This window comes from uncultured Maribacter sp., from assembly GCF_947495965.1.
Classification (GTDB): domain Bacteria; phylum Bacteroidota; class Bacteroidia; order Flavobacteriales; family Flavobacteriaceae; genus Maribacter_B.
Genome location: NZ_CANMBB010000002.1, coordinates 115343 through 173013 on the forward strand (window position 1 = coordinate 115343; position 57671 = coordinate 173013).

The 57671-nt window shown below is 30.1% G+C and carries 60 protein-coding genes (2 of these 60 running past the window's edge); 43 read left to right on the top strand and 17 right to left on the bottom strand.

Going from position 1 to position 57671, the window contains the following annotated elements:
• On the top strand, positions 1 to 998 hold the 3' portion of the coding sequence (locus tag Q0820_RS04875) for a proline dehydrogenase family protein (RefSeq protein WP_298485651.1). 169 nt of this gene lie to the left of the window's left edge; only the last 998 of its 1167 coding nucleotides appear in the window; the start codon falls outside the window, past its left edge; it ends in the stop codon at positions 996 to 998.
• On the opposite strand, the gene Q0820_RS04880 is transcribed toward Q0820_RS04875, so the two are convergent.
• Both Q0820_RS04880 and Q0820_RS04885 read right to left on the bottom strand, forming a co-directional pair.
• A complete protein-coding gene (locus tag Q0820_RS04880; RefSeq protein WP_298485653.1) occupies positions 995 to 1381 on the bottom strand; it encodes a DUF4258 domain-containing protein in 387 nt (128 codons plus the stop codon). The two genes, Q0820_RS04875 and Q0820_RS04880, sit on opposite strands and share 4 nt — an antisense overlap.
• 1 nt (position 1382) lies before the next feature.
• Positions 1383 to 2582 carry an alanine dehydrogenase gene (locus tag Q0820_RS04885; protein WP_298486696.1) on the bottom strand — a complete coding sequence of 400 codons (1200 nt, stop codon included), beginning with the start codon at positions 2580 to 2582 and terminating at the stop codon, positions 1383 to 1385.
• A 210-nt stretch (positions 2583 to 2792) separates the two neighbouring features.
• Here Q0820_RS04885 and Q0820_RS04890 point away from each other — a divergent pair, with 210 nt between their 5' ends.
• Positions 2793 to 3656, top strand: coding sequence for a hypothetical protein (locus tag Q0820_RS04890; protein ID WP_298485655.1), 864 nt, complete (start codon positions 2793 to 2795; stop codon positions 3654 to 3656).
• Between the two features lie 5 nt (positions 3657 to 3661).
• Here the strand turns inward: Q0820_RS04890 and Q0820_RS04895 are convergent, their stop codons facing one another.
• Positions 3662 to 4306 carry an esterase gene (locus Q0820_RS04895; RefSeq protein WP_298485657.1) on the bottom strand — a complete coding sequence of 215 codons (645 nt, stop codon included), beginning with the start codon at positions 4304 to 4306 and terminating at the stop codon, positions 3662 to 3664.
• A gap of 121 nt (positions 4307 to 4427) precedes the next feature.
• Between Q0820_RS04895 and Q0820_RS04900 the strand changes: the two genes are divergently transcribed.
• The 9 genes from Q0820_RS04900 (at position 4428) to Q0820_RS04940 (ending at position 13830) form a co-directional block, all read left to right on the top strand.
• Complete coding sequence (locus tag Q0820_RS04900) at positions 4428 to 4850, top strand: hotdog fold thioesterase (protein ID WP_298485659.1); 423 nt, start codon at positions 4428 to 4430, stop codon at positions 4848 to 4850.
• Position 4851: 1 nt separating this feature from the next.
• On the top strand, positions 4852 to 5961 hold the full coding sequence (locus Q0820_RS04905; RefSeq protein ID WP_298485661.1) for a chorismate-binding protein: 1110 nt from the start codon (positions 4852 to 4854) through the stop codon (positions 5959 to 5961).
• Positions 5962 to 6012: 51 nt separating this feature from the next.
• Positions 6013 to 7755: a 2-succinyl-5-enolpyruvyl-6-hydroxy-3-cyclohexene-1-carboxylate synthase gene (locus Q0820_RS04910; protein ID WP_298485663.1), complete on the top strand. Its 1743-nt coding sequence runs from the start codon at positions 6013 to 6015 to the stop codon at positions 7753 to 7755.
• A 39-nt stretch (positions 7756 to 7794) separates the two neighbouring features.
• Entirely contained in the window at positions 7795 to 8133 is a 339-nt protein-coding gene (locus Q0820_RS04915) for a DUF2853 family protein (protein WP_298485667.1), read from the top strand.
• Between the two features lie 137 nt (positions 8134 to 8270).
• Positions 8271 to 9110 (top strand): S1-like domain-containing RNA-binding protein, encoded by an 840-nt coding sequence (locus Q0820_RS04920; protein WP_298485669.1) that lies wholly within the window; start codon positions 8271 to 8273, stop codon positions 9108 to 9110.
• A gap of 161 nt (positions 9111 to 9271) precedes the next feature.
• A complete protein-coding gene (locus Q0820_RS04925; RefSeq protein ID WP_298485670.1) occupies positions 9272 to 9880 on the top strand; it encodes an SPOR domain-containing protein in 609 nt (202 codons plus the stop codon).
• 2 nt (positions 9881 to 9882) lie between these two features.
• A complete protein-coding gene (menA, locus tag Q0820_RS04930) occupies positions 9883 to 10791 on the top strand; it encodes a 1,4-dihydroxy-2-naphthoate octaprenyltransferase (protein WP_298485673.1) in 909 nt (302 codons plus the stop codon).
• 32 nt (positions 10792 to 10823) lie between these two features.
• On the top strand, positions 10824 to 11576 hold the full coding sequence (locus Q0820_RS04935) for a response regulator (protein ID WP_121066151.1): 753 nt from the start codon (positions 10824 to 10826) through the stop codon (positions 11574 to 11576).
• A 286-nt stretch (positions 11577 to 11862) separates the two neighbouring features.
• The gene (locus Q0820_RS04940) at positions 11863 to 13830 is read left to right on the top strand and encodes a sensor histidine kinase (RefSeq protein WP_298485676.1); all 1968 of its coding nucleotides are present in this window, start codon (positions 11863 to 11865) and stop codon (positions 13828 to 13830) included.
• 159 nt (positions 13831 to 13989) lie between these two features.
• On the opposite strand, the gene Q0820_RS04945 is transcribed toward Q0820_RS04940, so the two are convergent.
• A complete protein-coding gene (locus tag Q0820_RS04945; RefSeq protein ID WP_298485678.1) occupies positions 13990 to 14136 on the bottom strand; it encodes a hypothetical protein in 147 nt (48 codons plus the stop codon).
• 48 nt (positions 14137 to 14184) lie between these two features.
• On the opposite strand from Q0820_RS04945, the gene Q0820_RS04950 reads away from it, so the two are divergent.
• From Q0820_RS04950 to Q0820_RS04965, 4 genes are all read left to right on the top strand, one after another.
• On the top strand, positions 14185 to 15237 hold the full coding sequence (locus Q0820_RS04950) for an o-succinylbenzoate synthase (protein WP_298485680.1): 1053 nt from the start codon (positions 14185 to 14187) through the stop codon (positions 15235 to 15237).
• A complete protein-coding gene (locus Q0820_RS04955; RefSeq protein ID WP_298485682.1) occupies positions 15228 to 16190 on the top strand; it encodes a CPBP family intramembrane glutamic endopeptidase in 963 nt (320 codons plus the stop codon). The genes Q0820_RS04950 and Q0820_RS04955 overlap by 10 nt, the downstream gene beginning before the upstream one ends.
• Positions 16168 to 17241: an AMP-binding protein gene (locus tag Q0820_RS04960; protein WP_298485684.1), complete on the top strand. Its 1074-nt coding sequence runs from the start codon at positions 16168 to 16170 to the stop codon at positions 17239 to 17241. The genes Q0820_RS04955 and Q0820_RS04960 overlap by 23 nt, the downstream gene beginning before the upstream one ends.
• A 93-nt stretch (positions 17242 to 17334) precedes the next feature.
• Entirely contained in the window at positions 17335 to 19452 is a 2118-nt protein-coding gene (locus Q0820_RS04965; protein WP_298485686.1) for a von Willebrand factor type A domain-containing protein, read from the top strand.
• 65 nt (positions 19453 to 19517) lie between these two features.
• Here Q0820_RS04965 and Q0820_RS04970 read toward each other — a convergent pair whose 3' ends face one another.
• A complete protein-coding gene (locus Q0820_RS04970) occupies positions 19518 to 21146 on the bottom strand; it encodes a carboxyl transferase domain-containing protein (protein WP_298485688.1) in 1629 nt (542 codons plus the stop codon).
• Positions 21147 to 21233: 87 nt separating this feature from the next.
• Between Q0820_RS04970 and Q0820_RS04975 the strand changes: the two genes are divergently transcribed.
• The 3 genes from Q0820_RS04975 (at position 21234) to ettA (ending at position 24196) form a co-directional block, all read left to right on the top strand.
• Positions 21234 to 22208, top strand: coding sequence for a Gfo/Idh/MocA family oxidoreductase (locus tag Q0820_RS04975; protein WP_298485691.1), 975 nt, complete (start codon positions 21234 to 21236; stop codon positions 22206 to 22208).
• A gap of 81 nt (positions 22209 to 22289) precedes the next feature.
• Positions 22290 to 22466, top strand: coding sequence for a CAL67264 family membrane protein (locus Q0820_RS04980; RefSeq protein ID WP_298485693.1), 177 nt, complete (start codon positions 22290 to 22292; stop codon positions 22464 to 22466).
• A 38-nt stretch (positions 22467 to 22504) separates the two neighbouring features.
• Positions 22505 to 24196, top strand: coding sequence for an energy-dependent translational throttle protein EttA (gene ettA, locus Q0820_RS04985; RefSeq protein ID WP_298485695.1), 1692 nt, complete (start codon positions 22505 to 22507; stop codon positions 24194 to 24196).
• 56 nt (positions 24197 to 24252) lie between these two features.
• Here ettA and Q0820_RS04990 read toward each other — a convergent pair whose 3' ends face one another.
• On the bottom strand, positions 24253 to 24717 hold the full coding sequence (locus Q0820_RS04990) for a GNAT family N-acetyltransferase (protein ID WP_298485697.1): 465 nt from the start codon (positions 24715 to 24717) through the stop codon (positions 24253 to 24255).
• Between the two features lie 162 nt (positions 24718 to 24879).
• Between Q0820_RS04990 and Q0820_RS04995 the strand changes: the two genes are divergently transcribed.
• Positions 24880 to 25767, top strand: coding sequence for a hypothetical protein (locus Q0820_RS04995; RefSeq protein ID WP_298485700.1), 888 nt, complete (start codon positions 24880 to 24882; stop codon positions 25765 to 25767).
• Positions 25768 to 25852: 85 nt separating this feature from the next.
• Here the strand turns inward: Q0820_RS04995 and fumC are convergent, their stop codons facing one another.
• Positions 25853 to 27250, bottom strand: a complete 1398-nt coding sequence (gene fumC / locus Q0820_RS05000; RefSeq protein WP_298485701.1) for a class II fumarate hydratase — start codon at positions 27248 to 27250, stop codon at positions 25853 to 25855.
• Positions 27251 to 27372: 122 nt separating this feature from the next.
• Between fumC and Q0820_RS05005 the strand changes: the two genes are divergently transcribed.
• Complete coding sequence (locus tag Q0820_RS05005) at positions 27373 to 27549, top strand: hypothetical protein (protein ID WP_298485703.1); 177 nt, start codon at positions 27373 to 27375, stop codon at positions 27547 to 27549.
• 62 nt (positions 27550 to 27611) lie between these two features.
• Here Q0820_RS05005 and Q0820_RS05010 read toward each other — a convergent pair whose 3' ends face one another.
• The 4 genes from Q0820_RS05010 to Q0820_RS05025 all read right to left on the bottom strand — a co-directional run bounded on the left by Q0820_RS05010 (position 27612) and on the right by Q0820_RS05025 (position 30609).
• Positions 27612 to 28262: a hypothetical protein gene (locus Q0820_RS05010; RefSeq protein ID WP_298485705.1), complete on the bottom strand. Its 651-nt coding sequence runs from the start codon at positions 28260 to 28262 to the stop codon at positions 27612 to 27614.
• 87 nt (positions 28263 to 28349) lie between these two features.
• Positions 28350 to 28481 carry a hypothetical protein gene (locus Q0820_RS05015; protein ID WP_298485707.1) on the bottom strand — a complete coding sequence of 44 codons (132 nt, stop codon included), beginning with the start codon at positions 28479 to 28481 and terminating at the stop codon, positions 28350 to 28352.
• A gap of 169 nt (positions 28482 to 28650) precedes the next feature.
• Positions 28651 to 29058, bottom strand: a complete 408-nt coding sequence (gene tsaE / locus Q0820_RS05020; protein ID WP_298485709.1) for a tRNA (adenosine(37)-N6)-threonylcarbamoyltransferase complex ATPase subunit type 1 TsaE — start codon at positions 29056 to 29058, stop codon at positions 28651 to 28653.
• 6 nt (positions 29059 to 29064) lie between these two features.
• A complete protein-coding gene (locus Q0820_RS05025) occupies positions 29065 to 30609 on the bottom strand; it encodes a bifunctional response regulator/alkaline phosphatase family protein (protein WP_298485710.1) in 1545 nt (514 codons plus the stop codon).
• Between the two features lie 35 nt (positions 30610 to 30644).
• Between Q0820_RS05025 and Q0820_RS05030 the strand changes: the two genes are divergently transcribed.
• From Q0820_RS05030 to hisIE, 23 genes are all read left to right on the top strand, one after another.
• Positions 30645 to 31874 carry an HD domain-containing protein gene (locus Q0820_RS05030; protein WP_298485711.1) on the top strand — a complete coding sequence of 410 codons (1230 nt, stop codon included), beginning with the start codon at positions 30645 to 30647 and terminating at the stop codon, positions 31872 to 31874.
• 23 nt (positions 31875 to 31897) lie between these two features.
• Positions 31898 to 32914: a UDP-3-O-(3-hydroxymyristoyl)glucosamine N-acyltransferase gene (gene lpxD / locus Q0820_RS05035; RefSeq protein WP_298485713.1), complete on the top strand. Its 1017-nt coding sequence runs from the start codon at positions 31898 to 31900 to the stop codon at positions 32912 to 32914.
• Positions 32915 to 32922: 8 nt separating this feature from the next.
• A complete protein-coding gene (locus Q0820_RS05040) occupies positions 32923 to 34317 on the top strand; it encodes a bifunctional UDP-3-O-[3-hydroxymyristoyl] N-acetylglucosamine deacetylase/3-hydroxyacyl-ACP dehydratase (protein ID WP_298485714.1) in 1395 nt (464 codons plus the stop codon).
• 2 nt (positions 34318 to 34319) lie between these two features.
• The gene (lpxA, locus tag Q0820_RS05045; RefSeq protein ID WP_121066210.1) at positions 34320 to 35105 is read left to right on the top strand and encodes an acyl-ACP--UDP-N-acetylglucosamine O-acyltransferase; all 786 of its coding nucleotides are present in this window, start codon (positions 34320 to 34322) and stop codon (positions 35103 to 35105) included.
• Positions 35106 to 35186: 81 nt separating this feature from the next.
• On the top strand, positions 35187 to 35753 hold the full coding sequence (efp, locus tag Q0820_RS05050) for an elongation factor P (RefSeq protein WP_298485716.1): 567 nt from the start codon (positions 35187 to 35189) through the stop codon (positions 35751 to 35753).
• 10 nt (positions 35754 to 35763) lie between these two features.
• Positions 35764 to 36696, top strand: coding sequence for a UDP-3-O-(3-hydroxymyristoyl)glucosamine N-acyltransferase (locus Q0820_RS05055; RefSeq protein ID WP_298485718.1), 933 nt, complete (start codon positions 35764 to 35766; stop codon positions 36694 to 36696).
• A gap of 71 nt (positions 36697 to 36767) precedes the next feature.
• The gene (sucD, locus tag Q0820_RS05060) at positions 36768 to 37640 is read left to right on the top strand and encodes a succinate--CoA ligase subunit alpha (protein WP_298485720.1); all 873 of its coding nucleotides are present in this window, start codon (positions 36768 to 36770) and stop codon (positions 37638 to 37640) included.
• Between the two features lie 156 nt (positions 37641 to 37796).
• Positions 37797 to 40760 carry a pitrilysin family protein gene (locus Q0820_RS05065; RefSeq protein ID WP_298485721.1) on the top strand — a complete coding sequence of 988 codons (2964 nt, stop codon included), beginning with the start codon at positions 37797 to 37799 and terminating at the stop codon, positions 40758 to 40760.
• 95 nt (positions 40761 to 40855) lie between these two features.
• Positions 40856 to 41602, top strand: a complete 747-nt coding sequence (fabG, locus tag Q0820_RS05070; RefSeq protein ID WP_298485722.1) for a 3-oxoacyl-[acyl-carrier-protein] reductase — start codon at positions 40856 to 40858, stop codon at positions 41600 to 41602.
• Positions 41603 to 41617: 15 nt separating this feature from the next.
• Positions 41618 to 41932: a YbjQ family protein gene (locus Q0820_RS05075; RefSeq protein WP_298485724.1), complete on the top strand. Its 315-nt coding sequence runs from the start codon at positions 41618 to 41620 to the stop codon at positions 41930 to 41932.
• A 138-nt stretch (positions 41933 to 42070) separates the two neighbouring features.
• Complete coding sequence (locus tag Q0820_RS05080; RefSeq protein WP_298485725.1) at positions 42071 to 44098, top strand: vWA domain-containing protein; 2028 nt, start codon at positions 42071 to 42073, stop codon at positions 44096 to 44098.
• A gap of 10 nt (positions 44099 to 44108) precedes the next feature.
• On the top strand, positions 44109 to 44924 hold the full coding sequence (locus tag Q0820_RS05085; protein WP_298485727.1) for a prohibitin family protein: 816 nt from the start codon (positions 44109 to 44111) through the stop codon (positions 44922 to 44924).
• Between the two features lie 246 nt (positions 44925 to 45170).
• The gene (gene hisG / locus Q0820_RS05090) at positions 45171 to 46028 is read left to right on the top strand and encodes an ATP phosphoribosyltransferase (RefSeq protein ID WP_298485730.1); all 858 of its coding nucleotides are present in this window, start codon (positions 45171 to 45173) and stop codon (positions 46026 to 46028) included.
• 10 nt (positions 46029 to 46038) lie between these two features.
• The gene (locus Q0820_RS05095) at positions 46039 to 46485 is read left to right on the top strand and encodes a GNAT family N-acetyltransferase (protein ID WP_298485731.1); all 447 of its coding nucleotides are present in this window, start codon (positions 46039 to 46041) and stop codon (positions 46483 to 46485) included.
• A complete protein-coding gene (gene hisD, locus Q0820_RS05100; protein WP_298485733.1) occupies positions 46478 to 47761 on the top strand; it encodes a histidinol dehydrogenase in 1284 nt (427 codons plus the stop codon). The genes Q0820_RS05095 and hisD overlap by 8 nt, the downstream gene beginning before the upstream one ends.
• Positions 47761 to 48801: a histidinol-phosphate transaminase gene (gene hisC, locus Q0820_RS05105; RefSeq protein ID WP_298485735.1), complete on the top strand. Its 1041-nt coding sequence runs from the start codon at positions 47761 to 47763 to the stop codon at positions 48799 to 48801. Before hisD ends, hisC begins: the two co-directional genes overlap by 1 nt.
• Before the next feature lies 1 nt (position 48802).
• Positions 48803 to 49942, top strand: a complete 1140-nt coding sequence (hisB, locus tag Q0820_RS05110) for a bifunctional histidinol-phosphatase/imidazoleglycerol-phosphate dehydratase HisB (RefSeq protein ID WP_298485738.1) — start codon at positions 48803 to 48805, stop codon at positions 49940 to 49942.
• An 82-nt stretch (positions 49943 to 50024) separates the two neighbouring features.
• Positions 50025 to 50606, top strand: coding sequence for an imidazole glycerol phosphate synthase subunit HisH (gene hisH, locus Q0820_RS05115; RefSeq protein ID WP_298485739.1), 582 nt, complete (start codon positions 50025 to 50027; stop codon positions 50604 to 50606).
• A gap of 54 nt (positions 50607 to 50660) precedes the next feature.
• Positions 50661 to 51005, top strand: a complete 345-nt coding sequence (locus Q0820_RS05120) for a four helix bundle protein (RefSeq protein ID WP_298485741.1) — start codon at positions 50661 to 50663, stop codon at positions 51003 to 51005.
• Between the two features lie 54 nt (positions 51006 to 51059).
• Positions 51060 to 51797, top strand: coding sequence for a 1-(5-phosphoribosyl)-5-[(5-phosphoribosylamino)methylideneamino]imidazole-4-carboxamide isomerase (hisA, locus tag Q0820_RS05125; protein ID WP_298485743.1), 738 nt, complete (start codon positions 51060 to 51062; stop codon positions 51795 to 51797).
• Positions 51798 to 51908: 111 nt separating this feature from the next.
• A complete protein-coding gene (hisF, locus tag Q0820_RS05130) occupies positions 51909 to 52664 on the top strand; it encodes an imidazole glycerol phosphate synthase subunit HisF (RefSeq protein ID WP_298485744.1) in 756 nt (251 codons plus the stop codon).
• A 3-nt stretch (positions 52665 to 52667) separates the two neighbouring features.
• Positions 52668 to 53249, top strand: coding sequence for a GNAT family N-acetyltransferase (locus Q0820_RS05135; RefSeq protein WP_298485746.1), 582 nt, complete (start codon positions 52668 to 52670; stop codon positions 53247 to 53249).
• Positions 53250 to 53257: 8 nt separating this feature from the next.
• Positions 53258 to 53857 (top strand): bifunctional phosphoribosyl-AMP cyclohydrolase/phosphoribosyl-ATP diphosphatase HisIE, encoded by a 600-nt coding sequence (gene hisIE, locus Q0820_RS05140; RefSeq protein WP_298485748.1) that lies wholly within the window; start codon positions 53258 to 53260, stop codon positions 53855 to 53857.
• A 74-nt stretch (positions 53858 to 53931) separates the two neighbouring features.
• Here hisIE and Q0820_RS05145 read toward each other — a convergent pair whose 3' ends face one another.
• From Q0820_RS05145 to Q0820_RS05170, 6 genes are all read right to left on the bottom strand, one after another.
• Positions 53932 to 54684 carry a head GIN domain-containing protein gene (locus Q0820_RS05145; protein ID WP_298485749.1) on the bottom strand — a complete coding sequence of 251 codons (753 nt, stop codon included), beginning with the start codon at positions 54682 to 54684 and terminating at the stop codon, positions 53932 to 53934.
• A 40-nt stretch (positions 54685 to 54724) separates the two neighbouring features.
• On the bottom strand, positions 54725 to 54868 hold the full coding sequence (locus Q0820_RS05150) for a hypothetical protein (RefSeq protein WP_298485751.1): 144 nt from the start codon (positions 54866 to 54868) through the stop codon (positions 54725 to 54727).
• Complete coding sequence (locus Q0820_RS05155) at positions 54868 to 55530, bottom strand: hypothetical protein (RefSeq protein ID WP_298485753.1); 663 nt, start codon at positions 55528 to 55530, stop codon at positions 54868 to 54870. Before Q0820_RS05155 ends, Q0820_RS05150 begins: the two co-directional genes overlap by 1 nt.
• A 75-nt stretch (positions 55531 to 55605) precedes the next feature.
• Entirely contained in the window at positions 55606 to 56586 is a 981-nt protein-coding gene (locus Q0820_RS05160; RefSeq protein WP_298485755.1) for a hypothetical protein, read from the bottom strand.
• Positions 56587 to 56677: 91 nt separating this feature from the next.
• Complete coding sequence (locus Q0820_RS05165; RefSeq protein WP_298485757.1) at positions 56678 to 57226, bottom strand: hypothetical protein; 549 nt, start codon at positions 57224 to 57226, stop codon at positions 56678 to 56680.
• Positions 57226 to 57671 carry the 3' portion of an RNA polymerase sigma factor gene (locus Q0820_RS05170; protein ID WP_298485759.1) on the bottom strand. The gene runs 94 nt beyond the window's last position, so 446 of the gene's 540 nt are visible here — the last part of the coding sequence; its start codon lies beyond the right edge, outside the window; its stop codon occupies positions 57226 to 57228. Before Q0820_RS05170 ends, Q0820_RS05165 begins: the two co-directional genes overlap by 1 nt.

The window sequence follows — 57671 nt, forward strand, 5'->3', positions numbered from 1 at the left end:
TAAGAGCTACAGTTTTTGACCACTTTTGTGGTGGTGTAAATGAGGAAGATTGTTTACCTGTGGTAGATAAAATGTGGGGAAAAGGAGTTTGTTCTGTTTTGGATTACTCAGTAGAAGGAAAAGAGGAAGAAGCTACATTTGACGAAGCTTTACATAAAATTTTAAAGATTTTAAATTTTGTAAAAGAATTAGATTCTATTCCCTTTGCAGTATTTAAACCTACTGGTTTTGGAAGATTTGCATTGTTCCAAAAAGTGTCTAGTAACACAGTACTAACTGCAGAAGAAAAAGTAGAGTGGGAGCGTGTTGTTAAAAGGTTTGACACGGTTTGCAAAAAAGCTTATGATATGGAAGTAGCTTTGTTAATAGATGGTGAGGAAAGTTGGATGCAAAATGCAGCAGACCAATTGGTAGAAGATATGATGGCAAAATATAATACTGAAAAAGCGGTAGTGTTTAATACGCTGCAAATGTATAGATGGGACCGTTTGGAGTATTTAGAAGGGTTATATAAAAGAGCTAAAGAGAAAGGTTTTTTGGTGGGTTTAAAAGTAGTACGTGGTGCTTATTTAGAGAAAGAAAATACTAGAGCAAAAGAAAAAGGGTACCCAACACCAATTTGTGCTAGTAAAAAAGATACCGATATTAATTTTGATGCTGCAGTTAGCTATATATTAGATAATTTAGATGTTATTTCTCTTTTCTGCGGCACACATAATGAAGCTAGTAGTTATGCTTTAATAGAACTTTTAAAGGAAAAAAATATAGAAAAATCAGACACTAGAGTTTGGTTTGGGCAACTCTATGGTATGAGCGACCATATATCTTTTAATTTGGCTGCTGAAGGTTATAATGTTGCTAAATATTTACCTTTTGGTCCAGTAAGAGATGTTATGCCGTATTTAATACGTAGGGCAGAGGAAAACACATCTGTAGCGGGGCAAACTACAAGAGAATTAACCTTGTTAAAAGAAGAACGAAAGAGAAGGAAAATTTAGTAAACAAGTTTACTTATTTGTGCTTTGTCTTTACAATTTTTTACGGTTAAAATAGCTTCTTTTCCATGTAATTCACCTTCTATAAGATAAGTTTTACATGGATTAGATTTAGTATCACTATTTCCAAAGTCTACATCTCCGTTGATTAAGAAAAAAGCAATATCTGTAGAGTCTAATTCTTTATTTAAAAGCAAGGTGCTTATTTCTTCGGAGTAGTGTAACGGTTTAGAACGTATGTCTTTTAGTGTTCTACAATTTGGTAAATAACAAAAAGATAAACTGGTACCTGTTTCATCCGATTTTTTTTTGAAGAAAAAAGTTAAACAAACAATACCTAATGATAGGCCAAAAACAAAGTAACCTAAACGCTTTAAAAATGCCATATTAAAAAATCAGAAAATTGATGTCGCTATACTGTAAGTCAAACCATTCGCCTACAGATTTATTGGTTAAAATTCCGTGGTAAAGATACAGACCATTTCTAAGACCTTTGTCAAAACGCAAAGAATTTTCTATTCCCCCATCTTCTCCAATTTTTAGTAGATAAGGCGTAAAAATATTACTAATAGATACCGATGCAGTTTTTGGGTATCTAGAAGGTATATTTGGAACACAGTAATGCACCACACCAAATTTTTCTACAGTAGGTTTGTTATGGCAAGTAACCTCACTAGTTTCAAAGCAACCACCCATGTCTATACTAACATCTATAATTACAGCACCTTTTTTCATGTGTTCTACCATAGTACTAGAAACTACCACCGGTGAGCGGTCTTTACCTCTTGTTGCACCAATTGCAACATCACATCTTTTTAGGGCTTTTAATAAATTTTTTGGTTGTATCGTTGAAGTATATATAGTCTGGTTTAGATTTGTTTGTATATTTCTAAGCTTGGTAATAGAGTTGTCAAAAACTTTAATATTAGCACCCAAGCCAATAGCAGACCTTGCAGCAAATTCACCAACCGTACCAGCACCAATAATTACAACTTCTACAGGAGGTACACCACTAATATTTCCAAACATTAAACCTTTACCTTCATTGGTAACCGCCATTAACTCAGAAGCTATTAATACTGATGATATTCCTGCAATTTCACTTAAAGAACGTACAGCAGGGTATTTACCATCTTCATCACGTATATATTCAAAAGCAATGGCAGTAATTCTCTTTTTTGCCAATGCTTCAAAATATCGTTTTTCTTGTATTTTTATTTGTAATGCAGATATAATAGTTGCTTGCGGATTTAACATTTCTATTTCTGCTAAAGTTGGTGGCTCTACTTTTAATAGCAGTGGACAAGAAAATACTTTTTTAGTGTCTTTAGTAATTTCCGCACCAGCATTAGTGTATTCTATATCTGTAAAATTTGCACCTTCGCCAGCGCCAGCTTCTATTAATATTCTATGGCCGTTGGCAGTTATTGCATTTACAGCATCTGGGGTTAAACAAATTCTTTTTTCTTGATTTTGATTTTCTTTTGGTATACCAATAAAAAGTTCTCCTTTTTGTTTTAAAACTTCTAATGTTTCTTCTTGTGGTAAGAGTTGTTGTTTACTAAAAGGAGATGTTGGTAAATCCATATAAATAAGCAATAAAATTAATGGTGTTAATATCAAATTTACAACTTTTAATGAAATAATTAAGTACTATAAAAATCATAAAATCATTGTAGTGCTATACTATTTTTATTAATGCTCTTTTATTCTATAATTATTTTATGTGATTAAGATTATAACTAATTTTGTTTCATGAATAATTATGCGCTTTATTTTTTTACGTTTTTGTTTTTAATGACTTCTTTTACAATTGAAGCTCAAGAAATTAGAATTTTTACAGTGAAGGATTTTGATTTAAAAGATAGTGTGCAAACGTGTTTGGTAAATACTAAATATGGTAAGGAAGAGTATGAGTTTTTAAAAGACGGACGTTTGTCTAAGTCTGTTACAAGGCATAGTGATGCGGATTATAATATTACATACTATAAATACGATGGAAAATTTTTAAAAGAAAAAAGATTTGAAAACTACAGAGAAAATAATTTTGACCCTAGTACCTCCATTGCTAATATTTATACTATAGATAGTACAGCAACTTTAAAAATTACAGAAAAAATACTTACGTATTCTAAAGAGTTTTTAGAACAATACGAGTATATGTATTCTAAAGAAAATGTTTTAGAGAAAATTACAAGAACCAATGACACAGGTATAGATATTACAACTATTTCTAATACAAGTTTTAAAGGTGAAAATACAAAAACATATAACTTAAACGGTGAGATTATTAAATCTATTAGGACCTCAAAAATAAAAAATAAAAATACTCCAGAACAAAAATTAGTGCTTACCAAGACTTTTTTAAATGGCGAAGCAATATCTGCAGAGGAGGATAAAATAAACCAAAAAGATAAAATAGTTTCTAAGACTAAGTTTTTGTTTAATACAGACAAAAAAGAGTTTGAGCCACAGGAAGTTATATTATATGACTATAATGAAAATGACATGCTGATTAAAACGGAAGAGAAATTAGAAGATAGTGTCACGATAAAAGAATACCTGTATCAATATGATGATGGCAATTCTGGCAATTGGATTAAACAAATTATTACGCCAGATAATAGTTATAAAACTAGGGCCATAACTTATTTTGAATAAGTAGTTTATACTAAAGATTCTATTATTTCTTTTTTAATGGCATGTTCGCCATCATATACTATTACGTTTACTTTACCATCAAATAAAAGTTGTATTCTTTTTTCTTCTAAAATTCTTTTGGCCTCAGTAATATATTCGTCTTTATCACCAATAAAGAAGGTTATTTTTGTTTTGTTATCTATTAGATTAGAAAAATTCTCTTTAGTTAATTCTTTGGGTATAATTCCACCGTATAATACTAAATGATTACACGGAATTTTAGAATAGCAAATCCACCTGCTAGCAATAGAAACACCTTGTGAATATCCTAAAATTATTACATTATGTTGGTCTGTAATGCCTTCTTGTTGGTAGACTTTGTTTAAATAATTTAATACGTTTTTTGTTTCTAAAGAGGTATTTTCTTTAGTAAGCCAACTAGAGCCAACTCTACGATATTTATTATTTAAGTAATATTTAGAAGGGGCTTGTGGTGCTATTATATAATTTTCTTCAGCAGGTAAGGAATCAAAATGTTTTATAAAATACCTACTTAAATATCCTATGCCATGTAAAACAATCCATATGTTTTTGGTTTTATTAGTTAAGGAGTTAAGAGTTTCGTAGGTGTTTGTTGTAGTGTAACTTACTGTTTTTTCTTGATTACTCATTTTATTATAAAAACTAAAATTACAGTAAAGGTAAAAAACCAAACTTTACTTTAAGAAACCATTCCCTTTTTAAACACTTCTTTTATTCTTAGCTAATGCTTAATTTTACAAAAAAAAAGGCATGAACGATTATAAAGAAAAGATTCTATCTATTTGTAATGAAAGCTCCAAAAACACACTTATGGAGACTTTAGAAATTGAATATACAGATGTTGGAGAAGACTTTTTAATTGCAAAAATGCCAGTAAATTCTAGAGTCCATCAACCAGATGGTGTTTTGCATGGTGGTGCTACTGCTGCTTTAGCGGAAAGCGTAGGAAGTACAGCTTCTTATATATTCTTAGACGGACAAAACTTTTTTGTGCGTGGTATAGAAATTTCTGCAAACCATGTAAAGAGTGTAAAAGAAGGCTTTGTATATGCTAAAGCACTTTTAGTGCATAAAGGGCGTACAACGCAGTTATGGGAAATTAAGGTTACAGATGATGAAAATAATTTAATATCCGTTTGTAAATTAAGTACCATTGCCTTACCTAAAAAATAATATGCTTACCCAAATCATAAATAAAGCAAGTAAACAATTAGATGCCAAATTACCTTTTGTTTTATATAGGAAACCTAATAGTACTGTAGTTAAGGCAGGTTTTCAATCTACTACAGTTATTTATAATGTAAATTCTTTTGAAGAAAAAGGATTTGTTTTTGCTCCTTTTAATAGTGAGTCTCCTATAGTGTTATTAAAATTTGATGATTTTTTAGAAGAGACTTATGCATTTAATAGTATTGCTTCTAAACAGGATATAAATTATCCAAGTGCTACAGAAGGTAAGGAAAAGCATATAGAATTAGTTAAAAAGGCTATTTCTAAAATTAAGGACACCAATTTTAAAAAAGTTGTTGTTTCTAGAAAAATAGAAATAAACTGTACCAAAGACCCTTTTTTACTTTTTAGTTCATTATTACAAAAATATGCATCAGCTTTTTGTTATTTATGGTACCATCCTAAAATTGGAATGTGGTTAGGAGCTACCCCTGAAATTCTTTTAAAATTAGAGAATAAAAGGCTAACTACAATGTCTTTAGCAGGAACAAAGCCTTATGAACAAGATAAAAAAGTTACTTGGGGAATAAAGGAATTAGAAGAGCAAAATTTAGTTACAGAGTATATAACAAATGCATTAGAGAATAAAGTAGATAAGCTATTATATTCTAAGGTAGAATCTATACGTGCTGGAAATTTGTGGCATTTAAGGACTAAGTTAACGGCAGATATTATAAATGAATCTTTAAAAAGTATTATACAAGTACTGCATCCTACGCCTGCAGTATGTGGTATGCCTAAAGAAGAAACCAAATCTTTTATTTTGGAAGAAGAAAATTATGATAGGGAATATTACACGGGGTATTTAGGAGAATTAAATTTTAAACAGGAAAATTTAAGAACTACAAGGCGTAAAAACACAGAAAATAATGCCTATAAATCTATAAAAAAAGTATCTGATTTGTATGTTAATTTACGATGCATGCAACTAAAAGATGCAAAAGCAATAGTATATGTTGGCGGTGGTATTACAAAAGATTCTGACCCAGAAAAAGAATGGAAAGAAACTGTAAATAAAAGTAAGACTATGTTGTTTATACTTAATACAACATAATCTTATTGTAGAATTGGGTTTAGTTAGTACATCGTTGTATTTTTGTTTTACATGAAACACTCTACAATTGCATCTGCACAAACTATAATTTTACATTGTAAAGCAAAGGGAATAAAAAATATTGTTATATCTCCTGGTTCTAGAAATGCTCCTTTAACAATTTCATTTACAGAAAACCCTTTTTTTAACTGCTATAGTATTGTAGATGAACGCTCTGCTGCTTTCTTTGCGCTTGGTATGGCTCAGCAATTAAAAGAACCTGTTGTTGTTGTTTGTACTTCAGGAAGTGCATTATTAAACTACTATCCTGCAATTGCAGAGGCATATTATAGTGGCATTCCTTTGGTTGTAATTTCTGCGGATAGACCTTCTTATAAAATAGATATTGGAGATGGGCAAACCATAAGACAAAAAAATGTTTTTAGTAACCATATTGGCTATTCTGCAAATTTAAAACAAGATGCAAGCCATGCGAGTGAAATTTATAATTCGCATATAGTACCTAAAGTAGATTCTAAAAAACCTCAAGATACTATACAGGCCTATAATGATTCTGAATTAAATACCGCTTTGAATACAACAATAAATTTAAAGCTACCAGTACATATTAATGTGCCTTTTGAAGAGCCTTTATATGATAAGGTTAGTACTGTATCTGTTATTCCAAATATTCTTTTTGAAGAAGATTCTAATTCAAATCTTAATGATAAAATTGAAGATTTTAAAGAAAAATGGAGTAGTGCAGAACGTATAATGGTACTTGTAGGAGTTAATGAACCTAATGCCATAGACCAAGAGTTGTTAGATGTGCTTGGGAGAGATTCACGAATTATAGTTTTTACAGAAACTACTTCTAATTTACACCATCCTAATTTTTTTCCAAGTATAGATAGTATTCTTGCACCCATAGAAAAAGCAAACAATAAAGAAGAATTATTCAAGAATTTAAAGCCAGAAATTTTAATCACATTTGGAGGATTAGTAGTTTCAAAAAAAATAAAAGCCTTTTTAAGAAGCTATAAACCAACAGAACATTGGCATATAGATAAACTAAAAGCGTTAAATACTTACTTTAGTTTAAGTCATCATGTAAAGGAAAACCCCTCTATTTTCTTAAAATCTATAGTAACATCAAAAAAAGATGAAAGTAATTATTTTAATTTTTGGAATAAAAAAAGGAATCAATATCAACTCAAAAGAGAAGAATATTTACAAAAAATTCCGTTCTCAGATTTTAAAGTTTTTGATAGTATTTTAAAAAGCATACCTAATAAATATCAATTACAACTAGCAAATAGTTCTACGGTTCGCTACACGCAACTCTTTGATAATAATAAGACTGTTCCTGTTTTTTGTAACAGAGGAACCAGTGGAATAGATGGTAGCGTATCTACGGCTGTTGGTGCATCTATCTATAATATAACACCTACTTTATTGATTACAGGGGACTTAAGTTTTTTTTACGATAGTAATGGTTTATGGAATAATTATTTAAAAAAAGATTTTAAAATTATTGTTGTAAATAATGAAGGCGGAGGAATTTTTAGAATTTTACCGGGAAAAGAAGAATCTAAAACGTTTAACACTTTTTTTGAAACTAGAAATAATTTATCAGCAAAAGAAATATGTAAGCTTTATAATTTAGAATACCTACATGCAGAAGATGAATATTCTTTAGAAGAACAATTAAGAAAAATGTATAAAACAACAGAGAAACCTGCAGTTTTAGAAATAAAAACCCCTAGATTAATAAATGATAAAATTTTGATTGATTATTTTGATTTCATATCTTAGACTTTTATTAACCATTAATTAATAACAATTCTAAACATTATGAGTAAAAGAGACGATCTAATTGCTAAGTACGCTGCAGACATTAAAGACAAGTTTGGAGAAAGTGCTGATATGGATTTATTAACAAAAGTTACTATTGGATTAGGACCTTCTATCTACAACATTGATGCTTCTAAAGTATCTGGTGGAGATGAGAAAGAATTAGCAACTGTTAAAAACAACTACTTAATCAAAAAATTGGGTATGGCAGATTCTGCTAAATTAGATGAAGGTATTAAAACAGTAATGGATAAATATGGTTCTTCTAATAGAAATAAGCATAGAGCTGTTGTTTATTACATGCTTTGTAAGCATTTTGGAAAGCAGTCTGTTTACTAGATAGAATTTCCTTAAAAAATATGAAACCGCTCTTTAAGAGCGGTTTTTTTGTTTTACTAATTTTAATATCGTATTTGCTGTTTTATATATTTTAAGAACAAGACTTATAATTCTTTTTTAAAATGTAATTTTGCAGCATGATAGAATTAGGGAAGTTAAATAGTTTAGAAATATTACGAACAACAAGTGTAGGATTGTTTTTAGGAGATAATGAAGGTAATGATATTCTTTTACCAAATAAGTATGTGCCAGAATCTTATGAAATTGGGAGTAAAATATCTGTTTTTTGCTATTTAGATTATGAAGAAAGACCAATTGCGACTACTTTAGAACCTTACATAATGGCAAACGAATTCCAGCTATTAGAAGTAGTAGAAGTGAATGAATTTGGTGCATTTATGCAATGGGGTTTAGAAAAACATTTGTTAGTTCCTTTTAGAGAGCAAAGAGTAAAAATGCAAGAAGGACAATGGTATGTAGTTTATTGCTATTTAGATGAACGCTCTAACCGTTTAGTTGCTTCTAATAAATTAGATCGCTTTTTAAGTAACGATACTATAGAATTAAAGGTTTGGGATCAAATAGAGATTATTGTTACAAGACAAACCAACTTAGGATGGGAAGTCATTGTAAATAACAAACACAAAGGATTAGTATATTCTAATGAAGTGTTTAAAAAAATTGCAATAGGAGATACAATGCCTGCTTGCGTAAAAACAATTAGAAAAGATAATAAGTTAGATATTTCTTTACAACCATTAGGAACTAGAGTTTTAGAACCTGCTGCGAATAAGATTTTTGAAATGCTAACTAAAGAAAACGGATTTTTACCTTTTAATGATAAGTCGTCTCCGGAAGAAATTACAACCACTTTTCAAATGAGTAAAAAGACTTTTAAGAAAGGAATAGGTAGTTTGTATAAAGAAAGAAAAATAGAGATCAAAAAAGATGGTATTTATAGTATAAAATCAAATTAAGACTCCTTGTATAATTATTTGGTTTTTAGTTGTTTATAAAATTTACTATATTTATTTATAATAAGAAAATAAAATTTAATTTTTCTTTTTAAAAAAAGAGTAGACATTCGGCTATTTTAATTAACTTTAGCCTGTTAAATTAGCCCCAAAACTAATACTGCATGCCATTTATAGAAGAAAGCGATTTATTAGAATTGCATAAAGATATTGATAAAGCTCAGATAATTAATGAGCGTTTACTGGATCAAATAAAAATTAAAAACAAAGAATTAAAAAAAAGTAATATTCAGCGTAATGTGCTTGCTGGTGTAACTGCTTTATTTTTAATAGGAACATTAGCTATAACCTCATTTACAGCAGGTCTTAGTAGTTCTAATACTTTTAAAAAACAAAATAATACTAGTAACTTATTGGTTTCTATAGATAGTTTAGATGCTATTAAAAGCAGAATAGACAATCTTAAAATTCAGAATGAAGAGTTAAGTTTGGTTAAAGAATTTTACTTAGCTAAAGAGTTTATAGAGAAAGAAAAAATTTATTCTGTGCAGGTTAAATCTTTTGTTGATAATAATGTTACTCTAGCTTCAGAAGCTTTAACAAATACACTTTTTGTAAAAACAAATCCTTTTTATTCCTATTCTTTAGGAAATTTCCAAACTCTTAATGAAGCTCAAAAATTTAGAAAACAGTTGGTAGACCTAGGTTTTCAAGATGCTTTTGTTGCTTCTTATAAAGATGGAAAACGTATTCAAATAGAAGATCCTTTTTAATTTTGAATAAAGTAAACATCTGGTTAAATGCAGCTAGATTAAGAACGTTACCATTATCTATTTCAGGTATTTTAGTGGGTACTGCAATTGCTAATATGTATGGTTTTACAGACAATATTATTTTAGTTTTAGCTTTATGTACTACCATAGGTTTTCAAATAACTTCTAATTTTGCTAATGATTATGGAGACGGAGTTAAAGGAACAGACAATGAAGACCGTATAGGCCCCAAAAGAGTACTGCAAAGTGGATTATTATCTAGAGCTCAATTAAAAAAAGGAATACTACTTTCTATTGGTATTAATATACTACTAGTTCTTGTATTGGTTTTCTATAGTTTTGGAATAGAAAATTGGAAATATATAATACTTTTTTTAATTCTAGGTTCTTTTAGTATTTGGGCAGCTATAAAATATACCGTTGGTAAATCTGCTTACGGTTATAGAGGTTTAGGAGATGTTTTTGTCTTTCTTTTTTTTGGACTTCTAAGTGTTTTAGGAACACTTTTTTTATATGCTAAGTACATCACTTTTTTATCTGTATTGCCTGCTATTACAGTTGGAGCTCTAAGCACAGGAGTTCTAAACTTAAATAATTTAAGAGATTATAATTCTGATAAAAAAGCTTTAAAAAATACTGTAGTAGTAAAAATGGGATATGAGAATGGGAAAATTTACCATTATATTTTATTAACAGTTGCAGTTTTATCTTTACTAGTATTTACTATTAAAATATATCAAAACTGGTTTGTTTTACTACCATTACTAGTTGTATTTCCTTTATTATTACATGCCAAAAGAGTTGTTACTACTTTGGAACCCATTAAATTAGATCCAGAACTTAAAAAATTAGCATTGACAACTTTTTTTATGTCAATACTCATATATTTTTGTTACAATTATTTTTTGTAATTTTGAGTTTAAACCAATTAAACTAAATAACCTTGGAACAACCAATTAAAATACTTATCGTAGAGGACAATGTCATAATTGCGGATGATATGCAATCTATGTTAGAAGAAATTGGTTACGAGATTGTAGACAATGTTATAGTATATGAACAGGCTGTTGAAGTTCTAAAAACTCAGCAGGTAGACCTAGTTTTAATTGATATTATATTAGCATCTGATAAAACTGGAATTGATTTAGGTAAGCATATTCGCGATAATTATGATATTCCTTTTATTTTCGTAACATCTAACTCTGATAGAGCAACTGTTGAAAATGCAAAAACAGTAAAACCTAATGGGTATTTGGTAAAACCGTTTGAGCAGCAAGACCTTTATACTTCTATAGAAATAGCACTTTCTAATTTTACTTATGGTGCTGCAGAAAAAAATGGTAATGTAGCTTCTTCAGAAGATGCTCCAATGTCTAACTCTATTCTAAAAGATTCAATTTTTGTTAAAAAACAACATCTTTATTACAGAATTCAGTTTGGAGATATTCAATTTATAAAAGCAGACAATGTTTACTTAGAGGTAAATACTGTAGATAAAAAGTTTTTGGTTAGATCTCCTTTAAAAGACTATTTAGAGAAATTACCTAAAAACAAATTCTATAGAGCTCATAAATCATACATAGTTAATGTGGATCATATAGATGCTATTAATTCTAAAGATATTATGATTAACAATAATTTAATTCCAATATCAAAAGATTTTAAAGAGTTTATTATTTCAGCAATGAACTCTTAAAAACAATATTTCAGTTTAAAAAGACGCCATAAATGGCGTTTTTTTATTTTTTATGACCATCTAAAACATCCATGAAATACGTATTTTATCGATGAAAAACACTTGTTTTTAATTATAGTCAATTACACAACAATATTTAAGGGTTACACAACAATATTTCTATAGTTTTCTACGGATAGAATATTTTTGAATGATATTAACGCGTGATAATTTTTTAATACTAATTGCGTTAAAACTAATACAAAAAGAAGAGTAATTATGTTTGAATTTGTTGCATTGTAATACTATGAGAAAACTGCTGAAAAAATTCTTACACGCCACTTTATTATGCTTCTTTATTGTTTCTGGGATTAATGCTCAGGATTCTCTAGACGTTAAACCTACAGTTTTTAAAGAGTTTAAATTGCTAGAAAATGTAAATACTAGATTTAACTTCTTTTTTAATACTCCAAATAGATATACAGAGAATTCTGCATATGATTGGTTAGATTCGGTAAATTTATATTTAAATGAATCAGAACATAAGAACGATTCTACAGCTGTACAAAAGTATTCTGTTGTACAGTCTCAAATTCATTATGATTTAGGGGATTATGATAAAAGTTTAGCTATTGCTAAAGAATTATATGAGAAAAAAGAAAGTTTAGGTGCAGACACTAAGCTTATAGTCTTAAACCTTTTAGATACAAACTATTCTAAGCTAGAACTTTATGCAAAGCAAATAGAAATTAGAAAGGAAAAGAAAGATTTAGGTATTACAGAAAACATTGCTTTCTACGATATATATTCCAATTTAGGCCTCCATAGAAAAGCAATGGATGATTATTTTAAAGAGGAGAAAAAGTTTATTGCAGAGGATGATTTTTATGGACAAGCTGTTTTTTATAATAATGTTGGAAATTATTTACGTTTAGATAAATCTACCCCAACTGCATTAAGTACGTATAAGAAAGCGAAAGGTTTTGTTGATATTTATCTAAACGATGTAACTAAAATAAAAACAGAAAAGCAATTATCTGAAGCCAACCACCTTAAAGGAATTATAGAAGGGAATATTGGAAAATGTCATGTTTTATTAAAACAATATAGTGACGCTTTACCATATTTAGAAAGAAGTGTTGCTACTATAAAAGAATTTAATGCAGGTAAATTTTCTTCAGATGCGGTAGAAAATACTTTAGAAATAGCTGAGTGTTATTTGCAATTGGATGATTTAGAAAAAACTACCGATATTTTAAGTAGTTCCATTGCTCCAATTAAAACCGACAATATTCTAAAAAAATATAAGCTATATGCTTCTTACTATAATAGAACGGGAGATTATAAAAATGCAACCGAATATTTAAATAAAGTTATTCGTTTAAAAGACTCCGTGAGCTTAAATCAATCTTCATTAAAAAAGCAACAATTAGCAGCAGTTGTGGGACAAGATTTGGAGTATTCCAAAAAAATGATGGAGCAACAAAAGCAAGATTTAGAAGATTCTAGAAATAAAATGATAGAGAAAGATGAGCGAATTAACATGGTTTTTATAACACTTGTATTTCTATTATTAGGTTTTGCAGGTTTAATTTATGCTTATTTAAGAATTATAAAAAGTCAAAGACTAATTGTAGAACAAAAACATATTATTGAAAAGGCATTAGTAGAAAAAGATTCCCATTTAAAAGAAATACACCATAGGGTAAAAAATAATTTGCAAATGGTTTCTAGCTTATTAAGTCTTCAAACAAAGAATACAAGAAGTAAGTCTGCAATTGCTGCCTTAGAAGAAGGTAAAAGTAGGGTAAAGGCCATGGCTTTAATTCATCAAAAATTGTATCAAAATGAAGACCTTTCTGTTATTGAAATGCAAGGGTATATAGAGAGTTTAATAAATAGTGTACAGTCTGTTTATAAAAAAGGAGGTCATAATATTAATATAACTATTGATGCGGAAGGCGTAGAGCTAGATATTGATAGAGCAATCCCTTTTGGATTAATGTTAAATGAGTTAGTTTCTAATTCTTTTAAATATGCTTTTCCAGATGATAATGCAGATGGTAAAATTTATATTCATCTAAGAAAAATGATAGGCAAAGAAGGCTTTTTTGAATACACTGATAATGGTGTAGGGTTACCAGAAGATACCGAAGTTAGAGCCGAAGCTTCTATGGGTATTCGCTTAATGAACCGTTTAGCAAACCAGCTTCAAACCAGCTTAAATACTGACAGAACAACGGAAGGAGTACGTTTTTGGTTTAATTTTAAATAATGACACTCTTCAAAGCTACAATCTATGGTTAAAGTTTAAGAATTCATAAATTGTAAAATTTTTTATTTCTATTTTTAGAAAAAATATAACTAATCTACTTTTGTTATCTTACGGTACTTTTGAGTACAATTTTATGAAGCAATTTTGGAAAAAATCGTTTTATATAAACGACAATGATTTCTTTTCTTCTCTACGAGCAGAAATAATTAATTTACAATCTTTTGTGTTTGACAAATAAGTTAAAGCTTCTCCAATACCAGAAGAAGCGCCAGTAATCCAAACAATTTTATTATTTATCCTTTTCATTAAAATGTTTTTACTGCTTAAAAATATAGTTAAATTTGATAGGTATATATGAAAGCTACCTATAAAAAATATAATTTAATATTTAAACAAGCGAGTGGTACCTCTAGAGGGGTGTTAACTAATAAAGAAACTTGGTTTATTATTCTAGAAGAAAACGGAAAAAAGGGAATTGGTGAATGTGGTCTTTTTAGAGGGTTAAGTATAGATGATGTTCCTGAATATGAAAAAAAACTTAAATGGGTAGTAGCTAATATTCATTTAAGATTAGAAATTTTATTAGAAGAATTAATTCATTTCCCAAGTATTCAATTTGGTTTAGAGCAAGCTTTTTTATCTTTAAATTCAGAGGACTCTTTTTCTCTTTTTCCATCTAACTTTATAAATAATAATGCTTCAATACCCATAAACGGTTTAATTTGGATGGGAGATGAGGATTTTATGTTAAAACAAATTGAAGAAAAATTACAGGAAGGCTTTAATTGTATAAAGTTAAAGATTGGAGCAATAGATTTTTCTAAAGAATTAGCACTAATAGAATCTATTAGAAAAAAGTTTACGCCTAAGGAAATAGAATTAAGAGTAGATGCTAATGGTGCATTTACTGTAGAAGAAGCATTAACTAAATTAAAACAATTAGCACAATTTAAAATTCATTCTATAGAACAACCTATTAAACAAGGTAATATTTTAGATATGAAAGTTTTGTGTAATTCAACCCCTTTACCTATTGCATTAGATGAGGAGTTAATTGGAGTTTTTACAATTGCCGAGAAAGAAAAATTATTACAAACAATAAAGCCGCAATATATAATCCTTAAACCAAGTTTGGTTGGTGGTTTTAAGGGGAGTTTAGAATGGATTACTTTAGCAGAAAAATATAATGTTGGTTGGTGGGTAACCAGCGCTTTAGAAAGTAATATTGGTTTAAATGCAATTGCGCAATGGACGTATACACTTTCTAATAAAATGCCGCAAGGACTTGGAACAGGGGCCTTATTTACAAATAATTTTACTAGTCCGTTATATGTAGAAAACGGAAAGTTATTCCATAGTAAATTTGTAGGTTGGCAAAATAATTTAATAGAAGATTTATGTATATAGAACAAGGGTTTAAAGGAAGAGAAGATTTTTGGAGATATATTATTGGTGTATTAATTATTTTTGTGGGTTGGCAAATTTTAGGAATGATTCCTTTAATGATTGGTCTTGCGTCTAAAGTAGATGGTTTAGGAAATTTACCAACAGATGTAGCGGGAATGAGCTCTTTATTGGGGTCTAATATGTTTCTTTTTTTAATGTTAGTATCTTTTGCTTTTGGTCTTGTAGCTACATTTTTTACCACTTCTGTATTACACCAGCAAAAAATAGTTGCGCTAACTACTTCCAGAAAAAAAATAGATTGGAGAAGAGTGTTTTTCTCTTTTGGTTTATGGGGAATAGTATCCGTTGTATTAATTTTGTTAGATATTTACCTATCTCCAGATGATTATGTCTTAAACTTTAAGTTAAGACCATTTCTTATTCTTGCCGTAATAAGTATTATTCTTATTCCAATACAAACAAGTTTTGAAGAATATTTTTTAAGAGGATATTTAATGCAAGGAATAGGAATTGTAGCTAAAAATAAATGGCTTCCTTTGGTTATTACCTCTGTAATTTTTGGGCTATTACATTTAGCCAATCCTGAAGTGGATAAATTAGGGTACGGCATTATGGTATTCTATATAGGAACTGGTTTTTTTCTAGGCATTTTAACTTTAATGGATGAAGGTCTAGAGTTGGCGTTAGGTTTTCATGCTGCAAACAATTTAATTACAGCATTGCTTGTAACGGCAGATTGGACAGCTTTTCAGACCGATTCTATTTACAGAGATATCTCTAACCCAGAATTAGGTTTAGATGTTTTTGTTCCAATTTTTGTGATTTTTCCTATTCTACTCTATATTTTTTCTAAAAAGTATAATTGGACCAATTGGAAAGAACGTCTTACAGGAGAAATTGTATCTAAAGAAGAATTTTTAGAAGAGAAAATTGAAGAAATTGGATTGGAATAAAATACATGTAGACTTTAAATTAAATGGTGTTTCTATTGGGGAAGATACAATCTCTGAAGTTGCTTATTCTTTTATTAAAGAAGGGGAAAATTTTGAAAAGGAAATAGGTGATTTTTTGCAATGTTGGATAGATAATAATGAAACTATTGAAGTTAAAACTTCTGGTTCTACAGGAATACCAAAAACTATTGTTCTTAAAAAAGAACATATGGTGAACTCTGCTTTAGCAACAGGAGATTATTTTAATTTAAAACCAAAGGATACAGCATTCATGTGTATGTCTGCAAGTTATATTGCTGGTAAAATGATGCTGGTAAGGGCAATGGTATTAGGGTTAGCAATAACAATTGTTGCCCCTAGTTCTAATCCTTTAGAGAATGTAACAAAACAGTTTGATTTTTGTGCAATGGTGCCCTTACAATTGCAAAACTCTATAAACAAATTACATACTTTAAAAAAAGTTATTATTGGTGGTGCTCCAATGTCTGCTTCTTTAAAAGAAAAAGTACAAGGAATAAAAACAGAAGTTTTTGAAACCTATGGAATGACAGAAACAATTACCCATATTGCTTTAAAGAAAATAAATAATAACTCGAAAAAAACTTTTTCTATTCTTCCAGGTATTAAAATAACAAAAGATAATAGAGATTGTTTGGTAATTGACGCTCCCAAAATCACAAATACTACCATTTTTACAAATGATATAGTAGAGATAATTTCTGAAACTGAATTTAATTGGTTGGGCAGAATAGATAATGTTATTAATTCTGGAGGAGTAAAATTACATCCAGAACAAATTGAAACCAAACTTTCTACTATTGTTAAAAGCAGATTTTTTGTTGCAGGAGTACCAGATGAAACCTTAGGGCAGAAACTAATTTTGATAGTTGAAACTAGTGATAATGTATCTAATTTATTATCTAAAATTAAAAATTCAGGACTTTTTGGTGTTTATGAAATCCCTAAAGAAATACATGCAATTTCAAAATTTGAATATACAAAAAGTGATAAAGTGCAACGTTCTAAGACATTAGAAATGTTGAAAAAATAGTGTTCCCTCATTCAAAAGCATACTTCACTCGTTCTTCATTTTTTTACTTCTATCTTAAGTATAGGTTTGTTTTAAACAATTAAAACCAGCCTTATGAAAAAAATGAATCTATTTAAAGTATTATTCCTTTTTGCATTATTTGTAAATGCACAAGAAATAACAATTTCAGGAAATGTAACAGACCATGAAAAATTACCCTTACCAGGAGTAAATGTAATTGTAAATGGAAAAGCAGAAGGAACCCAAACAGATTTTGATGGTAACTATACTTTAAAAACAGAAGTTGGTGATTCCTTAGTTTTTAGTTACATAGGTTATATAACCAAAACAATTGTTATCGCTAATTCTAAAATGATTAATGTTCAGTTGGAAGAAGATGAGCAAGTTTTAGAGGAAGTTATAGTAATTGGTTATGGAACACAAAGGAAGAGCAGTATAACAGGTTCTGTTGTAAGAATTAGAGGGAACTCTTCTATTGCTTACAGAAAACCTACAAAGCGAGAAAAATTAAAAAATAATATAGCCCAACAACTACAAGGAAAAATTTCTGGAGTACAAATTGTAAATAGCGCAGCTAGCCCATCAGTCACAAAAGAGATTAATACTAAACCTAGTAACAACTCTTATGAACCAATGTATATTATAGATGGTGTAGTACAAACCGGAGGCGAAAAAAGTTTAAATAAAATAAAAGCATCAAAAATAAATACCACAGAGGTTTTTAAAGGAGTAAAGGCAAGAGCTCTTTTTGGAGAATCTGCAAAAAATGGATGTGTAGTTATTACCACTAAAAATTATAAAAACTCTATAAATTATGATGAGGAATATGCTAGATTATCAGAAAACAAATTTAAAAAAACACAACTAAACCCATTATCTACTTTTTCTATAGATGTTGATAAGGCAGGCTATAGTAATATTAGAAGAATGATAAATAATGGAGAGACAATACCAGTAGAAGCAGTAAGAGTAGAAGAAATGGTAAATTATTTTAATTATAAGTATCCACAACCAAAAGGGGAACATCCATTTTCTATAAATACTGAAGTTGGAAAAACTCCTTGGAACTTAGATACCAAAATAGTCCGTATTGGCCTTCAGGGAAAACAATATATAAATGAAGAGTTACCAGCATCTAACCTAACTTTTTTAATAGATGTTTCTGGTTCTATGGATGCTTCAAATAAATTACCACTATTAAAATCGGCCTTTAAACTATTTACAAATCAACTAAGAGAAAAAGATAAAGTTTCTATTATAGTGTATGCAGGAGCAACTGGTATGGTTTTGCCACCAACAAATGGAGACAAGAAAGAAAAAATACTTGCCGCTTTAAATAATTTAAGTGCGGGTGGTTCTACAGCAGGCGGAAAAGGGATAAAACTAGCATATAAGTTGGCTTTAAAGAATTTTAAGAAAAACGGGAACAACCGTGTTATACTTGCTACCGATGGTGATTTTAATGTTGGGGCTTCTAATAACAAGGCAATGGAAAATTTAATTGAAGAAAAAAGGAAATCTGGTATTTTCTTATCTGTACTTGGTTTTGGAATGGGAAACTATAAAGATTCTAAATTAGAACTATTAGCGAATAAAGGAAATGGTAATTATGCATATATAGATAACATGCAAGAGGCTCAAAAAGTTTTTGGGGATGAATTTGGAGGTACCTTACATACTATTGCTAAAGATGTAAAAATCCAGGTAGAATTTAATCCTACTAAAGTACAAGCATATAGATTAATAGGATATGAAAACCGTTTATTAGCGGATGAGGATTTTGTTGATGATACTATTGATGCTGGAGAGTTGGGAAGCGGTCATAAGGTTACAGCACTTTATGAGATTGTGCCTGTTGGTGTACAGACAGAATATATAAAAGAAGTTCCTTCTTTAAAATATGTAGATACTGCAAATACTACTAATTTTTCGGAAGAGTTATTTACCGTAAAATTTAGATATAAGAAACCAAATGAAAATACTAGTATAGAAATGATTCATACACAGTTAGATGTGCTAGATGATTTGTCTACCGATTTTAATTTTGCTTCTGCAGTAGCTTTATTTGGACTGCAACTTAGAAAATCTCAATTTACCAATGGAGCCAAAACTAAACAAATACTAGAATTGGCAGAAAAGGGTAGAGGTGCGGATAAAATGGGATATAGAGCAGAGTTTATACGCATGGTTAAATCACATCAAAATATGTAGAAATTACATGAAACAAAAAGAGCGACACTATTGTCGCTCTTTAATTTTTTATTAGTATAATAATATTACACCTGTAAAACCCCCATATTAAATGGTTTTTCAATAGGAGCATGGTTTGCTGCTTCAATACCCATAGATATCCATTTCCTAGTGTCTAATGGGTCTATTATAGCATCGGTCCAAAGACGAGAGGCTGCATAGTAAGGAGAAACTTGATTGTCATATCTTTCTTTAATTTTAGAGAACAACTCAGCTTCTTTCTCTGGAGTTATTTCTTCTCCTTTTTTCTTTAAAGAAGATTTTTCTATTTGTAGAAGAACTTTTGCTGCAGAGTTACCACTCATTACAGCTAATTCTGCACTTGGCCAAGCAGCAATAAGTCTTGGGTCATATGCTTTGCCACACATAGCATAGTTACCTGCACCATAGCTATTACCAATTACTATAGTGAACTTAGGAACAACAGAGTTACTAACAGCGTTAACCATTTTAGCACCATCTTTAATTATACCACCATGCTCACTTTTACTTCCTACCATAAAGCCGGTGACGTCTTGCAAAAACACTAACGGAATTTTCTTTTGGTTACAATTAGCAATAAATCTAGTAGCTTTATCTGCAGAATCGGAATAAATAACCCCGCCAAATTGCATTTCTCCTTTGGTGGTCTTTACAACTTTACGTTGGTTAGCAACAATACCTACAGCCCAACCGTCTATTCTAGCATAACCGGTTAATATGGTTTGTCCATACCCTTCTTTGTATTGTTCAAAGTCCGAGTTGTCTACAAGTCTTTTTATTATTTCTACCATATCATATTGCTCATGGCGAGCAGCTGGTAGTAAACCATATATATCTTCAGGTTTTTCTTTTGGTTTAATAGCTTTTGTTCGGTTATAACCAGCTTTATCAAAATTACCAATTTTATCCATAATACCTTTTATGGTATCTAGAGCAGAGGCATCATCTTTTTCTTTATAATCGGTTACACCACTAATTTCACAATGTGTGGAGGCTCCTCCTAAAGTTTCATTATCAATTTGTTCTCCAATAGCAGCCTTAACAAGATAACTCCCCGCAAGAAATATGCTTCCTGTTTTATCAACTATTAAAGCTTCATCACTCATAATAGGCAAATAGGCTCCCCCAGCAACACAACTACCCATAACGGCAGATATTTGTGTAATACCCATACTACTCATTTTGGCATTATTTCTAAAAATACGTCCAAAGTGTTCTTTGTCTGGAAAAATTTCATCTTGCAATGGAAGGTATACCCCAGCACTATCTACTAAGTAAATAATTGGTAATCTATTTTCAATTGCAATTTCTTGGGCTCTTAAATTCTTTTTTGCAGTAATAGGAAACCAAGCTCCAGCTTTTACAGTAGCATCATTTGCAACAACAAGACATTGTTTTCCAGAAACATACCCCATTTTAATTACAACACCACCTGAAGGACAGCCTCCGTGTTCTTTATACATTCCTTCGCCTACAACAGCTCCAATTTCAATACTATCTTTTTTGTTGTCTAATAAATAGTCTATGCGTTCTCTAGCAGTCATTTTACCTAGAGAATGTTGTTTTTCTATTCTTTTTTTTCCTCCTCCTAATTTAATTAGAGCAAGTCTTTTTCTTAATTCTGATAAAAGTAATTTATTGTGGTCTTCGTTTTTATTGAAGGCTAAATCCATTCCTTATTTTTTTGTTTATTAGTCCGTATAAAGATAAGAAGTTAAATTGATTACATTTGATAAAAATCAATAATCAAAAAGATAACAATGATAAAATGGGGTATTTTAGGTTTAGGAAATATAGCTAAAAAATTTGCTTCAGATTTAAAGTTAGTTCCTACAGCTACACTTCATGCAGTAGCTTCTAGAGATTTAACTAAAGCTAATGTATTTGCGAATGAAAATAATGCATCTAAAGCTTTTGGGACATACCAGCAGCTTTTTGAGGATAAGGAAGTTACGGTTATTTATATAGCTACACCACATAATAATCATGCCGAATTGAGTATACAGGCAATGACGCATGGTAAACATGTTTTGTGTGAAAAACCTTTAGGAGTAAATGAAAAAGAAGTTAGAGCAATGGTAGCTGCTTCTAAAAATAATAAGGTTTTTTTAATGGAAGGTTTGTGGTCTAGATTTAACCCAACAATAAAAAAAGTAAAAAATCTAATAGATAAAAAAGAGATAGGTAGTTTAAATCATATGTATGCAGATTTTGCTTTTTATGGATTAAATAGAGAGGAGAATAGTAGATTGCTAAACCCTAGCATGGCAGGTGGTTCATTATTAGATATTGGAATTTACCCTGTCTTTTTAGCTTATTTATTTTTAGGCAAACCAGAGACTATCCTTGCTACATCTAATTTTCATAGTACAGGTGTAGAAATTCAAACCTCTATAATTTTTAATTATAAAAATGCACAAGCAATACTCTATTCTGGATTAAATTCTACTACGCAAACAATAGCTGAGTTTTCAGGTAGTGAAGGTTCCATACTAATTCCTTCTAGATGGCATGAAGCACAAGGGTATCAATTAAAAAAAGAAAATGAGTCTTCTTTCTTTTCTATGCCAAGAAATGGCCTTGGGTTTACTTATGAGATAGAAGAAGTACACCAATGTATTCTAAAAAATAAAACAGAAAGTGAATTGTGGAATCATCAAAATAGTATAGATTTAGCACAATTGTTAGACTCTATTCGTAAAGAAGTAGGAATTATTTTTCCTTTTGAAGAATAATATTAGAGTTATACATTTATAAATCTTGGAATTTTTCCGATATTTGAAATTACCAAAAACTAAACCAAAAAAACTATGGGAATGAATAAAAACACCGTACTCGCGTGGGCAACATTTATAATGCTATTTGTAGGAGTAGTTCTTATTGCGCTAGGAGCTTTTAAATATAGAGAAGTATCAGGAATAGGATTTGCAGCAGTTGGTATTGGTTTTTTTGCAATTGCTTGGGTTTTTAATGCCTTAAAAGGTAGAGTTTAATAAATTTTCACACTTTTCATTTACGATAAATACAAACTATGTCTGACGATAAGAAAGTAATTTTCTCAATGTCTGGGGTTTCCAAGACGTTTAAAACTGCGAATACACCTGTATTAAAAAATATATACTTAAGCTTCTTTTACGGAGCAAAAATTGGAATTTTAGGACTTAATGGTTCTGGTAAATCTACCTTACTAAAGATTATAGCTGGGGTTGATAAAAATTTTCAAGGCGATTTAGTTTTTTCTCCAGGTTATAAAGTTGGTTATTTAGAACAAGAACCACAATTAGATGAGGATAAAACGGTACTAGAAATAGTAAAAGAAGGAGTTGCAGAAACAGTAGCTATTTTAGAGGAGTATAATAGTATTAATGACCAATTTGGTTTAGAAGAAGTATACTCTGATGCAGATAAAATGGAGAAGTTAATGGCTAGGCAAGCTGTTTTACAAGACCAAATTGACGCTTCTAATGCATGGGAATTAGATACCAAGTTAGAAATAGCAATGGATGCGTTACGTACTCCAGATTCCGATAAAAAAATAGCGGTATTATCTGGAGGAGAAAGAAGAAGAGTTGCATTGTGTAGATTGCTATTACAAGAACCAGAAATTTTATTATTAGATGAGCCTACTAACCATTTAGATGCAGAATCTGTACACTGGTTAGAACACCATTTAGCACAATATAAAGGAACTGTTATTGCCGTGACGCATGATAGATACTTTTTAGATAATGTTGCAGGATGGATTTTAGAATTGGATAGAGGAGAGGGTATTCCTTGGAAAGGAAATTATTCTTCTTGGTTAGATCAAAAATCTAAACGATTAGCGCAAGAGAGTAAAACCGCCTCTAAAAGGCAAAAAACATTAGAACGAGAGTTAGAGTGGGTACGCCAAGGAGCAAAAGGAAGGCAAACCAAACAAAAGGCGCGTCTTAAGAATTATGATAAGTTAATGAGTCAAGATCAAAAACAACTTGACGAAAAACTAGAAATATATATCCCAAATGGTCCTAGACTAGGAACTAATGTTATTGAAGCAACAGGAGTAAGCAAGGCCTATGGCGATAAATTACTGTATGAAGATTTAAAATTTAATCTTCCGCAAGCAGGTATTGTAGGTATTATTGGCCCAAATGGTGCTGGTAAAACTACTATTTTTAGAATGATAATGGGGGAGGAAACTCCAGACAAAGGAGAATTTGTTGTTGGTGAAACAGCAAAAATTGCATATGTAGATCAAAGTCATTCTAATATTGATCCAGAAAAAACTATCTGGCAAAACTTTAGTGATGAGCAAGAACTTATTATGATGGGAGGAAGGCAAGTAAATTCTAGAGCATATTTAAGTAGATTTAATTTTTCTGGTAGTGAACAAAATAAAAAAGTAAACATGCTTTCCGGTGGGGAGCGTAACCGTTTGCATTTGGCAATGACACTTAAAGAAGAAGGAAATGTTTTGCTTTTAGATGAGCCTACCAATGATTTAGATGTTAATACATTGCGAGCTTTAGAAGAAGGTTTGGAGAATTTTGCAGGTTGTGCTGTAGTTATTTCTCATGACCGTTGGTTTTTGGATCGTATTTGCACACATATATTGGCTTTTGAAGGGGACTCTCAAGTATATTTCTTTGAAGGTTCTTTTTCTGATTACGAAGAAAATAAGAAAGCACGTCTAGGTGGCGATTTAATGCCAAAACGTATTAAGTACAAAAAGTTAATTAGATAAAGAATATAATATTAATATTAAATGCCTCTTTGTAATAAACACAAGAGGCATTTTTTTTAGACTAAAATTAATTCCATTTTTACATCACTTCTAACATAAGGTAAATTTTTCTCTAAAGGAATGTGTTTAAAACCATATTTTTCATAAATATGAAGAGCAGTTTCTAATTTGGTGCTAGAATATAATAAAATTTTAGGCCATTTCTTTTCTTGGGCAAAATTTATCGCAAACTCTAATAGTTGTTGCCCTATCTTTAAGCCTTGGTAATCTTTGGCTACTGCCATTTTTCCTAATTCATAATTACCATCCTTCATTATAATATAAGAAAAGCAACCAACAATAGTATTTTGGTATTGTGCCATGAAAATATAACCGCCAGGCTTAATAATAGTATCTTCGCTATTTTCTAATAATTGAGAATCTTTTTCTTCAACATGAAAATATTTTTCTAACCAAGCTATATTTAAATCTTTAAAAGCTTTTGCGTGTATAGGTTTATAGGGTATTATTTGTAAGCTCATTTTTTGTCATTACTGTATTTTATTAAAGATATAGAATTCATTTAAATAAAAATAATTGCAATTTTTTTAACAAAAAAAATCTAAAACTACTTTTCCTGCGTATATTTAGAAAGCAAACAACCAATTTTAAAAGTTAAACAAGGTTAATTAATTTTTTACATTATGAGTGAATCTAAAAATAACAACGGTTTAAAGGTATTAGCAGGGTTACTAGGAGTAATTCTTTTAGGTACTATTATTTATACTGTTAGTCTTTATCAAGATAAGAAAAAGACAGAAACTGTTCTTACGAAAGAAAAAGAATTAGTAGTAGAAGATTTAAATAGTTTAAAATCGGAATACGATAAAGCTATTTTAGAAAGTAATGCAACTAATGAAGAATTAGTAACTGCAAGAGATAACATTTCAAAGTATATTGATTCTGTAAAGGCAATGAAAGGAGATATAGCATCTTTGTCTAGATATAGAAGACAAGTAGGTGTATTAAAAGCAGAAAGAGCTAAATTATTAAAGCAAGTAGATTCTCTTACACGCTCTAATACTTTAATTGCTATGGAAAGAGATAGTACATATGTAGAATTAGAAAAGCAAACAGTTTTTAATGATTCTCTAGTTGTGCAAAACACTCAATTAGCAGATGTTGTAGAAAAAGGTTCTGCATTAAATTTATCAAAGTTTTCTGTAGATGCTGTAAAAGAGCGTAATAGCGGAAAATTAGTATCTACATCTAGAGCTGGTAGAACAGATAAATTTAAAATATGCTTTACCGTTGCAGATAATGTAATTGCAGGAGCGGGAGATAGAGAATTTTTTGTAGAAGTTTTAGACCCACAAGGAAATGTTTTAGGGGAAAGCTATTCTAAAACAAATGAATCTGGAGCTTCTGTAACCTATAGCAAGTCTACAAGTTTTTATTATGAAAATAAATCTTTAGATGTTTGTGATTATATAGGAAAGCCTGCTGGAGATTTCCAAAAAGGAAATTATATGGTGAATGTTTATGATGATAAATTAAAATTATTAGGAACTTCTAAGTTTACTTTGAAGTAATAACGAGAACACACACTATCCATTAATATTTAAGAGCCAATCATTAATTTGATTGGCTCTTTTATTTTGTAGTAGAATTAAAATATTATTTTAAACTGCCTACCATATTTTCTGGTTTTACCCAAGCATCATAATCTTCTGCAGATACATACCCAAGATTAATAGCTTCTTCCTTAAGAGTAGTACCATTTTTATGTGCCGTATTTGCAATTTCTGCAGCTTTGTAATAACCAATTTTAGTATTTAAAGCTGTAACAAGCATTAAAGAGTTGTTTAATAATTCTTTAATAACACTATGATTAGGCTCTATGCCAGATGCGCAATTAACATCAAAACTTACACAAGCATCACCAATTAGTTGTGCAGATTGCAAAATGTTTGCCCCCATCATTGGTTTAAAAACATTTAATTCATAATGACCTTGTGTTCCCCCTATAGTAACAGCTACATCATTACCCATTACTTGCGCACATACCATGGTAAGTGCTTCGCATTGTGTAGGGTTTACTTTTCCTGGCATAATAGAACTACCTGGTTCATTTGCAGGAATAATAATTTCTCCAATACCAGAACGAGGACCAGAAGCCATCATTCTAATATCATTAGCAATTTTATTTAAAGAAACTGCTAATTGTTTTAATGCACCATGACTTTCTACAATAGCATCGTGTGCAGCAAGTGCTTCAAATTTATTCTCCGCAGTAATAAAAGGTAATTCAGAAAATTCTGCAATATACTTTGCTACTAATACATCATAACCTTCTGGGGTATTTAAACCTGTACCTACAGCAGTACCACCTAAAGCAAGTTCACTTAAATGTGCTAGTGTGTTTTTTAAGGCTTTTAGTCCATGATCTAACTGCGATACATAACCAGAAAATTCTTGCCCTAAGGTTAGGGGAGTAGCATCCATTAAATGGGTTCTACCAATTTTTACAACATTGTTAAATTCTTTTCCTTTCTTAGCAAATGTATCTCTTAACTGTGTTACACCAGGAATAGTATTTTCTACTATTTTTTTATAGGCAGCAATATGCATGCCCGTAGGAAAGGTATCGTTAGAAGATTGCGATTTGTTTACATCATCATTAGGTTGTATAGTTTTATCTCCTTCACCAATTTTTTTTCCAGCAATTTCATGAGCACGATTAGCAATAACCTCATTTACATTCATATTACTTTGCGTACCAGAACCGGTTTGCCATATAACTAAAGGAAATTGATCATCGTGTTTTCCTGCAAGAATTTCATCGCAAACACTAGCAATTAAGTCTCTTTTTTCAATGGCAAGTACTCCTAAATCATGATTGGTATAAGCAGCTGCTTTTTTTAAATAAGCAAAACCATATACAATATCTAATGGCATAGATGCAGCTGCTCCTATTTTAAAATTATTTCTGGAGCGCTCTGTTTGTGCTCCCCAATACTTATCACTAGGAACTTTTACTTCGCCCATAGTGTCTTTTTCTATCCTAAAGCTCATTTCTTAAAAAGTTTTATTTATACCAAAGGTAGGGGTTTACAGATTTATTTCCATTTTTTTTAATTTTGATTTGCACTATTAGTGTATTTAAAAGTATCTTTGCAATGTTAATATTATATATCATGTTTGACTTTGACCAATATTTAGGATTTTTATCATTTTTAACCATATTAACCATAGGATTTTGGTTAATGATTTTCTTGTTAACATTTGTTATCCCTTACTGGTTATTTGGTAATATTAAAGAATTATTAAAAGAAAAAAGAGATGCTAAAAAAGCAGCTCGTGAAAAGGCATAAATAAAAAGGGAAATCTATAAGATTTCCCTTTTTTGATTTTAAGAATTTTCTTTTCAGTTATATTACCAATTATTTAGAGTATTTTGAAAGCCTCTAAAATATTTTTCTAGATTATGAGTAGATAATTTTCTATTTATAATTTCTGACCAAGAGTATTTTTTGTAAATATCTTCTTCACTTGAGAGTGCTACTTTTTTGTATTCCTTAGTTTCTTTCTCTTTTTGTTTCTTTTTAAGAATATGCAATTCTTTTTCCATGGCTTCAATATCTATACCATGTACATACCTATCATACAGTTTAATACGTATAAAATATACAATAGGAATTACCACCATACATATAGGAATTACCCACCAAATATTTTCAGTATCTACAAGGTCGTCTGAATCTGAGAAAACTTCAAATAACTGAAATGCATACATTGCTATGGGAATAATAATAATATGATACCACCAGTTTTTAGAAGAGAAAAACCAGATAATCATAAGATATAAAGGAATTATTTTACTGAAAAGAAACCAGAAATATACAGAAACACTATGAAAACCTCCATTATCTATTGTATATCCAAGCAAAGAAATTGTATCATTTGGTTCTTTTGGTAAGTAATCATAAAACTTATACAAAAAAGGAGATACAGCAATAAAAAAAACAAAAATTGATTCTAAAATTATTTTTGTTTTTGCTTTTTTACTTGTAGAATTATTCATCATTAGGTAGAAGTTCTTTTCTACTAACGAGAATACCTAAAAAAAAGTATAAAAAAAAGGCAATATTTATTGCCCTTTTTTTTATACTTTTTATTCTGGTCTTAGATGTTTTTTATCTATTCCTTGTTCATACAATTGATCATCATCAGATGACGTGTTAGGGGAACAAGAAAAAGCCATTAAAGTAACCAATGCTGCAAAAGCAAAAATAATTTTTTTCATTTTCATAAGTATTTAGTTAAACATGGAGTGTTTCTACAAACGAAAGTAACTAAAAAAATGATGCAATAGTGCATTTAAACGTTAAAATTGAGCACTTTAACGTAGAAAAAGGTATTTTGTCGATGCGTTTAAAAGGGAGAGAAGTGGCTTTTTTTCATTAGAAAATGGATTACATAACTAATTGGCGGTTAGTGGCATCAATAATTTCTATAGTTATTTGTGTAGTATTTTCAGGAAGATAGGAAGGTATTTTTTCTGGCCACTCCATGAGTATCCATGCTTTAGAATTTAAATAGTCTTCTAAACCAAAGTCTAAAGCTTCATTTTCATCATTTAATCTATAAAAATCAAAATGATAGGCAATTAATTCTCCTTCTGTATTTTCATATTCATTTACAATTCCAAAAGTAGGACTGTTCGCTATATCTTTTACCTCAAGAAGTTTTACTATTTCTTTTATTAATGTTGTTTTTCCAGCTCCCATTTCACCATTAAAGGCTAAAAATTTATTTGGAGCGTTTCTTAAAATCTCTTCTGCAACTTCTTTTAACTGATTTTCAGAATATATAATGTTCATTTAATTTTATTTAGGCTCTAACACTACAAACGGAATAATCATTTCTTCTAAAGAAACACCACCATGCTGATACGTATTTCTGTAGTATTTTACATAATGATTATAGTTGTTTGGATATGCAAAAAACATATCATTTTTTGCAAAAATAAAAGAACTACTCATATTTATACTTGGTAATTGAATATTTTTAGGATTTGTTGCAGCAATTACCTCTTTATCTTCATACGTTAAACTTCTACCTGTTTTATACCTTAGGTTTAAACTAGTATCTTTATCCCCAATTACCTTAGAGGCTTGTTTTACATTTATGGTTCCATGATCTGTAGTGATAATAAGTTTCATTCCCATATTTTGGGCTTGCTGTATTATTTCTAATAATGGAGAATTTTTAAACCAACTTTGCGTTAATGACCTATACGCTTTATCATTGGAAGCAAGTTCTTTAATCACTTCCATTTCAGTTTTGGAATGTGATAGCATGTCTACAAAGTTGTATACAATTGCAGTTAGGTCATTATCCTTTTGAGATTTAAAATTTTGTGACAATTGCTTTCCTTGTTTTAGGCTACTAATTTTGTGGTATTCCCATTTTATATCTAAGCCTAAATTCTTTATTTGTTGCCCAAGAAATTTATCTTCAAAAAGATTTTTTCCTCCTTCATCTGTATCGTTTTTCCACCAGTCAGGATGTTTTGTTTCCATTTCTAAAGGTGTTAGTCCAGAAAAAATAGAATTTCTCGCATACTGTGTAGCAGTAGGTAAAATACTAAAGTAACAATCTTCTTTAATTTTTTTGTAAAAGGAGTTTATTGTATCTTCAAAAGAACACCATTGATCTAATCTAAGATTATCAATAACAACTAATAATGTTTTGTTGCCTTTAAGTTCAGGAACTACCCATTTTTTAAATAAAGTATGTGATAATACTGGTGCATTATCATTTACAAACCAGTCTTTATATTCTTTATCAATAAATTTTGAAAATTGATTATTTGCTTCTGTTTTTTGAGATTCTAAAATCTCGAACATACTGCTATCTTCAATTTCTTCTAATTGTAATTCCCAGTAAATTAATTTATTGTATAATTCTACCCATTCTTCTTTAGAATTTACCATGGCTAAATCCATAGCTATTTTTCTAAATTCTTGTTGGTAGTTAGCTGTAGTTTTTTCAGATACTAAGCGAGAATGATCTAAATTCTTTTTTAAAGAAAGTAAAATTTGATTAGGATTAACGGGTTTTATAAGATAATCTGCTATTTTAGAGCCAATTGCTTCCTCCATTATAAGCTCTTCTTCACTTTTAGTAATCATTACTACAGGCAAAGAAGAATTTAAAATTTTTATTTCGTTTAAGGTTTCCAATCCAGAAATACCAGGCATATTTTCATCTAAGAAAACAATATCTACACGAGTTTCTTGAAGTTCTTCTAAGGCTTCTTGTCCACTTTTGCAGGTTACAACTATATAATTTTTAGCTTCTAAGAATAGAATATGTGGTTTTAATAAATCTATTTCATCATCTACCCAAAGTATTGTTATCTTGTTCATTTAGTACTTATATTTGTGCGTAAATTATACCGATTTTGATAAAATCTAACAAGCTTAAAATATTTAATGATCCAATTTACGGATTTATTAGAATTCCCAACACTTTAATTTTTGATCTTATTGCAGATCCTTTTTTTCAAAGGTTACGAAGAATCTCTCAAATGGGACTTTCTTATCTTGTATACCCAGGAGCGCACCATACACGTTTTCATCATGCGTTAGGGTGTATGCATTTAATGCGTAAAGCTATACAAGTATTAAGATTTAAGCAGGTAGCATTAACAAAGGAAGAAGAAGAAGGGCTTTTAATTGCAATTCTTTTACATGATATTGGCCACGGACCTTTTTCGCACGCAATGGAGCATAGTATTGTAGAAGGGGTTAATCATGAGCATATTTCTTTATGTTTTATGCAAGAGTTGAATAAAAAATTTGAAGGAAAACTAACTTTAGCTATAGAAATATTTAATGGCAATTACCCTAAAAAGTTTTTAAATCAATTAGTGTCTAGCCAGTTAGACATGGATAGGTTAGACTACCTAAAAAGAGATAGTTTTTATACAGGTGTGGCAGAAGGGAATACAAATGCAGAACGATTAATTACAATGCTCAATGTGGTTAATGGAGAGTTAGTAATAGAAGAAAAAGGAATTTATTCTATTGAAAAATTTATTATGGCTCGCAGGTTTATGTATTGGCAAGTTTATTTGCATAAAACTGGAGTTGCTGCAGAGCAATTATTAATGCGTATTCTAAAACGTTCCAAAGAGTTAATTTTAAGAGGGGAGCATTTAGATTGCAGTAAAAATTTAAAGTTCTTTTTAGAAAATAAAATTGACATTGATAATTTTGATTTAGATACATTAGTCCGATTTTCTAAGCTAGATGATATAGATATTCTTTCCGCAATTAAGAATTGGCAAGAAAGTTCCGATTTTGTTTTATCGCAATTGTGCCAAATGGTAATAAATAGAAGACTTTTACAAGTAAAAGTTAAAAATGAACCTATTTCTGAAATTAAATTAGAAAAACATTTTAATGATTTTAAAACAGAAAATGATTTAACTGATGAAGAAACAAATTATTTTGTTTTTACAGGCGAGATAAAAAATAAGGCGTATGATAGAGATTATCAGCCAATTAATATCCTTAAAAAAAATGGGAGAGTAGTAGATATAGTAAAACTGTCGGATTATTTAAAAATAAAAACATTATCAAAGACGGTTTCTAAATATTATATATGCTACCCTAAAGATTACGTTTAACTATTTTTCTTACTTTTGTGCTCATGGTATTTACAGCGAGTCAAATTGCAGGCATATTAGAGGGGGAAATTGAAGGAAACCCAGAGATTGCCGTTCACAAATTAGCCAAAATAGAAGAAGGAGAAAAAGGTTCTCTTACTTTTTTAGCTAACCCAAAATATACTTCATATATATATTCTACAAAAGCATCAGTTACAATTGTAAATAAAGACTTTATTCCAGAGCAAAGTATAACTACAACATTAATTAAAGTAGAAGATGCTTATGAGTCTTTTTCTAAGTTATTAGAGTATTACAATGAAGTAAAAAATAATAAGCAAGGCATAGAGAATCCTGTATTTATTGCAGATACTGCAAAATATGAAGAAGATATTTATATAGGAGCTTTTACCTATATAGGTGCTAATGTTGTACTTGGAAAAAATGTAAAGATTTATCCTAATGTTTTTATTGGGGATAATGTGGTAATAGGAGATAATAGTTCTGTTTTAGCAGGTGCTAGAGTTTGTTCGGAATCTGTTATTGGAAAAAACTGTACCATTCATAGTGGTGCTATTGTGGGGGCAGATGGTTTTGGTTTTGCACCTAATAAAGATGGCTCCTATAGTAAAATACCGCAAACAGGAAATGTAATTTTAGAAGATAATATAGATGTTGGTGCAGGAACCACAATAGATAGAGCAACATTAGGGTCTACAATTCTCCGTAAAGGTGTAAAGCTAGATAACCAAATACAAATAGCTCATAATGTAGAAATTGGAGAAAATACAGTAATAGCTGCCCAAACGGGTGTTGCAGGATCTACAAAGATTGGTAAAAACTGTATGATAGGAGGACAGGTAGGTATTGTTGGGCACATTACTATTGGAGATAATGTTAAAATACAAGCGCAATCTGGTATTGGAAGAAATGTAAAAGATAACGAAGTGTTACAAGGTTCTCCTGCTTTAAATTATGGAGATTATAACAAATCTTATGTGCATTTTAAAAATTTACCAAAAATTGTAAATAGAATAAATCAATTGGAAAAAAAAGAATAATTGTGAATATGAAACCACAAAAACAAAGAACAATTGGAAAAGAAGTTACACTAACAGGTGTAGGTTTACATACAGGAGAAAATGTAACTCTTACATTTTTACCAGCAGCAGAAAATCATGGTTATGCTTTTAAGAGAGTAGATTTAGAAGGGGAGCCAATAATAGAGGCAGATGCTAATTATGTAGTAAACACGCAAAGAGGAACTAATTTAGAAAAACGTGGAGTTAAAATACAAACATCAGAACATGTTTTAGCTGCATTAGTTGGTCTAGAAATTGACAATGTTTTAATAGAATTAAATGCTCCAGAACCACCAATAATGGATGGTTCTTCTAAGTTTTTTGTAGAAGCTTTAGAAAAAGCTGGTATTGTAGAACAAGAAGCAGAAAGAGAAGAATATATTGTAAAAGATGTTATTTCTTACAAAGATGAAGCTACTGGTAGTGAAATAACTATAATACCATCGGATACCTATATGGTAACTACAATGGTAGATTTTGGTACTAAAGTTTTAGGAACACAAAATGCAACTTTAGAAAAACTTAGCGATTTTAAAACCGAAATAGCGGATGCAAGAACTTTTAGTTTCTTGCATGAATTAGAAGCTTTATTAGAGCATGGACTTATTAAAGGTGGAGATTTAAATAATGCTATTGTGTATGTGGATAAGGAAATTTCCGAAACCACAATGAAAAAATTAGAGAAAGCTTTTAATAAAGAAAAGCTATCTGTTAAGCCTAATGGCATATTAGATAACTTAACATTGCACCAGCCAAATGAAGCAGCAAGGCATAAATTGTTAGATGTTATTGGAGATTTGGCATTAGCAGGAACACGCATACGTGGTAAAATTATAGCTAATAAGCCAGGGCATTATGTAAATACACAATTTGCTAAGAAAATTGCAAAAATTATTAAACTAGAGAAAAGAAATAAAGTTCCTAGTTATGATTTAAACCAACCGCCGTTAATGGATATCCATCAAATTATGGATATGTTACCTCATAGACCTCCATTTTTATTAATTGATAGAGTTTTAGAGCTTTCGGATACACATGTTGTTGGTATGAAAAACGTTTCAATGAATGAACCATTTTTTGTTGGTCATTTCCCAGGAGCACCAGTAATGCCTGGTGTATTGCAAGTAGAAGCAATGGCGCAAACAGGTGGCATTTTGGTGCTTAGTACTGTGCCAGATCCAGAAAACTACCTTACCTTTTTCATGAAAATGGACAATGTAAAGTTTAAACAAAAAGTACTTCCGGGAGATACACTAGTTTTTCACTGTAGTTTAATTACTCCTATACGAAGAGGAATTTGTCATATGCAAGCATATGCTTATGCTAATAATAAGTTAGTTTGTGAGGCAGAATTAATGGCACAAATAGCTAAAAAGAAATAAAAATGAATCAACCTTTAGCTTATATACACCCTGGTGCAAAAATTGCAAAAAATGTTGTTGTGGAACCTTTTACAACAATTCATAATAACGTTTCTATTGGGGATGGTACTTGGATAGGATCCAATGTTACAATTATGGAAGGAGCAAGAATTGGGAAAAATTGTAATATTTTTCCAGGGGCGGTTATTTCTGCACCGCCTCAAGATTTAAAGTATGATGGCGAAGAAACTACGGTTGTAATAGGAGACAATACTACTATTAGAGAATGTGCAACAATACATAAAGGAACCTCAGACAGAATGAAAACTGTTATTGGTAAAAATTGTTTAATTATGGCTTATTGCCATGTAGCACATGATTGCTTAGTTGGTGATAATTGTATTTTTTCTAATAATTCTACCTTAGCAGGACACGTAACTATTGGAGATAATGTAATATTAGCTGGTTTAGTTGCAGTGCATCAATTTGTATCTGTAGGGCAGCATGCATTTGTTACAGGAGGTTCTTTGGTGCGTAAAGATGTACCGCCTTTTGTAAAAGCCGCACGTGAGCCACTTTCTTATGTGGGTATTAATTCTGTGGGATTAAGAAGAAGAGGAATAGCATCCGAAAAAATTAGAGAAATTCAGAATATATATAGAATATTATATCAAAAAAATTATAATAATACACAAGCAGTTCAAATTCTTGAAGCAGAAATGGAAGCAACTCCAGAACGTGATGAAATACTTCAATTTATAAGAGATTCACAACGTGGTATTATGAAAGGGTATTTTAGTAATAACTAAGTATAAAAATAAGGTAAGTTAAGAGGATGTATCTTTTAAAAGAATTCTCTTAATGATTAACGAATAACTAACAACAAATAAATGGCATCTACATCAGATATTAGAAAAGGATTATGTATTAGATATAATAATGATATATATAAAATCATTGAATTTTTACATGTAAAGCCAGGAAAAGGTCCTGCTTTTGTTAGAACAAAATTAAAAAGTGTTTCTACCGGAAAAGTTTTAGATAACACTTTTTCGGCAGGGCATAAAATAGAAGATGTTCGTGTAGAAACGCGTTCTTATCAATTTTTATATCCAGAAGGAGATACTTTTCATTTTATGAATACAGACGATTACAACCAAATTACCTTGCAAGAAAGTTCTTTAGACGCTCCTGGCTTGTTAAAAGAAGGTACTGTTGTAAAAATTATGTTTAATACAGAAGATAGTATGCCTTTATCTGTAGAAATGCCTGCAAGTGTAATTTTAGAGGTTACCTATACAGAACCTGGTGTAAAAGGAAATACAGCTACAAATGCTACAAAACCTGCAAAAGTAGAAACAGGAGCAGAAGTTAACGTTCCTTTATTTATAAACGAAGGAGATAAAATTAAAGTAGATACTGAGAAAGGTAGTTACATGGAAAGAGTAAAAGAATAGTTTTTTTACAATGAAATTTCCTAAATCGTATACTTTACAAGAAATCTCTCAAATTATTCAATCAGAATATATTGGGGAAGCTAATTTTTCTATAACGGGTATGAATGAAATTCATGTTGTAGAAAAGGGAGATATTGTATTTGTGGATCATCCAAAATATTATGATAAAGCATTAAATTCTAAGGCTACTACTATCTTAATAAATAAAAAAGTTGCATGTCCAGAGGGTAAAGCTCTATTAATTTCGGAAGACCCTTTTCGCGATTTTAATAAACTAACCACTTATTTTAAGCCATTTGTACCTGCAAGTTCGGCTATTTCAGAAAGTGCACAAATAGGGAAGGGTACCATTATACAACCCAATACTTTTATAGGAAATAATGTTTCTATCGGAGAAAATTGTGTGGTGCATTCTAATGTAGCCATTTATGATAATTGTGTTATAGGAAATAATGTTACTATCCATGCAGGGAGTGTTTTAGGAGCAGATGCTTTTTATTATAAAAATAGACCTGAAGGTTTTGATAAGTTACGTTCTGGCGGAAGAGTTGTATTAGAAGATAATGTAGATATAGGAGCTCTTTGTACTATAGATAAAGGAGTTACTGGAGATACTACCATTGGAAAAGGAACAAAACTTGATAATCAAGTACATGTAGGACATGATACTATTATTGGGGAAAAATGTTTAATTGCATCCCAAACTGGAATTGCTGGTTGTGTTATTATTGAAGATGAAGTTACCTTATGGGGGCAAGTAGGAACCAATAGTGGAATTACTATTGGTAAAAAAGCTGTTATAATGGGGCAAACAGGAGTTACTAAGTCAGTGCCAGGTGGTAAAAGCTATTTTGGAACTCCAATAGAAGAATCTAGAGAAAAATTGAAGCAATTGGCTTACATTAAAAAAATTCCAGAAATAATAAAAAAAGTAGAAAAGTAAATTAAAAAGAAGTTTACTTTAAAAATCATTTACAAACGCATATTTTTGTGTTATTAAAAAAATAATATCGTATGAGTGTTCTAGTTAATAAAGATTCTAAAATAATAGTACAAGGTTTTACAGGAAGTGAAGGAACTTTCCATGCCGGACAAATGATTGATTACGGTACTAACGTTGTTGGTGGTGTTACTCCAGGAAAAGGAGGTCAAGAACATTTAGGAAAACCTGTTTTTAATACTGTTTTAGAAGCAGTTGAAAAAGTAGGGGCAGATACAACTATTATATTTGTACCGCCAGCATTTGCTGCAGATGCTATTATGGAAGCAGCTAATGCAGGTATAAAAGTTATTATTACAATTACAGAAGGTATACCTGTAGCAGACATGGTAAAAGCTTCTAATTACATAAAAGATAAAGATTGTAGACTTGTTGGGCCTAACTGTCCAGGAGTTATTACTCCAGGAGAAGCAAAAGTTGGTATTATGCCAGGATTTGTTTTTAAAGAGGGGAATGTAGGTATTGTTTCTAAATCAGGAACTTTAACTTATGAAGCAGCAGACCAAGTTGTTCGTCAAGGATTAGGAATAACTACTGCAATTGGTATTGGTGGTGATCCAATAATTGGAACTACAACAAAAGAAGCTGTAGAATTATTAATTAATGATTCTGAAACTGAGTGTGTTGTAATGATTGGAGAAATTGGAGGACAATTAGAAGCTGATGCTGCAGAATGGTACAAGGCAAGTGGAAGTAAAAAACCAATTGTTGGTTTTATTGCTGGTGAAACTGCTCCTGCAGGAAGAACTATGGGGCATGCTGGTGCTATAGTTGGTGGTAGTGATGATACTGCACAAGCAAAAAAACGTATTATGAGAGAATGTGGTATATATGTTGTAGATTCTCCTGCCGAAATAGGTGTTAAAGTAAAAGAAGTTATGGGGTAATAGCACTTAAAGTGTTAAATCTTTCCAAATAATTCTTACATTAAATCCATCATTCTTACATTAGAATGGTGGATTTTTTTTACCATAAATTCAACATCTTTTTAAAACTAATAAATTGTATTTTTAAAAAGAGCTAACTATTTAAAATGTATTTCAATGAAAAATCAATTTATAGCAGTTTTTACAGGTCTTTTAATTATTGTTGGATGTTCCAAATCTAAAAATGAAAAGCATGCATCTTCAACTATTACAGATAGCAATGGCTTTACCTATGAAACAGTTAAAGATGACCCCACTGGTTTACGATTGTACACTTTAGATAACGGATTAAAAGTTTATTTAGGAAAAAATACGGAAGAGCCTAAAATACAAACCTTAATTGCAGTAAGAGCAGGTTCTAAATATGACCCGGCAGACAATACTGGTTTAGCACATTACCTAGAGCATATGGTTTTTAAAGGAACCGATAAAATAGGAACTCAAGATTATGAAAAAGAAAAAGTTTTTTTAAAACAAATTTCAGACCTATATGAAGTTCATAAAGCAGAAAAGGATACGGTAAAGAAAAAAGAAATTTATAAAAAGATAGATTCCGTTTCCTTACTTGCTTCTAATATCTCTATTGCGAATGAGTATGATAAAATGGTAAGCTCCCTCGGAGCAGAAGGTACAAATGCTTTTACATCTAATGAGCAAACTGTATATGTTAGTAAGATTCCTTCAAATGAAGTGGATAAATGGTTGCAAGTAGAAAGTGAGCGTTTTAAAACATTGGTCTTACGTTTATTTCATACAGAGTTAGAGGCTGTTTATGAAGAGTTTAATAGAGGGCAGGATAGTGATGGAAGAAAACAATATTTTGCTGTTTTAGAAGGTCTGTATCCTAATCATCCATACGGAACGCAATCCACAATAGGGAAGTCAGAGCATTTAAAGAATCCGTCAATGAAGGCTATTCATAATTATTTTGAAACATATTACGTCCCAAATAATATGGCAGTTATTATGGTTGGCGATTTAGATTTTGAGGTAACTATTAAAAAAGTAAATAATTCTTTTGGTGATTATAAATCAAAAGAAGTTTCACACCCTACTTTTCCTGAAGAAATACCTTTAGCAGCTCCTGTTAAAAAAGAAGTGTATGGGCCAACGGCAGAATCTGTTTATGTTGCTTTTAGAACCAAAGGAAAAGGAGATAAAGAAGAAGTAATGGTTACCTTAATAGATTATATGTTGGCAAACTCTAACGCTGGGTTAATAGATTTAAATTTAAATCAAAAACAAATGGTGCAAAGAGCTTCTTCTTATACCAATTTTGATAATGATTATGGTTTTCATTTACTGTATGGAACTCCAAAACAAGGGCAAACTTTAGATGAAGTAAGAGATTTGTTATTAGGACAGGTAGAGAAAATTAAAAAAGGTGAATTTGAGGACTGGCTTTTAGATGCAGTAGTAAATGATTTACGACTTTCTAAAATTAAATCTTTTGAAAAATCTTCCTCTACGGCTTATGAATATTTAGATGCTTTTATTGGTTTTCAAGATTGGAACAAGCGTTTAAGTATGTTAGATGAGATGAAAAAAATAACAAAAGAAGAAGTGGTTTCTTTTGCAAATGAATTATATGCAAATAATTATGTAGAAGTGCATAAAATAAAAGGAGAAGATAAGCATATAGTAAAAGTAGATAATCCGGGAATTACCCCAATAAACTTAAATAGAGGTAAAGAGTCTACTTTTTTAAAAGAATTTAATGCAGTAAACTCTCCAGCTTTAACGCCACAGTTTGTAGATTATAAGTCTGCAATTAATGAAACAAAAACTAAGAGTGGCTTAAACGTTTCTTATATAGAAAACCCTAATAATGATATTTTTAATCTGAATATAATTTTTGATATGGGGAAAGACAATGACCCTATGGTTTCTTTAGCTGCCGGATATTTAGATTATTTAGGAACAAATAAATATTCTCCAGAAGAACTTAAGCAAGAATTTTATAAGATTGGAATTTCTTATTATGTAAATACGGCTAACGATAAAACATATGTTGGTATTTCGGGTTTAAAAGAAAATTTAAATTCAGGTTTAGAATTATTAGAACATCTTTGGGGAAATGCAGTTCCTGACCAAGAAACCTATAATAAGTATGTAGACAAGATATTAAAAGGAAGGCAAGATTCTAAAACACAAAAAGGAAATATTTTTTGGAATGGGTTAATGAGTTATAGTAAGTACGGAGAAGATTCTCGTTTACGTGATATTTATACTATGTCTGAATTAAGAGCTATTACGCCTATAGAACTAGTAGAAAAAATAAAACAACTCAAACAGTATAAACAACGAGTTTTTTATTATGGAAAAGACGTAGATAATGCAATTGCATCTTTAGATAGTAATCATGTCATAAATATTGATAAGCTAAAAGATTATCCAGAAAGAAAAAGATACGAAGAAAAAGAAACAGGGGGTAACGTTTACTTTGTAGATTATGATATGGTACAAAGTGAAATTCTTTTATTAGCCAAAGGCGCTGAGTTTGATGCTAAAAAAATGGCGGCATCTAGATTGTTTAATACGTATTTTGGAAGTGGTTTATCTTCTATTGTTTTTCAAGAAATAAGAGAATCTAAATCTTTAGCATATTCTGCATTTTCTAGTTATAGTAATGCCAGAGAAAAAGGAGATTCTGACTATGTAATGGCGTATGTAGGAACACAAGCAAATAAATTGCCAGAAGCTGTAGATGCTATGATGGCATTAATGACCAATATGCCAGAGGCCGAAGAACAATTTAAGCAAGCAAAAGAAGCTACATTAAAAAAGATAGCTGCAGAAAGAATAACAAAATCTAATATTTTTTGGACCTATGAATCTTTAAAGAAAAGAGGGTTTGAAAATGACAATAGAGAAGCACTTTATAATACTATAAAAAATATGACCTTAAATGATTTAAAAACTTTTTTTAATACAAACATTAAAGGTGAAAATTACAATGTTATGGTAATTGGTAATAAAAAAGATATCGATTTTAAGGCATTAAAAAAGTTAGGAGACATTAAAGAAATGGATATTGATGAAATCTTTAACTTTGAAAAATCGGCTCCAGTAAAAGGGTAATAAAATTTAAAAGAAAAGCTCTTTTATAATTTATGAAGAGTATTTTTAATTGGTATATTTGTTTTGCTAACCAAAAAATAACAAATTAAGCTAGTATGAAATTATTAGAAGGAAAAAATGTGATAATCACAGGTGCAAGTAGAGGAATAGGAACGGGGATAGCACAGGTGTTTGCAGAAAATGGTGCGAACGTGGCATTTACATATAGTTCTAGCGAAGCTCCTGCTTTGGCATTAGAAAAAGAATTATCAGAAAAAGGAATAAAAGCAAAAGCATATAAAAGTAATGCAGGAAGTTTTAGTGATTCTGAGGAGTTAGTAGCTAAAGTTTTGGAAGATTTTGGAGGTATAGATGTATTAATTAATAATGCAGGTATTACAAAAGATAATTTACTAATGAGAATGGCTGAGGATGATTTTGATAAAGTTATTGAAATAAACCTTAAATCTGTTTTTAATATGACAAAGGCAGTACAGCGTACTATGCTTAAACAACGTAAAGGTTCTATTGTGAATATGAGTAGTGTTGTAGGAGTAAAAGGAAATGCCGGTCAAGCAAATTATGCCGCTTCTAAAGCAGGAATGATTGGCTTTACAAAGTCTATAGCCTTAGAATTGGGTTCTAGAAATATACGATGTAATGCCATAGCACCTGGTTTTATAGAAACTGAAATGACTGCTAAATTAGATGAAAAAGTAGTGCAAGGTTGGCGAGATGGTATTCCTTTAAAAAGAGGAGGTTCTACAGAGGATATAGCCAATGCTTGTTTGTTTTTTGCATCGGATTTATCTGCATATGTTACCGGCCAAGTACTTAATGTAGATGGCGGAATGCTTACATAAATTAAAATATTTATTATGATATACGTAACTACAGAAACCGTTGGTGGTAAAGAAATAGAATCTGCATTAGGAACAGTTAGAGGAAGTACTGTTAGAGCAAGAAATATAGGAAGAGATATTTTTGCAGGATTAAAAAATATTGTTGGTGGTGAAATATCAGAATACACAAAATTATTAGCAGATGCTAGAGAACAAGCAATTAAACGTATGTTAGATGATGCACAACGTTTAGGTGCAGATGCTGTTGTTAATGTTCGTTTTACTACATCTCAAGTTATGCAAGGTGCAGCAGAAATGCTTGCTTATGGTACTGCTGTAAAACTTAAGTAATTACATCTTATGGAATTATTTCCTGTTTTTTTAATGATTTTAATTTATGGTAGTTTTTTTGCCATAATAATTTATTTAATATTTAAAAGGATAGAAGATAAGAAGAAAGAAAATTTTGAGAAGAGAGATAATTAATACATGCAAACTAAAACAGTACTATTTATTATTTTAGCTGCAGTGGTAGCATTGTTTCTAGTGCTATTTCAATATTATTACAAAAGAAAAATAAAAGGAAAGACAACTATTGTGCTTTCCTTTTTACGTTTTATTTCCATTTTTGGTATTTTGTTACTTCTTATAAACCCAAAGTTTGTTAAGAACAATTATGAGATAGTAAAAACAAATCTGATATTTTTAGTTGACAACTCCTCTTCAATAAAAAAAGAAGAAACTCTTGTTAAAAGTCTTTTAGAAAAGTTAACTACAAATAAGGCTTTAAAAGATAAGTTTACTATTCATAAATATGCTTTTGGAAAAGAATTTAGCACATTAGACTCATTATCATTTTTAGAGCAAAACACTAATATTTCAAAAGCTTTATTAACTACAGAAAATATTTATGCTAGAACAAATTCTGCTGTAGTACTACTCACAGATGGTAACCAAACTATAGGACAAGATTACGAACATTTAAAATTAAAAAAGGATATTACAATTTTTCCAATTTGTATAGGAGACACAACTAAATATAATGATATTAGAATAGAACAAATTAATAGTAATCCGTACTCTTTTTTAAATAATCAATTTCCTATTGAAGTACTTGTAAACTATGACGGTACATCACAAGTAAATAAAACTATTACAATTAGTGTAGATGGGAAAAAAGAATATCAAGAAAAAATTTCTTTTTCTAAAAATAATTCTTCTAAAACTATTGCTACGAATTTAAAGGCTTTAAGCGTAGGGGTAAAATCTATTGAGGTACATATAGAAGCCCTAGAGAAGGAAAAAAATGTAGTTAATAACCGTAAAATTTCATTTATAGAAGTAATAGATGAAACTACAAAAATAGGAATAGTATCTTCTATATTACATCCAGATATTGGTACTTTAAAAAAGTCTATTGAAACAAATAAGCAAAGAGAAGTTTTTATTTTAAAACCAACAACAAGCCTTTCAGAACTAGGAAAGATAGATTTGTTTATACTTTATCAACCAAATAGTTCTTTTTCTTCAATTTATAATTACATCAAACAAAAACAAGTAAATAGTCTTACTGTAACGGGAGTAAAAACCGATTGGAGTTTTTTAAATGCTATTCAAAAGAATATAAAAGTTCAAGATAATTATCCAATACAAGAGGTGATTCCTAAAATGAATCAGACTTTTTCAAAATTTGATATATCCGATTTTAAATCCATAGATTATCCACCTTTAGAGACGAATGCAGGACCTATTATTTTTAATGATAACTCGGAGTCATTATTAAAAATGGTGGTAAAGGGTGTAGACATAGACAATCCTCTATGTGTAGTTTTAGATAATAATGTAACAAAAGAAGTTTTCTGGTTTGGTGAGAATATTTGGAAATGGAGAGTACAGGAATATAGAAATTCTAAAGAGTTCAAAAATTTTGATGATTTTATAGGGAAAATAATAATCTATTTAACTAGTTCAAAAAATAAGGATCGACTAAATGTAGATTACAAACCAGTATATCAAGGAAATAATAATTCTAAAATTACAGCAACCTATTTTGATGAGTCTTTCACTTTTGACTCTAATGCAACAATCCTTGTTACGATTCAAAATAAAAATAAAGAGAAAAAAATAGAAATTCCAATGCTTTTAAAACAAGACTTTTTTGAAGTAGATGTTTCTAATTTGCAACCTAGTGATTATACCTTTACTGTATCAGTCAAAGATAAAAACTATTCAAAAAAAGGAAGTTTTTCTATTAAAAACTTTAATGTAGAACAACAGTTTTTGTCTTCTAATTATATAAAACTACAGTCTTTAGCATATGATAGCAATGGAAAACTCTTATTTCCAAATCAAGTTTCGGAATTAGAAAATACTTTGTTGTCTAATAAAGCATTTGTACCAGTACAAAAGAGGACTGAAAATATTGTACCTTTGGTTTACTTTAGAATTCTTTTAGGCTTAATAATAGGAGCTCTTACTTTAGAGTGGTTTATAAGAAAGTATAAAGGTTTAATGTAAATAAATAACTATGGATAAATTACCTAAAATAGCAGTGCCAGTAGTATTTGTATTGGTTTTATTGGCAATATTAATTTCAAAATCAGCAGTAACTATTGGTTCAGGAGAGGCAGGAGTATTGTATAAAACTTTTGGTGGCGGTGTTGTTACTGATGAACCGGCAATGGGAGAGGGTTTTCATATTGTTGCACCTTGGAATAAAGTATATGTTTATGAGGTAAGACAGCAAGAAGTTTTTGAAAAAATGCAAGTTTTATCTTCTAATGGTCTAGAAATTAAGTTAGATGCTTCTGCATGGTTTCAACCAAAAATGGAGTTTTTAGGAAAATTGCACCAAGAAAAAGGGGCAGATTATGTACAGCGTGTTTTATTACCAACCATACGTTCTGCAGCTCGTAGTGTAGTTGGAAGGTATACACCAGAACAATTATACTCTAGTAAGAGAGATGCTATACAACAAGAAATTTATGAGGAAACTAAGAAAATTGTAGATGGACAATACATACAATTAAATGAAATTTTAGTGCGCGATGTAACATTGCCACCAACAATAAAAGAGGCTATTGAGCGTAAGTTAAAACAAGAGCAAGAATCTTTAGAATATGAGTTTAGACTAGTAACTGCTAAAAAAGAAGCTGAAAAAGTTACTATTGAAGCGCAAGGTAAAGCAGATGCAAACCGTATTTTAAGTGCATCTTTAACAGATAAAATATTACAAGATAAAGGTATAGATGCCACTATTAAATTATCAGAATCTCCAAATGCAAAAGTAATTGTAGTTGGTAGTGGTGATTCTGGTTTGCCACTAATATTAGGGAATAACTAAAGAACTGTTATTTTTTTTATTAAAACATTAATAGTTGTTAAAAAAACAGTTTTTGCTTTTATGCAATTAAAATATATTTTACATTTACAAAGTAATGAGAAACAAAACTACACATCATCATTTTCATACTGGCTATCAAGCGAGGTGATAATGTATTGTGTAAAATAAATATATATAACCCGTTTGAGAAATCAAGCGGGTTTTATTTTTAAACCAATTTGATTTCCAAACAAAATAATAAAAGGAATGACAAAAATTAGAATTGCAATTCAGAAATCTGGAAGATTAAATGAAGACTCTATAGAAATACTTAAAAACTGTGGTATATCTATAGACAATGGTAAAGATCAATTAAAAGCATCTGCCCGTAATTTTCCTATGGAAGTTTTTTATTTAAGAAATGGTGATATTCCGCAATATTTAAAAGATGGTGTTGTAGATATAGCTATTATTGGAGAGAATGTTTTAATAGAAAAAGGAGAAGGTATTGGTTTTGATGTAAGACTAGGGTTTTCTAAATGCAAAGTGTCTTTAGCTGTCCCAAAAGAAGTAGAATATTCTTCTGTAAAAGATTTTAATGGTAAACGTATTGCTACATCTTACCCTAATACAGTAAAACAATATTTAAAAGAAAAAGGAGTAGCTGCAGATATACACATTATTAATGGTTCTGTAGAAATTGCACCTAATATTGGTCTAGCGGATGGTATTTGTGATATTGTTTCTAGTGGTAGTACTTTATTTAAAAATGGTTTAAAAGAAGTAGAAATAATGCTAAAAAGTGAAGCAGTTTTAGCTGTTTCTCCAAAAATATCTGAAGAGCGTAAAGAGATACTTAAAAAATTACAATTTAGAATTAATGCAGTATTAACGGCTAGACAATCTAAATATGTTCTTTTAAATGCTCCAAACGATAAATTGGATAAAATAATTTCTTTATTACCAGGTATGCGAAGTCCTACTGTGTTACCATTAGCAGAAGAAGGTTGGAGCTCCGTACATACTGTTATTAATAAGCACAAGTTTTGGGAAGTTATAGATGAGTTAAAGCAAGCAGGGGCAGAAGGTTTACTTGTTTGCCCAATAGAGAAAATGGTATTATAAAATTTTGGCTATGGAAAATGAGTTAAAAATTTTCTTAATACCACAAGAAGAATTATACACAATTTTACCTTTAGTTGCTACTCTTAATGAAGGAAAGATAGAAAGAAAAATTCTTGAAGAGCGCTTAACTGAGATGAAGAAAATTGGTTTTCAGTGCATTGGTGTGTATGATGTAGAAAAGTTAATTGGTATATGTGGTTTTTGGATTTTAAATAAGTTTTATATAGGAAAACATATAGAACCAGATAATGTTTTTATTTCCAAAGAATATAGAAGTAGAGGTGTAGGCAAATTAATGTTAGATTGGATTTATGAGTATGCAAAAGAAAATAATTGTAATAGCTCTGAGATTAATTGCTATGTAAAAAATACTAGAGGAGTACAATTTTGGGAAGAACAAGGATATGTTCCAGAAGGCTACCACATGAGAAACGTTTTTGATAGAAATAATGAATAAAATTTATAATCCAAATAAGGAAGACTGGAAAGCTATTCTTATGCGACCAACGCAAACGGTTGCAGATATAGAAGACACAGTAAATAGTATTTTTAAAGAAGTACAAGAAGGTGGTGATAGTATTTTAACTAAATACACTAAAAAATTTGATGGTGTAGCACTTTCCTCTAACATAGTTTCTAAAGATGAAATTAATGCTGCAGGTTCTCTTATTTCTGAAGATTTAAAAAAAGCTATTCAACTAGCAAAGACTAATATTGAAGTTTTTCATGCCGCTCAAAAAACTGCTAAAGTCTCCGTAGAAACTGCTAACGGCGTACAATGTTGGCAAGAAAAACGTCCTATTCAAAAAGTTGGTTTATATATTCCTGGAGGGACAGCACCATTATTTTCAACAATTTTAATGCTTGCAGTACCTGCTAATATTGCTGGTTGCGAGGAGATTGTGTTATGTACACCTCCAGACAAAGAAGGCAATATAAACCCGGCTATACTTTATACAGCAAACCTTTGCGGAGTAACTAAAATATTTAAGGTTGGTGGTATACAAGCAATTGCGGGAATGACATTTGGGACAGAAACTATTCCAGAAGTTTATAAAATATTTGGACCTGGAAATCAATTTGTAACGGTAGCAAAGCAAATAGCAACTAAATATGGTGTTGCAATAGATATGCCTGCAGGCCCTAGTGAACTTTTAGTAATGGCAGACGATACTGCTAATGCTTCCTTTGTTGCTTCCGATTTGTTGAGTCAGGCAGAACATGGGGTAGATAGTCAAGTAATCTTAGTTTCTACATCAAAAAGTATGATAGATGCTGTAGAAAAAGAAGTTGCAGAACAGCTTAATGTTTTACCTAGAAAAGAAATTGCAAAACAAGCTATTGCAAACAGTAAACTTATCTATGTAAAGAATGAGCAAATTGCAATAGATCTAATAAATGAGTACGGACCAGAACACTATATTTTGTGTGTTGCTAATGAAGCTCTTTTTATTTCTCAAATAAAAAATGCAGGTTCTGTATTTATAGGAAATTATACGCCAGAAAGTGCTGGAGATTATGCATCTGGGACCAACCATACTTTACCAACAAACGGTTATGCAAAACAATATAGTGGAGTAAATTTAGATAGTTTTATGAAGAGTATGACTTTCCAAAAAATTACACCAAAAGGCATACAAGAAATAGGTAGAGCTATAGAACTTATGGCAGAAGCAGAAGGCCTACAAGCACATAAAAATGCAGTTACGTTACGTTTAAAAAGTTTAGAATAATGTTTAGTTTAGATACTATAATTAGAGAAAATATTAAGGGGTTACAGCCATATTCATCTGCTAGAGATGAATATGTGTCTGATGGCTCTACAATGGTCTTTTTAGACGCTAATGAAAACCCTTACAATAATGGTGTAAATAGATATCCAGATCCACAACAAAGAAGCTTAAAAACAGTATTAGCAGAACAAAGAGGTATTGCATCAGAAAATATACTTCTAGGAAACGGTAGCGACGAAGTTTTAGACTTACTATTTAGAGCTTTTTGTGAACCAAATGTAGATGCTATTATTAGTTTGCCTCCTACATATGGTATGTATAAGGTTTTATGTAATATTAATGCTATAGAGAATAAAGAAGTTCTATTAACAAAAGAATTTCAGCCAGATGTTGAAGCAATATTAAATACAATAACCGAGACTACAAAAATTCTTTTTATTTGTTCGCCAAACAATCCAACTGGGAATACTATTTCAAAAAGTAAGATTTCAGAATTATTAACTAATTTTAAAGGTTTAGTAGTTATAGACGAAGCTTATATAGATTTTTCTGAAGATGAAAGTTGGGTTAGAGAATTAGCAAATTATCCAAATTTAATAATAACACAAACATTATCTAAAGCCTATGGTATGGCTGGTATACGTTTAGGTATTTGTATAGCATCTAAAGAAATAATAGCGGTTTTAAATAAGATTAAACCACCATATAATGTAAATGAATTAACGCAGAAAAAAGCATTAGAACGTGTTATTGATAAAAAATCGGTAGCTACAGAAGTGCAAAATATTCTTAAAGAAAGAGATGCTTTAATACGTGCGCTGCAAGATATATTTTATGTAAAAGAAATATATGCTACAAACGCAAATTTTGTGCTTGTAAAGGTGGATGATGCTACAAAAATATACAATCAATTATTAGAAAAAGGTATTGTTGTTCGTAATAGAACTACACAGGCTTTGTGTGAGAATACTTTGCGCTTTACCATAGGAACAACCCAAGAAAATAATGCTTTAATAAAAGCTTTAAAAGAATTAGTATAAAATGAAAAAAGTACTTTTTATAGATCGTGATGGCACATTGGTTTTAGAGCCTCCTGTAGATTATCAATTAGATAGTTTAGAGAAATTAGAATATTATCCTAAAGTATTTCAATACATGGCTAAAATAGCTTCTGAATTGGATTATGAACTAGTTATGGTTACTAATCAAGATGGTTTAGGAACCGATTCTTTTCCTGAAGATACATTTTGGCCAGCACAGAATAAAATTATTTCTGCTTTTGAAAAAGAAGGCGTTGTTTTTGAACAAGTGTTTATAGATAAAACTTTTCCTCATGAAAATGCTGAAACACGTAAGCCAAGAACAGGTTTACTTACCAAGTATTTTAATAAAGAAGAATACGATTTAGAAAATTCTTTTGTGTTAGGAGACCGTATTACTGATATGGAATTGGCAAAGAATTTAGGGGCAAAAGGAATATTTTTATCAGAAGACCCAGAATTAGGCGCAGATGAGATAGAGGCTAATACGCAAACTATTTTAGATGCTATTGTGTTAACATCTACAGACTGGGAAAAAATATATAAGTTCTTAAAGTTAGAAGACAGAGTTGCAGAAATTACACGCGACACCAATGAAACTAAGATTTATATTAAGTTAAACCTAGATGGTTCAGGAAAAAATAACATCTCTACTGGATTAGATTTCTTTGATCATATGTTAGACCAAATTGGCCGTCATGGCGCTATGGATTTAACAGTAAAAGTAGATGGTGATTTACATGTCGATGAGCATCATACTATAGAAGATACAATGATTGCTTTAGGGGAATTATTCGCAAAAGCTTTAGGAAACAAATTAGGAATAGAACGTTACGGGTTCTGTTTGCCAATGGATGATTGCCTTGCGCAAGTTGCGGTAGATTTTGGAGGAAGACCTTGGTTAGTTTGGGATGCCGATTTTAAACGTGAAAAAATTGGAGATATGCCAACCGAAATGTTTTTGCATTTATTTAAATCATTTTCTGATGGAGCAAAATGTAATTTAAACATTAAGGCAGAAGGGGATAACGAGCACCATAAAATAGAAGGTATTTTTAAAGCTTTTGCTAAAGCAATGAAAATGGCTGTAAAAAGAGATGTAAATAAAATGTTTTTGCCAAGTACAAAAGGTATGCTTTAGCATACCAGTACTTAGTTCAAAGTAAAGAGTAATAAGTTTTTTATGATAGACTTAGTACTAGTTACTTAATATTAAATAAACAATGAAAATAGTAATTATAAATTACGGAGCGGGGAATATTCAGAGTATCAAATTTGCGATAAAGCGTTTAGGGTATGAAGCTGTTTTAACAGATAATGTAGAAGAAATAAAAGCTGCCGATAAAGTTATTTTTCCAGGAGTAGGAGAGGCAAGTAGTGCTATGGCTAAACTTAGAGATAGTGGGTTAGATACGCTTGTACCAAATTTAAAGCAACCAGTTTTAGGTATTTGCTTAGGAATGCAACTAATGTGTAATACTTCTGAAGAAGGAAGTACAAAAGGGTTAGGGATTTTTGATGTTGATGTTATAAAATTTAATAATGAAGTAAAAGTTCCACAAATTGGGTGGAACGAAATTTCTGATTTAAAATCCCCTTTATTTTCTAATATAAAAGATAATGCGCACATATACCTAGTGCATAGTTTTTATGCTCCCATATGTGATGAAACAATTGCAACTTCTGGCTATGGAATTAATTATAGTGCTGCTTTGCAAAAAAATAATTTTTATGGTACACAATTTCACCCAGAAAAAAGTAGCAAAGTAGGAGAACAAATATTAGAGAATTTTTTAAGCATTTAATTGTATTAAGTACTAAGTAAATAGTATATAGTAGCTTTGTGTTATAGTTGATGTATGAATAAATATGAGGATTTAAAAATTTGGCAAAAGGCAATGGATCTCGTAGAGTTAATGAAAGATATGCCAGCAGATGAAATATATGGATTAACTTCACAGATTAAACGATGTTCTATTAGTATTCCTTCCAATATTGCAGAAGGAGCTGGAAGAAATTCAAACAAACAGTTTGCTCATTTTTTAAGTATCGTTAATGGTTCAACAACCGAATTAGAAACTCAAATATTACTAGTGCAAAGATTAAAATTATGCTCGGAAAATAAAATAAAGCCAATATTAGATATATGTATTGAAGTTAAAAAAATGAATTTTTCATTACAAAGAAGTTTGAATAAAGAATAGAGAAAAATATTTAATGATTAGTACTGCTTACTTAGTACTATTTACTAGAAAAAAATGAGAATAATACCAGCAATAGATATAATAGAAGGACAATGTGTAAGGCTATCTAAAGGAGATTATGATACCAAGAAAATTTACAATGAGAATCCATTAGAAGTAGCTAAAGAGTTTGAAGATCATGGAATAACTCATTTACATTTGGTAGACCTAGATGGTGCAAAATCTAAACATATTGTAAATCATAAAATACTTGAGCAAATTGCTAGTAAAACCAGTTTAAAAATTGATTTTGGCGGTGGTTTAAAGACAGATGATGATTTACGTATTGCTTTTGAAAGTGGTGCTAATCAAATAACAGGGGGCAGTATTGCAGTAAAAGATAGAGAAACTTTTACCAAATGGATTTCTAATTTTGGAGCAGAAAAGATTATCCTTGGTGCAGATGCTATGGATGAAAAAGTTGCTGTATCTGGTTGGTTAGAAGAATCTAAAGAGGAGTTAGTTCCTTTTATTCAAGGCTACCAAAAAGAAGGAGTAAGCTATGTTATTTGTACCGATATTAGTAAAGATGGCATGTTACAAGGTCCTTCTTTTGCTTTATATCAAAAAATAATAGAGCAATCAGAATCTGGTTTAAAGCTTATAGCAAGCGGTGGTATTTCTACCTTTGATGAATTACCAAAACTTGCTGAAATAGGTTGTGAAGGAACCATAATTGGTAAAGCTATTTATGAAAATAGAATTAGTCTAAAACAATTAGAAGGTTTTATATTAAATAATAGTGCTGAGTAATTAGTATCTATCCTAAAAAATGAACAAGTCATTGCAAAACAATTTAAAAGAATAATAATCTATATGTAGTATTACGTATTTAGCTCGCAAACTACTAATTACTTTAAATAAATGCTTACTAAAAGAATTATCCCTTGTCTAGATATAAAAAATGGTAGAACTGTTAAAGGTGTAAATTTTGTTGATTTAAGAGATGCAGGTGATCCTGTAGAACTTGCAGAAATTTATGCAGCTTCTGGAGCAGATGAATTGGTGTTTTTAGATATTTCTGCAACTGAAGAGCGTAGAAAAACATTAGCAGAATTAGTCTACCATGTTGCAGAGAAAGTAAATATCCCATTTACAGTTGGTGGTGGAATATCCTCAGTTGAAGATGTAGATATACTTTTGCAAAACGGTGCAGACAAAGTTTCTATAAATTCTTCTGCGGTTAAAAATCCACAATTAATTAATGATTTAGTTGCTAAGTTTGGCTCTCAATGTATAGTGGTAGCTATAGATGCAAAAAAGATTGACGGCGAGTGGTTTGTACATTTAGTTGGAGGTAAGGTTCCTACGGAGTTAAATTTGTTTGATTGGGCAAAAGAAGTAGAAGAAAGAGGGGCTGGAGAAATACTTTTTACTTCTATGAATAATGATGGTACTAAAGACGGATTTGCAAATGAGGCATTAAATAAATTGTCTACAGAGTTAAATATTCCTATAATTGCCTCTGGAGGCGCAGGATCCATACAACATTTTACAGATACATTTGTAAAGGGTAAGGCAGATGCAGCTTTAGCTGCAAGTGTTTTTCATTTTAAAGAAATTGAAATTATAGATTTAAAGCGTCAATTAAAAAAAGAAGGAATACCAGTAAGATTATAAGTTTTGATTAAAGCAACAGAAAAGGATAAAGATTTAGTAGTTAGTATATTAGTTTCGGCTTTTAAAGATTTGGAAGAGGATAATTCTATTAACTTTATTGTGGAAAATGGAGAGGATAGAATTGATAGAATGAAAGCACTAATGGGATATTTATTCGAAAAATCAATGCTTTTTGGCGAGGTATATTTATCTCAGAATAAAAATGCATGTCTTTTACTATCTTTTTCCGAAAAAGAAAAAATTACCTTAAAAACTATAGGTTTAGATATAAAATTACTTTTTCGTTGTATTGGTTTTAAGAATTTATTTAATGTGTTAAAAAGGCAAAAAATAATTAAAGATTTTTATCCAAAAGAAGCACATATAAAACCAGTTATTATGGGAGCTTTAAAAGAAGCTTATGGTAGTGGTTCTGCGGCAAGGATGGTGTTACGAGTAATGAGTCAATATAAAAGAAATAAAAAACCTGTAGTTTTAGATACAGTATCTGAGTATAATATAAAACTGTATCAAAAATTTGGTTTTAAAATAATAAGAGAGGAAAAAACATTAGGCTTTCCTATAAGTTTACTACGATTAAATTAATAGAAGTAATGAAAATAGATTTCGATAAAAATAAGGATGGTTTAGTACCAGCAATTATACAAGATGCTACTACTAAAAATGTGCTTATGCTAGGGTATTTAAACCAAGAAGCATATGATAAGACTATAGAAACTAACAAGGTTACTTTTTTTAGTAGAAGTAAACAGCGATTATGGACTAAAGGTGAAGAAAGTGGAAATTTCTTAAATTTAGTTTCTATTAAAAACGATTGTGACAACGATTCTTTATTAATTAAAGTAAACCCAGTAGGGCCAACATGCCATACAGGTACAGATACATGTTGGAATGAAGAAAATGATTCTAGCTTTGGGTTTATATCTAAATTGGAAAAAACAATAGAACAAAGAAGAATATCATCAGACAGTACAAAATCTTATGTTGCTTCTCTTTTTGAAAAAGGTATAAACAAGCTAGCTCAAAAAGTAGGAGAGGAAGCTGTAGAAGTTGTTATTGAGGCTAAAGATGATAATGATGATCTATTCTTAAATGAAAGCGCAGATTTACTTTTTCACTATTTAATGCTTTTGCAAGCCAAAGGTTTTACTTTAAAAGATATTGAAAAAGTTTTAAAAGGAAGAGAAAAATAGTTTTCCTATAAATATAAAAAGAGCCTTTTGATCTTCCTAAGATCAAAAGGCTCTTTTTGTTCGTATATAAAGCTTTAGTCTTTATGTATAAGCTTAGAACCACTGTTTACTTTTTCATGTGTAATTTTTGCATCTCCTTTATAGTATAGCCTACTATTTGCTTTGGCTACTACATCTATTGTATTAGAAACGGATAAGTAAGCTCTAGAATCTGCTAGAAGATTTATATTTAAATCTTCTACTTCTAAATCATAATTTCTTAATTCAGAATCTGCGGTTAATTTAGCTTTTAGTTTAGTTGCAGAACCAAATACATCTACTTTAGAATCTGCAGATAGTTTTACTTCAATATTCTCAACATCAATTTCTCCTTTAAAAGAACCATTGGCAAAAGCTTCAATAAAAACATTATTAGATATTAATGCATCTTCTAACTCAATTTTGGCATCTGTAGAAACTTTATAATTTGTAATGTTCTTTGCAGATATATAAACATTTAATGTTTCTTTACCTTTTATGACTACAAAATTTTTAAGTCTAATTTTTAAATTACTTCCTTCTTGGTCTATTCGTATAGCTTTAAAGACATTACTATTTGCTTCAATCTCCACAGATTCTTCCCCTTCTGTAAAATGTACATAAACATTAAAATCATTAGAAACTTCAATAGAATTAAACTCTGAAAAAGAATATTCTCTAGTTTCTATATCTCCAGAGGCCCTAATAAAATTATCTTCACAAGAGAATAGAGTTGTTGCAACTGCTAACGCAATTATTAATTTTAAAAAAATAACTTTTGTAATTGATTGATTTTGATTGATTTTCATGATTGTTAATTTTGATTGATTATTGATGAATATTTTTAATTTAAACTGTTGTCCATTGTAGCACAACTGGTAACCATTCTTCTGAATAGTTTTTATTAGTTGAACTTTTTTTAAAAAACACTTGGTTGTTTTTCACAAACACAGCTTGTGTTTTTATAGCCTTTCTTTTTCTATTTTTAAACATTACGGTTTCTTTTTGTAGCGATTTCTCCCCATATTAAAAACCCCAACTTTTATACCAACACCAGCAGAAAAACCATTTATACGATCTAAAGTTGCTGGTTCTAACCTTGTTTTACTTGAAATTCGATATTTAACTCCTGCTTCTAATTGTAAATATCTAGATACATTAAATAAAAGATTAACACCTGGTTCTATAACAAAGAAACCATCAGATTCTCTTAATTCGTCATCTTCTAAATCATTATTTTCGAAATCAAAATCGGAATCAAAAACACCAAGTCCACCACCACCAATTAATAAAGGAAATGACAAGTTTACAGTAGATTTACTAAAAAGTATAGGTTCTATATGTAAACCACCATAGGCACCAATAATATCTTCATTTATGCCTTCTATTTCATTAAAATAGTTTTGCTGAGAATAAAAGAATGTTGCTACAAAACCAACTTCTACTTTCCTATTCGCAACATAAGCCACTTTAAAACTTGGCAAAAAAGTATCTTTATTGTCCATTTCGCCAAGATGCATGGAAACACCTAGATAAACACCATGAACTACATTTTTACGGTCGTTAAATTCTATATAATCTCCATTGTCTTGCGCGTAGCTTACTAGGCAAAATCCTAACAAAGCTAAGAGCATTATTATATTATTATTTTTCATTTTTGGTTGCTTTTAATTGTTGTATTAAGTAGACTACTTTTTAATAAAAATTGTTGCAATAACAGGAACATTTTTTTAATTATCTTTAATTTGGATTAATCCTTTTTTTCCTATAATAGTAATACTGCCCAATAGTTCTTTCCCGTAGGTGGCATTAATTTTTCTAATTCTATCTCCTTTGTCTATAACATTTGAAGTAACATTATTAAAAGATTTTGGTAACCTTAATAGTCCTTCTTCTAATGTTGCATTAAACTTTAAAGAAGTGTTTTCTACATTAATGTTAATTTCAGATGATTCTTGATTTAATTTTATAAAAGGCTTAGTTGTAATAATTTCTTTAATTACTAAATCTGCTATTTTTAAATCAAGATTAGTTTCTTTCTTTAAAGAATTAATGTCTATGGTAGTAAACTTCATAGAGCCTTTTATTTTATTTACGACATCAATTTTTATTTCATCTTTATTGGAGTATAATTCTAGCGCATTAATGGTTTCTAAATTAAGAGTAGATCCAGAACTATTAACTCGTAAATCTTCTGAGTTTTCTACAATAAATTTTCCATTTTTTACACGAACATTACCATAGTTAATTGTTTCGGCTTTAATTTTACCATATTTCATGGTTATATCTACAAAATTTAAATTTCCATTTAACCATAAATCGCCATGTTGTATATCTGTTTTGAATTTCCCGGTCCAATCTTCTACAATAATATCTCCAAATTTGTTCGTAATATCTAATTCGGCATTTTTTGGTAAGAATACTTTATAGTTAATTTTTAAGTTACTTTTATCATAATCAAAAGGAGTGGCTTTATTCCAATACTTTGCAAAAAAGCCTGTACTTTTTTCTGCTATTGCAGTTTTAAAAATGATATAATCTTTATTTTCATTTATAGAAGTACCAATTCTATCAATAAGATTTTTTGCATTCTCACTCTTTTTATGAGTTACTTCTATTTCCATTTTAATAACGAGACTCTCTTTGTTCCATCCTTGAACAGAAATATCTCCATAGTTATTTTCTAGATAAAGCTTTCCTGAATTTGTCATAGGAAAAGTTTTTTCTATTTTTTTAGAAATTTTATTTTGTGCATGTAGGCTAAAGTTTAAAACAATAGCCATTAAGAACAGCAATAGTTTTTTATAATGTATAACCATAATCCTCGTTTATTTTTTTTGAAGAATTTATTTGTTTAAGTAAATTCTCTATTAATTCAATTCTTTTTTTATAATTACCAATAAGCGCTTCTAGTATACGCTCATTGTCTAAATTTTTCTTCATTTCAATTTTTAGTTCATCATACTCATCATCTAAATCTTGCATAAAGGATAAAAATTCTTTTTTGTCTTCGTTAGATAAAGCGGGGTGTTCTTGCACTAATTTTACTTGGTGCTCTACCAAGCTTTTATAATGAATTTCTATATCTAATACTTCTTTATTTGCATAACTAGTTTCTATACTTGCGTTATTTGGTTGTAATAAAAATGGGCCAGTTATAGTTAAGAGCCCTAAAACTAAAATGATACTAGCTGCTATTTTAAAACCTGTAGACCTCCATAACGGAATAACTTTTTTAGGTTCTGTAGCATCTAATTCTTTAGATATAGCATCCCACAACTTATTTTTATCGGCCTTTTTATCATTAAAAAAGTCTTTGTTGTCCCGTATATGTTTTTCAAAATTATCCATCATAACCCTTTAATAATTTCAATTAATTTCTTTTTTGCTCTATGGTATTGCGATTTAGAAGTGGAGGTACTTATTTCTAAAATTTCTCCAATTTCATTATGATCATAACCTTCAATTAAGTACAGACATATTATTTGCTTATAACCTTGCGGCAATTTTTCTATTCCTAGTTTTACTTTTATCAAATCTATTTTTTCTATAGGTTCCGGAGTTTCCTCTTTTAAATGGTATTCATGATCCTCTATAGGTGTTAAGGAAATACGCTTAACTTTTAAATGATTAATACTTTTATTAATTACTATCCTTTTTAACCATGCTCCAAAAGAACTTTCGTATTTAAAACTGTTAATTTTTTTAAAAGCATCTATAAAACTGTCTTGTACTACATCTTCAGCATCTTCTTTAATGCCAACCATACGCATACTTATAGAATACATAGCATCTA

Bases quoted from the DNA above. Each gene is read 5' to 3' on its own strand.
- hisD (WP_298485733.1), top strand. From the start codon at position 46,478: ATGAATAAAATTTATAATCCAAATAAGGAAGACTGGAAAGCTATTCTT.
- Q0820_RS05165 (WP_298485757.1), bottom strand. From the start codon at position 57,226: ATGGATAATTTTGAAAAACATATACGGGACAACAAAGACTTTTTTAAT.
- Q0820_RS04885 (WP_298486696.1), bottom strand. From the start codon at position 2,582: ATGGATTTACCAACATCTCCTTTTAGTAAACAACAACTCTTACCACAA.
- Q0820_RS04965 (WP_298485686.1), top strand. From the start codon at position 17,335: ATGAAAAAAATGAATCTATTTAAAGTATTATTCCTTTTTGCATTATTT.
- Q0820_RS04920 (WP_298485669.1), top strand. From the start codon at position 8,271: ATGATAGAATTAGGGAAGTTAAATAGTTTAGAAATATTACGAACAACA.
- Q0820_RS04890 (WP_298485655.1), top strand. From the start codon at position 2,793: ATGACTTCTTTTACAATTGAAGCTCAAGAAATTAGAATTTTTACAGTG.
- Q0820_RS04990 (WP_298485697.1), bottom strand. From the start codon at position 24,717: ATGAGCTTACAAATAATACCCTATAAACCTATACACGCAAAAGCTTTT.
- Q0820_RS05010 (WP_298485705.1), bottom strand. From the start codon at position 28,262: ATGATGAATAATTCTACAAGTAAAAAAGCAAAAACAAAAATAATTTTA.
- Q0820_RS04980 (WP_298485693.1), top strand. From the start codon at position 22,290: ATGAATAAAAACACCGTACTCGCGTGGGCAACATTTATAATGCTATTT.
- Q0820_RS04970 (WP_298485688.1), bottom strand. From the start codon at position 21,146: ATGGATTTAGCCTTCAATAAAAACGAAGACCACAATAAATTACTTTTA.
- Q0820_RS04945 (WP_298485678.1), bottom strand. From the start codon at position 14,136: ATGAAAAGGATAAATAATAAAATTGTTTGGATTACTGGCGCTTCTTCT.
- efp (WP_298485716.1), top strand. From the start codon at position 35,187: ATGGCATCTACATCAGATATTAGAAAAGGATTATGTATTAGATATAAT.
- hisB (WP_298485738.1), top strand. From the start codon at position 48,803: ATGAAAAAAGTACTTTTTATAGATCGTGATGGCACATTGGTTTTAGAG.
- tsaE (WP_298485709.1), bottom strand. From the start codon at position 29,058: ATGAACATTATATATTCTGAAAATCAGTTAAAAGAAGTTGCAGAAGAG.
- Q0820_RS05015 (WP_298485707.1), bottom strand. From the start codon at position 28,481: ATGAAAAAAATTATTTTTGCTTTTGCAGCATTGGTTACTTTAATGGCT.
- Q0820_RS04940 (WP_298485676.1), top strand. From the start codon at position 11,863: ATGAGAAAACTGCTGAAAAAATTCTTACACGCCACTTTATTATGCTTC.
- hisF (WP_298485744.1), top strand. From the start codon at position 51,909: ATGCTTACTAAAAGAATTATCCCTTGTCTAGATATAAAAAATGGTAGA.
- Q0820_RS04905 (WP_298485661.1), top strand. From the start codon at position 4,852: ATGCTTACCCAAATCATAAATAAAGCAAGTAAACAATTAGATGCCAAA.
- Q0820_RS05065 (WP_298485721.1), top strand. From the start codon at position 37,797: ATGAAAAATCAATTTATAGCAGTTTTTACAGGTCTTTTAATTATTGTT.
- Q0820_RS05145 (WP_298485749.1), bottom strand. From the start codon at position 54,684: ATGAAAATCAATCAAAATCAATCAATTACAAAAGTTATTTTTTTAAAA.
- hisC (WP_298485735.1), top strand. From the start codon at position 47,761: ATGTTTAGTTTAGATACTATAATTAGAGAAAATATTAAGGGGTTACAG.
- ettA (WP_298485695.1), top strand. From the start codon at position 22,505: ATGTCTGACGATAAGAAAGTAATTTTCTCAATGTCTGGGGTTTCCAAG.
- Q0820_RS04925 (WP_298485670.1), top strand. From the start codon at position 9,272: ATGCCATTTATAGAAGAAAGCGATTTATTAGAATTGCATAAAGATATT.
- Q0820_RS04895 (WP_298485657.1), bottom strand. From the start codon at position 4,306: ATGAGTAATCAAGAAAAAACAGTAAGTTACACTACAACAAACACCTAC.
- Q0820_RS04915 (WP_298485667.1), top strand. From the start codon at position 7,795: ATGAGTAAAAGAGACGATCTAATTGCTAAGTACGCTGCAGACATTAAA.
- Q0820_RS05080 (WP_298485725.1), top strand. From the start codon at position 42,071: ATGCAAACTAAAACAGTACTATTTATTATTTTAGCTGCAGTGGTAGCA.
- hisH (WP_298485739.1), top strand. From the start codon at position 50,025: ATGAAAATAGTAATTATAAATTACGGAGCGGGGAATATTCAGAGTATC.
- Q0820_RS04995 (WP_298485700.1), top strand. From the start codon at position 24,880: ATGAGTGAATCTAAAAATAACAACGGTTTAAAGGTATTAGCAGGGTTA.
- fumC (WP_298485701.1), bottom strand. From the start codon at position 27,250: ATGAGCTTTAGGATAGAAAAAGACACTATGGGCGAAGTAAAAGTTCCT.
- Q0820_RS05085 (WP_298485727.1), top strand. From the start codon at position 44,109: ATGGATAAATTACCTAAAATAGCAGTGCCAGTAGTATTTGTATTGGTT.
- Q0820_RS04900 (WP_298485659.1), top strand. From the start codon at position 4,428: ATGAACGATTATAAAGAAAAGATTCTATCTATTTGTAATGAAAGCTCC.
- Q0820_RS05040 (WP_298485714.1), top strand. From the start codon at position 32,923: ATGAAACCACAAAAACAAAGAACAATTGGAAAAGAAGTTACACTAACA.
- hisA (WP_298485743.1), top strand. From the start codon at position 51,060: ATGAGAATAATACCAGCAATAGATATAATAGAAGGACAATGTGTAAGG.
- Q0820_RS05160 (WP_298485755.1), bottom strand. From the start codon at position 56,586: ATGACAAATTCAGGAAAGCTTTATCTAGAAAATAACTATGGAGATATT.
- sucD (WP_298485720.1), top strand. From the start codon at position 36,768: ATGAGTGTTCTAGTTAATAAAGATTCTAAAATAATAGTACAAGGTTTT.
- Q0820_RS05025 (WP_298485710.1), bottom strand. From the start codon at position 30,609: ATGAACAAGATAACAATACTTTGGGTAGATGATGAAATAGATTTATTA.
- Q0820_RS05055 (WP_298485718.1), top strand. From the start codon at position 35,764: ATGAAATTTCCTAAATCGTATACTTTACAAGAAATCTCTCAAATTATT.
- Q0820_RS05120 (WP_298485741.1), top strand. From the start codon at position 50,661: ATGAATAAATATGAGGATTTAAAAATTTGGCAAAAGGCAATGGATCTC.
- Q0820_RS05095 (WP_298485731.1), top strand. From the start codon at position 46,039: ATGGAAAATGAGTTAAAAATTTTCTTAATACCACAAGAAGAATTATAC.
- Q0820_RS04910 (WP_298485663.1), top strand. From the start codon at position 6,013: ATGAAACACTCTACAATTGCATCTGCACAAACTATAATTTTACATTGT.
- hisIE (WP_298485748.1), top strand. From the start codon at position 53,258: ATGAAAATAGATTTCGATAAAAATAAGGATGGTTTAGTACCAGCAATT.
- Q0820_RS04950 (WP_298485680.1), top strand. From the start codon at position 14,185: ATGAAAGCTACCTATAAAAAATATAATTTAATATTTAAACAAGCGAGT.
- lpxD (WP_298485713.1), top strand. From the start codon at position 31,898: ATGGTATTTACAGCGAGTCAAATTGCAGGCATATTAGAGGGGGAAATT.
- lpxA (WP_121066210.1), top strand. From the start codon at position 34,320: ATGAATCAACCTTTAGCTTATATACACCCTGGTGCAAAAATTGCAAAA.
- Q0820_RS04955 (WP_298485682.1), top strand. From the start codon at position 15,228: ATGTATATAGAACAAGGGTTTAAAGGAAGAGAAGATTTTTGGAGATAT.
- Q0820_RS05155 (WP_298485753.1), bottom strand. From the start codon at position 55,530: ATGAAAAATAATAATATAATAATGCTCTTAGCTTTGTTAGGATTTTGC.
- Q0820_RS05075 (WP_298485724.1), top strand. From the start codon at position 41,618: ATGATATACGTAACTACAGAAACCGTTGGTGGTAAAGAAATAGAATCT.
- Q0820_RS05150 (WP_298485751.1), bottom strand. From the start codon at position 54,868: ATGTTTAAAAATAGAAAAAGAAAGGCTATAAAAACACAAGCTGTGTTT.
- Q0820_RS05005 (WP_298485703.1), top strand. From the start codon at position 27,373: ATGTTTGACTTTGACCAATATTTAGGATTTTTATCATTTTTAACCATA.
- hisG (WP_298485730.1), top strand. From the start codon at position 45,171: ATGACAAAAATTAGAATTGCAATTCAGAAATCTGGAAGATTAAATGAA.
- fabG (WP_298485722.1), top strand. From the start codon at position 40,856: ATGAAATTATTAGAAGGAAAAAATGTGATAATCACAGGTGCAAGTAGA.
- Q0820_RS04880 (WP_298485653.1), bottom strand. From the start codon at position 1,381: ATGGCATTTTTAAAGCGTTTAGGTTACTTTGTTTTTGGCCTATCATTA.
- Q0820_RS04975 (WP_298485691.1), top strand. From the start codon at position 21,234: ATGATAAAATGGGGTATTTTAGGTTTAGGAAATATAGCTAAAAAATTT.